This is a genomic window from Sphingobium sp. TCM1 (genome assembly GCF_001650725.1).
In the GTDB taxonomy this organism is placed as follows: Bacteria; Pseudomonadota; Alphaproteobacteria; order Sphingomonadales; family Sphingomonadaceae; genus Sphingobium.
This window is the reverse complement of record NZ_LXVX01000039.1, coordinates 125,131-180,034: the sequence shown is the minus strand read 5'-3', so window position 1 is coordinate 180,034 and position 54,904 is coordinate 125,131. Positions and strand designations below refer to the sequence as shown.

The following is a 54,904-nucleotide window of genomic DNA, read 5'->3' as shown; positions in this document are numbered from 1 at the left end:
CCGATTTGCGGGCTGGCCGGGGACCAGCAGGCCGCGACCATCGGGCAGGGTTGCCTTGCCCCCGGTGCGGTCAAGGCGACGCTGGGGACGGGGGCGTTCATCCTGGCGCCTACGGGCGCGACGCCGCCCATCTCGTCCCATCGCCTGCTGGGCACGGTGCTGTACCAGAACGAGGGCGTTCGCCATTATGCGCTGGAAGGCGCGATCTTCGTGGCCGGCAGCCTGGTCCAGTGGCTGCGCGACCGGATGGGGCTGATCGAGACGGCGGCCGACACGGAAGCGATCGCCCGATCCGTCCCCGACAATGGCGGCGTCGTCCTGCTGCCCGCCCTGTCGGGTCTGGGCGCGCCGCATTGGCAGGCGGGCATGACCGGGAGCATCCACGGCCTGACCCATGGCACCGGCCGGGCGCATATCGTCCGCGCCGCGCTCGAATCGATCGCGCACCAGGTGCATGACCTAGCGGCTGCCTTCGCTGCCGATGGCGCGCCCTGGCACATGCTGAGGATCGACGGCGGCATGAGCGCCAATGACTGGATCGCGCAGGATATGGCGGACATATTGCGCCTGCCGGTCGATCGGCCCGCCGATGTCGAAACCACCGCACGCGGCGCGGCGATGCTGGCGGCGGTGGGGGCGGGCATATTCCCGACTCTGGCGGCGGCGGTCGCGGCGTGGGAATCGCAGCGGACCCACTTCGCCCCCGTCATGCTGGCGGCAGAACATGCGGGGAGGCTGGCCGGCTGGCAATCGGTCCTGGCGAAAAGCCTGCCGACGGTCTGAGCTTCGCGCGCCTGCGTGGCCCGGCCATTTCGCGCATCGTGAGCAAATATTAAGGTTAGCATTGTATCGCGGTCGCACCATGTCGCGGCCCGTCCCTCGCCAATCCTCGTCCCTGCTTTCGCTGCTGATTACCGGCAGCGTCTATTTCGTGGTGGCGTCGATCGCGCTGATGGCCTCGCGCTTCGAAGGCGGCCTGGCGTTCATTTGGGGCGCCAATGCCTTCCTGATGGCCCAACTTCTGACATCGCGCACGGCCCACTGGCCCCGGACGATCATCGCCTGCGCCATCGCCAGCGCTCTGTCCACGTCGCTGTTCGGAATGGGGCCGCTGGCCGCTCTGCCCATGGCGGCGATCAACGTCAGCGAATCGCTGATCGTCGCGCTCATCTGCCGCCACTATCTCAGCGAGCGGGCCGTCACCGGGTCGGTGCGTCCGCTGGTCGTCTTCATCCTTGCCCTGTGCGGTGTCGCCGATGTCGTGACGGGCGTGGCGGCCGCAGCGGTCGCATCGCTGCTGACGCCCGTCGGCTTCACCGCGTCCTGGCTGCAATGGTATACCGGCCATGCGCTGGGCGGCCTGACCTGCACGCCGATCCTGCTGATGCTGTTGCAGGGAGAGTTCGGACGGTGGATGCGCCACACGCCGACCGCGATGAAGCTGGAGGCATTGGCCTTGCTGGCCCTCTTCACGCTGGTGACCGTGCATATCTTCTACTGGGCGCGCTATCCGATGCTGTTCGCGCCCCTGCTCCCGCTGGTCCTGATCGCATTCCGCGTCGGTCATATGGGTGCGGCGGCATCCATCGTCATCCTTGCGGTGATCGGGGGCATGGCGACCCTGTCGGGCCTGGGGCCGCTGATGATCATTCCCGCGACGCTGGGCGAGCGGGTCCAGGCGTTTCAATTCTATCTGGCGCTCAGTTTCCTGCTGTCCATGCCGGTTGCGGCCGAACTCAATGGCCGGCGGCGGCTGTTCCAGATGTTGCAGGAAAGCGAATCGCGTTTCCGCGCGATCGCCGAACATAGCGGGGACCTGGTGCTGGACATCCGTGTCGACGGGGTGATCACATATGCCTCGCCCTCGGCGCTGGAGCAGATCGGGTGTGCGCCCGATCTGCTGGTCGGCCAGTCCGCCGCCGATCTGGTCGATCCGCGCGATCGCGCCGTCGTATCCGCCGCGCATCGTCGTGCGCTGGCGCAGCCCGGCGCAGTCCACAAGGTCGAGTTTCGTCCCCTTCTTGCGGTCAGCGATCTCGATTGGTGCGAAATGGTCAGCCGGGCCGTGATCGACGACCGCGGCCAGCCCAGCGGGGTCGTCAGCATGATTCGCGACATATCGCGGCACAAGGCGCGGCAGCGAGCGCTGCAACAGGTCGCCGCACGCGATTCGCTGACTGGCGCCGACAGCCGGCGCGCCTTCCTGGAAAAGCTCGACGCCGAAATGCTGCGCGTGCGGCAAGGCGCGCGGTCGAGCCTGCTGCTGATCGACATCGACCATTTCAAGTCCGTCAATGATCGCCACGGCCATAATGCGGGGGACCGCGTGCTCACTGGCTTCGTCGAGCGGCTGGTAGCCGGCTTGCGCGGCGTGGACAGCATCGGCCGGCTGGGGGGCGAGGAATTCGCCATATTGCTGGTCGACTGCGACATCGACCGGGCGACCATCCTCTGTGAAAAGCTGCGCGCGCGGCTGGTCCGTCCGATCGAACTGAATGACCGGGGTGAGGCGATCGGCATCACCTTCAGCGCGGGCCTGGTCGAACTGGATGGCGATTCGACCCGATCAGCCATGCTGGAAGCCGCCGACAAGGCGCTCTATCGTGCCAAGCATAGCGGCCGCAACTGCCTGCGCCTGGCGGCCTGATCCCGCCGCCCGACAGCTATCGCCGCAATGCCGAAATATTCCCGATGTTATGTTGTAACTTACAGCGGGCTGCCCTATGTAGCGACCATCATGCCGCAGAGCCTTCGCCATGCCTTTCTGACCGGACGACTCGATCGCATCGCGATCGCGCTGTCGGGGCTGTGCGTGGCGCATTGCTTCGTGACGGCCGTGGTGCTCGGCCTGCTCGCCTCGGCGGGGGGCATTTTCGAAAGCCCGATCTTCCATGAAGTGGGGCTGGGCCTTGCCATCCTGCTGGGCGCCGTGGCGCTGGGCCATGGCGCGATCGTCCATGGCTTCATGATGCCCGCCGCGATCGGATCGCTCGGACTGGGTGTCATGGCCGGCGCTCTGACCATGGATCATGGCCCGCAGGAAAGCCTCTACACGCTGATCGGCGTCGGTATATTGGCGCTCGGCCACGACCTCAATCACCGCGCCGGTCGATAGCTGGACATGAAAAAAGGGAGCCGGTTCAGGCTCCCTTTTTCGTTCGGCCGACCCTGGCTGGTCAGTTGCCTCGATGGTCGCTGCGATGTTCGCCCCGCACCCAGCGCACGGTTCCGGTGCTGGCGCGCATCACCACGCTTTCGGTGGTGAGCCTGCCGCCGGGCAGGCGCTTGACTCCATGGAGCAGCGACCCGTCCGTCACCCCGGTCGCCGCGAAGATGCAGTCGCCCTTCGCCAGTTCCTTGATGTCGTAGATGCGGTCGAGATCGGTGATGCCCCATTTGCGCGCGCGCGCCTTCTCATCCTCGTTGCGGAAGAGCAGGCGGCCCTTGAACTGGCCGCCGACGCAGCGCAGCGCCGCGCAGGCCAGGACGCCCTCGGGCGCGCCGCCCGATCCCATATACATGTCGATCGTGGTCTCCGGGTCGGTTGTGGCGATCACACCGGCGACGTCGCCATCGGGGATCAGCATGATGCCGCAGCCGATGGCGCGCAGTTCGGCGATCAGCTTTTCATGGCGGGGCCGGTCGAGTACGCAGACGATGATTTCGTGCGGATCGACGCCCTTGGCCGCGGCGACCGCCTCCACATTCTCCTTCACCGACCTGTTGAGGTCGATGATGTTGTCGGGATAGCCGGGGCCGACCGCCAGCTTTTCCATATAGACGTCGGGGGCGTTGAGCAGGCCGCCTTCTTCGGAAATGGCGAGGACGGCGAGCGCATTGGGGCCGGCCTTTGCGGTGATGGTCGTGCCTTCGAGCGGATCGAGCGCGATGTCGATCTTAGGTCCGGTGCCGATCGCGTTGCCGACCTTCTCGCCGATATACAGCATCGGCGCCTCGTCGCGCTCGCCTTCGCCGATCACGACCGTGCCGTCCATGTAGAGATCGTTGAAGGCGAGGCGCATGGCTTCGACCGCGGCGGCATCGGCGGCCTTTTCATCACCGCGCCCGATCAGCTTCGACGCGGCGATCGCGGCGGCTTCGGTGACGCGGACCATTTCCAACACCAGGACACGGTCGAGAATCGAGCTTCCCTGCACCATCTTGTTCCTCTTCCCTTTGCTTTGATTGAGGGCGCTAGGCGCTGGGCCGGCCCTTGTCGAGCGTCGGCCATCATGCGGCCATCATTGGATGATTTCCTTCTCAACCGATGAAAATATCGTGCCTTCCTCTCGCGTTCCTGCTGACGCCGCCGGCCGGTGCGATGGCGGCCGAAGGGCAGGATCCGATGGTGGTCTATCGCGCGAAGACGCAGGTGGCGAAGCCGTGCGACAGGAGCGGCGGCGGCATCGTCGTGTGCGGTAGCCGGGCCGAGCGCAATGCAAAGGAGCGGCTGCCGCTGCCGCGCGATCCGGCGGATGGAGGCGTGGCGAAAGGCGACGCGCCGCGCGCGTCGGCCGCGCCGGTCAAGCAGGGGAGTTGCGGCGTGGTCGGTGGGCAGGGGGCAGGATGCACGGGTGGCCTGCCACTGTTCCAGGCGGCGGGCATCCTGTTGAAGGCGGCGACCGCGATCATCGATCCCGATGCCGATCTCGCTCCGCCGCCGGCGCTGCCCGATCGCTTGGACGGCGCCGGGCTGCACTGACCGACGGGTCAGTCCAGAATGTGCATCACCATCGGCGTGTCGAGCAGGCTGTCCGATCCGGCGAGCCGTTCCAGCGTGTTCCGCACGGCGCGCTCCTCGCTCGCATGGGTGACGATCGCGACCAGCACGCCATCTTCCTGATGGGCGCCGCGCTGGATCATGCTTTCGATCGACACGCCCGCATCGCGGGTGGCGGCGGCGATCTCGGCCAGCACGCCGGGCTGGTCCTTGACCTTGAAGCGCAGATACGCGCGGCCCACGCGCTTGCCGGCGTCGGCGGTCTTCTGTGGGGTGAGCGCGGCGACCGGCATGGCGAAGGCGTCGCCATATTCGTCCCGCGCGACATCGATCAGGTCGGCGACCACGGCCGAGGCGGTCGGGCCATCGCCCGCGCCACGCCCCTGGAAGAAGAGGCGGCCGACAAAATTGCCTTCCGCCACCACGGCATTCAGGGAGCCGTCGACATGGGCGAGCGGATGGTCGAGTGGCACCAGCATCGGGTGGACGCGCTGGAACAGGCCATCGGGTCCATTTTGCGCCATGCCGACCAGGCGGATGCGGAAGCCCAGCGCGGCCGCTTCGGCGATGTCGGCGGCGATGACATGGCGGATGCCGGTGGTGGCGACCGCATCGAAGTCCAGCTCGGTGCCAAAGGCGAGGCTGGCGAGGATGGTCAGCTTGTGCGCGGCGTCCACGCCGTCGATGTCGAAGCTCGGATCGGCTTCGGCATAGCCGAGTTCCTGCGCTTCCTTCAGCACCGCGTCGAAGCTGCGGCCCTCCTTTTCCATGGTGGTCAGGATATAATTGCAGGTGCCGTTGAGGATGCCGTAAACCCGGCTGATCTCGTTGGCGGCGGCGCCTTCGCGCATTCCCTTGATGACCGGGATGCCGCCGGCGACCGCGGCTTCATATTTGAGGGCGATGCCGCCCTTTTCCGCGAGGCGGGCGAGGTCGAGGCCGTGATGCGCCAGCATCGCCTTGTTCGCGGTGACGAAGGGCTTGCCGATGGTCAGGCACTGGCGGGCGAGGGTGAGGGCCGGGCCGTCCGCGCCGCCGATCAGTTCCACCACCACATCGACATCGTCGCGCGTCGCGAGCGTCGTCATGTCGTCGACCCATTCATAGGGCGACAGATCGACGCCGCGGTCCTTGTTGCGGTCGCGCGCGGAAATGGCGACGATCTGAATCGGGCAGCCCGCCCGGCGCGCGATCAGGTCGCCATTCTTCTCCAGCAGCCGAATGACGCCGCCGCCCACCGTGCCGAGGCCGACGAGCGCGACGCGCAGCGGGGCATGGCGGTGCAGATTGGTCATGGCGGCTATCTTCCCTTCCGACGTTCCGAAAGCGGCGCTGATAGCCGCCTCTGCGCCCCTGTCCAAGGAAAAGCGCGATTCAGGCCGCGGTGCGCGTTCGGCCGCAGGAACCGAGCGCATCGAGCACCAGCCTGTAGTCGGTCTGCGCCGCTTCCGCATCGGTGATCGAGAGCGTACGCACCGCGCTCGGCGGCAGGGCGGGGGGCAGGCTGCACGCCAGCCGGTACCAGAGCAGGCTGCCCGGTTCGGGCGGGCGGGCTGCCTCGTCCACGATCTCGCCCAGGGCGACTGCCCAGCGCGGCCCCTGGCCAGGGCGACGCAGGATGGACAGTGAGACGGGCGTGCCGTTTTCGGTGCGCAGGAATATCTGCGTCTCCCCTTCGCCCGCGATCGTGCCCGCGACATGAAAGGCGTCACCCAGCCCGAGAATCCTGGGCGGGGCGTCCGGTGCCACCAGCGCGGACAGAATCTGTTTCACCCGCTCGACCTCGCCGGGGGTCGCCGGGATCTGTGCATCGGGCGCGATCAGTTGGATTTCGCCGGGTCGCCCGCCCGGGCGGGCGAAGAGAATGACCTGGGCCTTCTTCAGCTTGGGCAACTTGCCCCGGGCGTCCAGCGGCGCGTCGTACAGATAGGCCACGGTAGGGCTGATTCCCCCTTCGCCGCGAATCAGGCCGGTGACATCGGCCTCCAGATAGAGCCGCCGATGCCCCTGCGGCACCGTTCCGGCCTGTTCCGGCTTGAGGATGATGATGTTGCGAATACGCACATTGGCCACTAGCGGCGCTTTGTCCGCCAGGTCCACAATATCCGCATAGGACAGGCCCGGACGCGTAGCGGATGTTTGCGGTACCATCGGTCCAATTTGAGCAAAGGCGGGGAAAACCGTAGGATATGCGGCGGAAATGAGGCAGGCGATGCCCAGCGTGCGCGAGAGGATGGCGGATTTCTTCAACAGCTTCGTCCTATGGTTTTGGCCCGTGGCAAGGATATCACAGGCAAGTCTTTCTGATAGGAATTGGTACACGCAAATGAGGATATCGATAAAGCGTTTGCGTGCCACGGTGCGCCGCGATAGGAGTTCGCTCGGTAGCAATTGGACGGACAGGGGCCAAAGGTGGCCGGGATAGCTCCCGGGCAGCTTGGGTCGTTTTTGGCTGATTTGTATAAACCACTGGTAAGATGAGTTAAGGAGTGTCGTTGCCGAATGGCCTATGCTGACCACTCGCAAGGATCGAGTCGCACGATATCGATCGTCATCGTCGCCCTGATTCACGCTGTTCTCGGCTATGCCTTCGTCACCGGTCTTGGCATGAAATATGTCAAAAAGGCGGCGGAACAGCTGAACGTGATCGACGTGAAGGAGGAACCGCCGCCACCGGACGAGGAGCCGCCGCCGCCGCCGCCAGACCAGCCGGTCGAACCGCCGCCGGTCGTCGCACCTCCGCCGATCGTTCAGACCCCGGCTCCGGCGCCGCCGATCCAGACGGTTCGGACGCCCCCGCCGGTGTTCAATCCGGTCCCGGTCGCCGCACCGCCGCCGCCGCCGGCCGCACCGCCACCGCCGCCTCAGGCTGCCACGCGGGCTTCGCCGCGCAGCTCGCCAGGCAGCTGGCTCAGCGATGCGGACTATCCGAGCCGCGCCCAGCGTGAAGAACGTTCGGGTACCGCAGGTTTCCGTCTGGAAATCGGCGCCGATGGCCGGGTGACCAACTGCACCATCACTTCGTCGACCGGCCATGCCGACCTTGACGAAGCGACCTGCCGCCTGCTGCCGCGCCGTGCGCGGTTCAAGCCGGCCAAGGGTTCCGATGGCGCGGAAATGCCCGACACCTACAACGGGCGCATCACCTGGCGTCTGCCGGAATAATCGAAATCGGGAGGGTGCGCGCCCGGCGCCGCCCGTCCCAAGCTTGATCTCATTGAGAGGGAAGTCTTGAACATGTTGATGTATCTCGCAGCTGCGGCTCCGAAGCCGGAAAACCCCTATGGTCTGATGGAAGCCCTCGAGCAGGGCGGCACCATCGCCTGGACCGTCTTCATCATCCTGTGCGGCATGTCGGTCGGCACTTTCTACATTCTGTTCACCAAGCTGATCGAACAGCAGAAGGTGATCAACCAGGGCAAGAAGGTCCGCGCGACCTTCTGGCGTTCGGCCTCGCTCAAGGAAGCCTCGGCCAAGCTGGAAAAGAACTCGGCCTACAAGCAGATCGTCGACGACGGCATCAAGGCTCAGGAAGAGCATGGCAAGCTGAAGGATCCGGTCGAAGCGCATGACTGGCTGCACGGCTCGCTGGCTCGCTCGGAAGCCGCGATCAACTCGTCGCTGGGCGGTGGCCTGGCCTTCCTCGCGACCGTCGGTTCGACCTCGCCGTTCATCGGTCTGTTCGGTACCGTTATCGGCATCTACCGCGCCCTCATCAAGATCGGCGCCGCTGGTCAGGCCTCGATCGACGCCGTTGCCGGCCCGGTCGGTGAAGCTCTGATCATGACCGCCCTGGGTCTGGCCGTGGCCGTTCCCGCGGTGCTCGCCTACAACTTCCTGCAGCGCCGCAACAAGTCGATCGCCGAACAGCTGAACGGCTTCACCGTCGACCTGCTGGCCTATCTGGTTTCGGACGGCGCCGTGAAGCCGGCCGTCACTGCCGCTCCGGCTGCTCCGGCCGCCAAGCCGGCCGCCGCACCGACCAAGGCCTGATCGGTCTCAAGACGCCGGCGCAGGGAATCGGGTGGCGGCTGCGACCGCCCGGTTCCCCCGCCGACCATGGCCCTCGCGATGCCCGCATTGACGGGGCGCCATCGACACCAAGGTTAGGATAGTATCAATGGCAATGAGTGTTGGCTCCGACGGCGGTGACGACAAGCCGATGTCCGACATCAACACGACGCCGCTCGTCGACGTCATGCTGGTGTTGCTCATCATCTTTCTCATCGCGGTCCCGGTCGTCGTCCAGACGGTCGATCTGCAGCTTCCCAAGGTGGCGTTCGAGCCGACCACGACGAAGCCGGAAAATGTGTCCCTCTCGGTCACCACGGCTGCGGATGGCAGCTGCGCGGTTTTCTGGGGCATGGCTCCGGTCAATTCGAACGAGCTGCTCGACCGTGCGGTCGCGAAGCTCGAAGCGGACATCAAGAAGGCTGGCGGCGTTGAAAACATGACGCCCGAGGATCTGCCCGAAGTGCATATCCGCGGCGACATCAATACCCCCTATCGGTGCATCGGCGGCACCATCTACACGATGCAGCGCGCCGGTTTCCCGAAGGTGGGCTTCATCTCCGAACCGGAACCCGGTTCGGGCACCACCCGCCTCTGATCGGCCGAAGAAGGAGAATTCGCCATGGCAATGAGTGCCGGCTCCGAAGATGGCGAGCCGATGGTGGAAATGAACACGACGCCGCTCATCGACGTCATGCTCGTTCTGCTCATCATGTTCATCATCACCATCCCGATCCAGACCCATGCGGTGAAGATCGACCTGCCGCAGAACGCGCCGCCTACGGACAGCGTGATCGACCCGGTCAAGAACAAGGTCGCGATCGACGCCGGTGGCGTCATCACCTGGAACGGATCGCCGATCGACCTGCTGACCCTGCGTCAGTATCTGCAGCAGTCGCTGCGCCTGCCGGTTGAGCCGGAACTCCAGTTCCAGCCGGCCGCAGCAACCCGTTACGTCGTCGTCGACGAGGTGCTGGCGGAGATCAAGCGTGCGGGCGTGACCAAGCTGGGTTTCGTCGGCAACGAACAATATGGCAGCTTCTAAGCGCTGAGATCCAGCCGGTCCGCGCTGTCAGGACTTCCCCCTCACGCGGGGCGGCAGGAATCAGGGCTCATATCTGCCTGCATCTTCAGGGGTCGCTTCGGCGGCCCCTTATTTTTTCCGCGCAGCAGGGCGTCCCTTAACATTTTCCTTACCCTGATCCGCGATCATGCGGGCAAGGACGGACCATGGGCGCAGAACCGCATCTTGAACAGGATCGCAAACGGCGTGGAGCTGATCGCCGGCATGTGCAGATCGGCGTCAAGGTCCGCCGTCCCGGTGAGACCTGGTTCACCAGCCGCATCGCCGACCTTTCGCTGAGCGGATTCCGTCTTCAGAGCTTCATGAAATTGTCGGTCGGCAGCGATCTGTGGGTCATGCTGCCGGGGTTCGAAGGCCGTCGCGCGCGCATATTGTGGACTCGCGGGCATGAGGCGGGATGCACGTTCGAACGCCCCCTTCACCCCGCCATCCTCGACCATATCGTCCGGCTGGGACAGGCCGAAGCGGCCGGCTGACACGCCGATCCCCGGTCAGACGATCGGCCAGTCAGGCGACCGGGCCGTCCTGAAATTGCAGGCTCGCGAGGCGTGCATAGAGGCCGCCTTCACCGACCAAGGCTGCATGGTCGCCCTGCTCCACGATCCGGCCATGATCGAGAACGATGATGCGATCGGCCGCGCGCACAGTCGCGAGCCGATGGGCGATGACGATCGTCGTGCGCCCCTGCATCAGGCGCGCGAGCGCATCCTGCACCAGCCGCTCGGATTCGGCATCCAGCGCAGAGGTCGCTTCGTCGAGCAGAAGGATAGGGGCATCGCGGAGCAGAGCGCGGGCGATCGAGATACGCTGGCGCTGCCCCCCCGACAGGCGCGCGCCGCCCTCGCCCAGAAATGTGTCCAGCCCCTGCGGCAGGGCGCGCAGGAAGCTTTCGGCATTGGCGGCGCGGGCAGCGTCCCATATTTCGGCGTCGCTGGCATCCCAGCGGCCATAGCGCAGATTGTCGCGCGCGGACGCGGCGAAGATGACGCTGTCCTGCGGCACCATCGCCATCATGGCGCGGACCATGGCCGGATCGGCGTCAGGCAGCGGCACGCCGTTCAAGCGGATCGCTCCGCCGTCGGGATCGTAGAAACGCAGTGCAAGCTGGATCAGCGTGGACTTGCCGGCCCCTGACGGGCCGACCACCGCGACGGTTTCCCCCGGTGCGATGTCGAGCGTGACGCCATTCAGCGCGGCCTGGTCCGGGCGGGTGGGATAATGGAAATGCACATCCTCGAAACTGATTCGTCCACCTTGGGCAATGACGGGCACGGACGTCGGCGCGGGCGGGGGCAGGATGTCCGGTTCGGCCCGCATCAGTTCGTCCAGCCGGCTCGCCGCGCCGGCGCCGCGCAGCAGGTCGCCCCAGCTTTCGGACAGTGAGCCGAAGGCGCCCGCCACCAGCCCTCCGGTCAGCACGAAGGCGGCGATGCTGCCGCCCGACAGGCGGCCCGCCGCGACGTCGATCGCACCCAGCCACATGACGCCGGTAATCGACCCGAACACCAGCGCGAAGGCGATCGCTGTCATGGCGGCGCGCAACAGGATGCGACGCCGCGCGGTGACAAAGCCATGCTCGACCGTCGCGTCGAAGCGGGCGGCCTCCCGCGCCTCCTGTCCAAACGCCTGGACGATCCGCATCGCGCCCAGCACTTCGGTGGTCAGGCTGCCGATATCGGCGAGCCGGTCCTGGCTGGCACGCGACAACAGGCGCACCCGCCGGCCCAGGCTGACGAGGACGAGCAGGATGACCGGGATGCCGAGCAGCAGCAGCCCCGCCAGCTTGGGCGCCAAGGCAAACAGATAGGCAAGGCCGCCAATGCCCGTCACCATGTTCCGCAGCGCGACCGACACCGTCGAGCCAACGACCTGCTCGACGATGGCGGTGTCTGCGGTCATGCGCGACGCGATTTCGGAGGGCCGGTTTTCCTCGAAGAATCGGGGCGCCTGACGCAACAGATTCGCCTGGGTGGCGCTGCGGATGTCGGCGACGACGCGCTCGCCCAGCCAGGAGACGAAGTAGAAGCGCAGCGCGCTCGCCAGCGCGAGCACGACCACGATCAGCAGCAGATATTCGAACCAGCGGCTGATGTCGCCGCCGCCCATGAAGCCCTTGTCGATGACCAGCCTGAACCCGTTGGGGATGGCGAGGGTCGCGGCGGACGAGACGATCAGCGCTGCCAGGGCGCCCGCGATCCGCCCGGGATAGCGCCGGACGAAGCGCCAGAGCATCGCCAGGCTGCCGAGAGCGGGGCGTTTGGGCGCGGGCGGCGAAATGGGTGCGGCATCCTCCATGGGCGGCGCTTAGAGCATTTTGAAGTCAGCTGGAACAGCTGACGACCAGCAAAATGCGACAGGCAAATGACCGGCATTTTGAAGTCAGCTGGAACAGCTGACGGCTCGGAAATTGCGACAGGCGATCGACTTGGAACTGCCGGCAGCGCGCAAAACAGGACAAGCGAACCGTTGGCAGTCCGCTCCGCCCGCCTTGAAGGCCGATCAGCTCGCAGGCGCTATGGTTGCCGCCAGTTCCATGATGCGGCGAGGGGTGGCCTGTCCGGTGAGGGCATAGGCCATGTCGCCCGCCTCCCAATAGGCGATGACGTCCCCGGCGCGCTCCGCCAGCATCGGCTTGGCGTCCGCAGGGGTTTCCGCACGGTCGGCGAAGAAGGAGAGATGCTCGCCGCGCGGGCTTTCCAGCGACATGGCGATCGCCGGGCTGTCGGCGGTGGGGAAGAGCTGGACATCGGCGACGCGCCAGCCGACCGGAAGGGCGGGCAGGATAATGCCGGTCGATCGCTCGATCTCCTGAGGGTTCAGTGTCGCGCTCTCCACTTGGGACGCCATCGCCTGGCGCAGCAGGGCGGCCCGGCGGGAAGCTGCCGCCTCGTCGAGGAAGCTGCTGGCCTGCGCCGGCTGGGGAAATTCGCCCAGTGCTCCGCGTGCGATCCAGCCCGTCGCGATCAGCGCTGCGATGCCGGCGGCGCGGCCAAGGTGGCGCCAGGTGCGGGCGGCGTCGTTGTCGTTCGCGACCGGCAAGGTGACGTCGCGACGGCGGCCGACCAACGTGCCCTTGGTGCCGTCCTTCATCAGGCGGAAGTCGATATGCGGCCAGCGCTGCCGCCAGCGTCGGGCCACCAGCCGCTCGCCAGGGCGGGCGGCATCGTCCAGCAGCACCACGCCATCGGGGGAAAGGCGCGCGAACAGGCTGTCGGCGGCGCCGCGCACCAGCGGATGCACGCTCCAGGGCGGGCCGTCGATGATCAGCAGGTCGATCTGGTCTGGCAGGTTGTCGATCGCATACCAGCGGCCCGGCCAGTCCGCGCTTTCGCGGGTCAGCGGCGCGTGGCGAATGTCCACGCCCAGGCCGTTGTCGGCCAGCCACTGGCGGGTGGCATCGACGAAACCGCCATGCTGGTCGAAACTGTGCAGCCGTCCGCCGCCATGCAGTTGCAGGGCGCGCGCCGCGACCAGGGAGGAGGCGCCGGCACCCAGTTCCACGACATGAGCAGGGCGGAGCCGGGTGATTTCGCGCACGATGTGGCGCAGGAATCCGACGTCCGCCTTCCAGCTGCCCAGATGCGGCAGGGCGTCATGGGCGAGGCCCAGCTCGTCCAGCAGCGCGCGCTTGTCCGCCTTGCGCCCGCCCGACAGGCTGGCCAGCAGCCAGGGCCAGCCGATCGCGCCGAAGCCGATGCGCCAGGCCATGTCGGACAGGCGGCGCGGCAGGTCGTCCTCGCCGGGTTGCGTCTCGCTCAGGGGAAGAAAGCCGGTCAGTTCGCGGGATGTCACGGAGCAGATGTTCCTTCTGGAAAGGCGGACTTATGCCGGCCGACCTGTGTCAGCCATATGACGATCGGGGACAGCGTCAATGGGTGACGTTGGGAACGCGGACAGCCCGTATAATTTCCGCGACCGCTGTATGACGGTTCGAGCCGTCCCGATTGGTCATGCCATGGGACCGGGCGGCCCCCGGAAATCCATCGCTCAATATCCGAGCGTCAGCCCCAGCGCATAATATTTCGGGCCGACATTGGCCTTGGCGCGCAGCTTGGGGATGAGCGGCATGGCCAGGGTCGCATAAGGGCGGGTGTTGTCGCCACTGAAGCGCACACCTGCGCCGATCGTGACCGACAGCGGAATGGTGTAGGCGGCCTCGACCCGGCCATAGAGCCGGGTGGCGCCATCGCGCAGATAGACGCCGCCGCCGGGCGTGAGGCTGAAGCCCGCTACGTCGAGCGCATAGCCTGCGCCTATCTCCGTGCCCCAATGACCGTCGGCACGGCCATAGTTGAGCTCTGCGCCCAGCCCTTCCGCCTGGGCGGTGGCGGGCAGGGCGGCCAGCGCCGTGGCGATCAGGGCAGTGCGAAGGACGATCATTTCATGGCGCTAGGACGACGGCCTGCCCGCGGCAAGGCCCAAGGGGCGAGGTGAGTCGCGGATGCGGCGGAATGTTCAGCTTCCCACCCGCCTGACCGACTGGCCTTCGGGATAGGGCATGATCGCCTTGCCGTCCGGCGCGGCGGTGAAGCTGGTCTGGGTCGGATAGGCGAACTCGATGCCCTCCGCATTGAAGCGTTTCCAGATGGCGAGGCCGATGCGGTGGCGCATCTGGAAATAGTCGTGATGGTCTGGATCGGGCACGTCGAAATTGAGCTGATAGTCGAGCGAGCTGGCGCCGAACTGGATGATGCCGGCATTGACGAAGATCATGCCCTCCGCTTCGACGATATCCTTCAGCATGTCCGGGATCGCCTCCGCCTTGTCCTCGGCCGTCTGGTAGATGATGCCGATGGCATAGGTGACGCGCCGCTGGACCAGCGTCTGGAGGCTGGTGATTTCCTTCTGGAGCAGGTTGGCGTTGGAAATGACCTTCTTCTCGCCGCTCATGGCGCGCAGGCGGGTGCTTTTGAGGCCGATCTTCTCGACCCGCGCGGTCGTCTGGTCATAGGTGATGATCTCGCCCCGGCGGAACGGTTTGTCGAAGATGATCGAGAGCGCGGCGAACAGGTCGGAGAAGATGCCCTGCGCGGCAAGGCCAATGGCGATGCCGCCGATGCCCAGGCCCGCCACCAGGCCGGTGACGTTGACGCCCAGATTGTCGAGCACCACGATCGCCGCGATCGCGAACAGCGCGAAGGTGACGAGGACGCGGATCAGGCCCATCGCATTGGCCAGCGTCTCGCCCTGGCCATCCTCGGCCAGCGTCTTGCGCTCGATCAGGCCGAGGATGATCTCCCGCGCCCATATGGCGGCTTGCAGGACGGCGGTGATGGTGAAGAGGAAGGCGACCGTGCGGTAGAGCGCGGGCGGCGCGTCGGCATAGCCCACGACCAGTCGCGCGGAGACCATGATCATGAAATAATGGGTGGTGCGCGCGGCGGCGCGACCCAGCACATTGGCGTAGCCCAGCGGGTCGCCGCGATGGCCGGTGTAGCGTTTCCCCACCTCCTTGAGCGCGGTCAGCGCGAGATAGATCAGAATGCCTGCGCCGATCGCGATCAGTATCTGTCCATAGTGAAGCTGGAACCAGCCGATGGTGGAGTCCCACATCTCGCGCAGATTGGGCGCATCGACACTGATGTCGGGCAGGGCGGGGTCTTTCTTGTCGGCCATGCTGTTCCGTCTGGTGAAGGGCGGGTCAGGCGGCCGCTGCAAGCGGCGCGCATTCCGCGATGGAATCGAGGAATGCGATCAGGCCGCGTTCCTCGCGGGACAGATAGCGCGTCCTGCGCGGCAAGCGAAGTCCTGCGCGCCATTCATCCTGTCCGTCCCTGCACAGCGCGATCAGCGCGGGGTGAATGTAGCTTTTGCGGCTGATGGCCGGCGTGTTGCCCAGCGCCTCCGCAACCGGGGCGATCATCGCCTTCAACGAGACAGGACCGGCGGCGAGCGTTTCGAAAGCGATGGTCGATGCGCCCCAGGTGCGGAAATGCTTGGCGGTGAAGGGCGCGCCCATGGCGTCCGCGATATAGGCATTGACGTCGCTGGAGCAGATCGGCCGGGCTTCCCCATCCTCGTCCAGATATTGGAACAGATGCTGGCCGGGCAGATCCTGCACCTGGCGCACGAAGCGCAGCAGGCGGCTGTCGGTGACGGTCAGTCGATGCTGCTTGCCCGACTTGGCGCGGTAGCACAAAGTCAGCGACCGGCCCTGTATGTCGAGATGGCGGCGGCGCAGCGTGGTGGCGCCGAAGCTCTTGTTGGTGGTGGCATAATGTTCGTTGCCGACGCGCAGCTTGGCGAGGTCGAGCAAGCGCACGACGGCGGCGATGGTCCTGTCCTTGCGCAGACCGCGCCGCGACAGATCCACCTCCAGCCGCGCGCGCAGCCTGGGCAGGGCGCGACCGAAATCGGGACAGCCGGCATATTTCTCCGCCTCCCGCGCGGCGCGGAAGTCCGGGTGATAGCGATATTGCTTGCGACCCCGGTCATCATAGCCGGTCGCCTGGATATGGCCCCAGGGCGAAGGGCAGAACCAGCAGTCGCGATAGGCGGGGGGCAGCGCGACGGCGTTCAGCCGGTCGATCTCGTCTCGGTCGGTGATGCGGCTGCCCTGCGCATCATGATAGGCCCAGCCCCGCCTGAGCGCGCGGCGCGTGATGCCGGGAATGCTGTCGTCCGCATGGACGATGGAGGTTTGCGCCATAATGTCCTTCTCATGGCGCAAACCCGCAGATTGTCGCTTCGTTCCGAAGCAGCGCGATCAGGGCAGCCGCGCCTGGATCGGCCACAATCCCCGCTTGGCGACAGGCTGGCCGTCGGGGCGCCACGGCACCGGGCGCTGGCGCAGAACCGACAGATGTGCCAGCGCCAGCGTCGCGCAGACCGTACCCGCGAGGAAGGCGAAGGGCAGGGTAGCAGGCAACAGCAGCGGCGCGACGATGGCCGCGCCCACGCCCGCAGCGGCCAGCGCCAGCGCCCGTCCGTCGCCGTCCGGACCGCGCAGCCAGAACAGGCAGCTGCTCATGCCGATGACGAAGGCGACGATGTAGCGCATCGGCTCGCTCGCCGCCGCGCCGATGCCCAGAATCAACAGGACCAGCAGTCCGCCTATCACCGGACGGCCCAACCGGCCGAGCAGATGCGCGCAGACCGGGTAGACAAGCAGTTCGCAGAGCAGCGCCGCGCCCAGGATCGCCTGGGCGTCGTCCATCCTGCCCGCAATCAACGCCACGACCGCCGCGGCTGCCCAGGGGAGCAGGCGCCGGGGCGCCATGCGGATATGGCTGATCCAGCCCAGCGGCCCGCCGCGCAGATCCCAGCGGCGATCGGCCAGGCGCAGCTGAAAGCCGCCCAGGATGAACAGGGCTTCGACGGCCCAGGGCAGCAGGTCCGGCGCCACCATGGGCGAGGCGAGCAGCAGGCCCAGCAGCAGGCCATGGGCCAGGCCCAGCGCGCGCAATTCTCCGCTCATGCCGGTAGTCCCCTCTGCATGGCGAGCGACGCCCCCAGACTTTGCCGCGCCGCCGCCTTGCGCCTGCGCGTGAGATAGGTGTCCAGCCCGATTTGCAGGGCCAGCATCATGAAGATGAAAGGCTGATAGGCGATGCCCACGAACAGCGATCCGATCATGTAGATGATATGTCCTTGTTGCAGCGCCACGGCGAAGGGCGCGATCCAGGCTTCGTCCGGTCCGTCGCGCTTGCGGTACAGCCGGCGGATCGATTCGGTGCGGACGAAGCAGATGAGGTGCAGCAGCGCCCAGAGGGCGAAGCCGACATAGCCCTGCTCGCCGAGCAGCTCGAAATAGGCGCTATGATAGGCGCGGCCGCGATCAGTGACGATTCTCCGCTCGATCCGTGTGCCACCGCCGTCCGTGACGGTGCTCTGGGCGACATAGGTGAAGCTGTTCTGGAGATAATTGTCGAAGCCGCCGCCGCCCGGATGCTGCTTCACATAGTCGAGCGTCCACATCCACACCGCGACGCGGGTGGAGGCGCTCTCGTCGCCCTGGTGATTCTCGATCGTCTGCATCCGCTGGGTGAAGCTGGCGGGCAGGAACGGAATGGAGACGAGCGCCGCCAGCAGCATGAGCGGCCCGTAGACGAATTTCCGTTTCGATCGCATCAGCATCAGCCCTGCCAGGACCACGATGCAGACGAGCCCCGTGCGTGCCTCCGTGCCGACCGGCATTAACAGGCAGGCAAGGCAGAGCGCGTAGCAGAAGCCGCTCGTCTTCCAGTCCGACGGGAAGATGGTGCCATGGTTCGCCACCCAGAGGATCAGCGGTATCAGCGCGATGGCGACGCAGCTGATGATGCTGCCTTCATACAGGCCGCTATTATTGTCGACCATCAGGTTGAGCACGCCATAGCCGCCGCCCGACAGCGCGGTCTTCATGCCGCCGTTTATGATGATCGTGCTGGCGCACAGGATCATGAACAGGGCAAGTGCCTCGATTCGCAGACGGGTGCGCAGAACCAGCGGCAGGAAGACGCCGGCGATGATCGCCTTCCACACCCAGTTCCATTTGGTCAGCGCCTCGACCGGAAAATCCGCCGTCATCGTAGTGTAGCCGCACCAGGCGAGCAGCATCAGCATCAGCCCCTGGCGGGCGGAAAAGCGGCAATCCTTCTTGTCGTCGACCAGCAGCCATGCGCCCACCATCGCGGCGAAGGCGATGAAGGAAATGGGGATGGAATTGAGCAGGAAGTAGGAGAGGCGCTGGGGCGAGACGATGTCGATATAGGCATAGACCGCCACCAGCAGGAACGGCCTGCGGAAGCCCATGAGGAAGAAGAGGCCGAGAAAGGCGACGAAGAAGAGATCACGCATCGCGGTGCGGCTCCTGCGGCTCGACGTCGCGGTCCAGATCGGCGCGCGGCAACAGGCGCCAGGCGGCGAGCAGGATCACGCCATGGCTGATCAGCAGGGACAGGGTGTCGATCATCGCTCGTTTGGATTTCCAGTGCCTCTGCGGCGACTGGTAGCGCGACAGAGTTGACGGGCCGTTAAACCTTTTGCGGCACACAGGGCGGGCTATGACTCGCATTCTCCATGTGCTGGACCACAGCCTGCCGATGCACAGCGGCTACACTTTCCGCACCAGGGCGATCCTGCGCGCGCAGATCGCCAAGGGGTGGGAGGTGCGCGGCATCACCGGACGCCGCCACAAGGCGGGCGGCCCGCAGGAAGAACTGGTCGACGGCCTGGCCTTCCACCGCACGCCCGGGGAACCGGCGACGGGCAATCCGCTGCTGCGCGAATGGCGCGACATTGCCGCGCACGCCGATTCGATCGACGCGCTGGTGCGCGCGTGGCGGCCCGATGTCATTCATGCCCATTCGCCGGTGCTCAACGCCATCGCCGCGCATCGCGTGGCGAAGCGCCACGACATTCCCATGATCTATGAAATTCGCGCCTTCTGGGAGGATGCGTCGGTCGGCAACGGCACGGGCGTCGAGGGCAGTCCGCGTTACTGGCTGACCCGCCAGCTGGAAACCCACAGTGTGCGATCCGCCGATGCCGTCGCCGTGATCTGTGAAGGGCTGCGCGGCGATCTGATTGCGCGCGGCATCGATCCGGCCAAGATCATCGTGTCGCCGAACGGGGTCGACATGGAGCAGTTCGGGGCCCCGGTGCCGCGCGATCCTGCGTTGACCGCGAAGCTGGGGCTGGAGGGAGCCGAGGTGGTCGGCTTCATCGGCAGCTTTTACGATTATGAAGGGCTGGACGACCTCATCGCCGCCATGCCGCGACTCGTGCGGGCGCGGCCCAGGGCGAAGCTGTTGCTGGTCGGCGGTGGTCCGATGGAGCAGGCGCTGCGCGATCAGGCGCTGGCATGTCCCTTCGCCGATCATATCCGGTTCGTCGGGCGGGTGCCGCACGACCAGGTCGAAAATTATTATTCCCAGGTCGATGTGCTGGCCTATCCCCGCAAGGCGATGCGGCTTACGGAACTGGTGACGCCCCTCAAGCCGCTGGAGGCGATGGCGCAGGGCCGGCTGGTGGCGGCGTCGAGCGTCGGCGGGCACCGCGAACTGATCGAGGATGGCGTCACCGGCACCCTGTTCGCGCCCAATGACCCGTCCGCCATCGCCGCCGCCCTGGCGGACCTGCTGGCGAACCCGGCCATCTGGGAGGAGCGTCGCGCCGTGGCGCGCGCCTTCGTCGAACGCGAGCGTAACTGGTCGTCAAACATTTTGCGTTACGAGCCTGTTTACCAGCGCCTGCTTGCCTGCCCCGGTCGGGCGCGGGCGGCGGCGTGAACAGGAATGAAGGTCGATGCGTTGACTGGCCCGGGAATCGGACGCGGAGCGACAAGGGTGGTGCTGGCCGCCGCAGGCGCCGCGATCGCCCTGCTGGCGACGCCGGTCGGGTTGCTCGAAACGGTCGTGGCGTCGAGTGGCCTGAGCGAGGTTCTGGCCGCCGCCGCGCCGCCGCTGGGACTGACGGCCCGGTTGTCGATGGCCGGCTTCGCCGCGCTGCTGGCGGCAGGAATAGTGGGTATTACTCGGCGCGATCCGCAAGAAGCGGATGGCGGATTGGACGATGAGGAGCGCGGGTCGCGCATCCAGGGAGCAAGCAAAATGGGTTTCGCCTTTTCAAAGCTGACCGCTCTTGCGCGAGGCCGCGCCATGCCGGAAGCCCGGTCCGATGCGCCCTCGCTGCGTCGGGCCGACGCGCACCCGGATGCGCCGTCGCGCCCGCCCATCTTCGCGAGCCGGGATTTCGAAGGGGTCGAAATTTTCGCGCGACAGGGCGCGGGGCGGCGTCCCCTGGTCGCTCATCCTGAATCCGAACCCGAATCGGTAAGATCCGTCCCCGGCTTCACCATGCCGCGCGCGCCTGAGCCGCTGGCGGAGGATGCCATGCCCCAGCCCGCCTTCCTGCGCCCGGCCGCCTCGCTCGTGGAAACGGCGAAGGAAGCACCAGAGCCGGTCGGGGATGATGAAACTGCGTCGGTCATCCCTGCATCCGATGAGCAATGGGCCGATGCGATGTCCGGCGATGCAGAAGCGATCGACCGGGACATGATGGCAGCGCCGGTCCAAATGGCGGCGACGGCATCGCTCGCACCTCTGCCCCTGCCGACTCATGGGCTGTCCATAGCCCAGCTTACCGAGCGGCTGGAGCGCGGCCTGGCCCTGCGTCGTCGCGGCCTGCCAACCGGCGCGGCCCAGGTGCTTGCCGACATGCCCGTCGTCCCGCCCGTGCCGGTGCGCGATTCGGTCGCACCCGACGCGGACGAGGCGCTTCGCGCGGCACTCGGCGCGCTGCGCAGCATGGCGGTGGCCCGCCAGCGCTGACGCGCATCTACCAGTCGCGAATCGTCAGTGCCGACATCTCGATCCAGACGCCGTCCACATGCTCCCCCTGATCGTCGATGACGATGTCGGCGACGAAATGATGGGGCAGTGTCCACTCGGCTTCCGCCAATCCCTGGGCGAACAGGGCGCCGCGTGCGGCCGCATCGTCCCCGCCCAACGTCAGCCTGACGACATGGCGGCGCCCCTCGAACAAGGCGCTGGCCCAGGGCCGGCTGGTGGCGCGTTCGATGACGGCCGGCGCGCCTGCCCGCGCCAGCAGCTGCGCCAGGAGGCGGGGCAGGGGATCGGCCGTGCGATTTCCTATTGCTTGAGAACGGACAAGGTTGGCGCGGGCGAAAAGCGGATCGACGCTTGTCATTGGCCGATGCTCCTGCGATAAGTGTTCATGAAATGTTCTATCCTCCTCTGTACCCGTGTGCCAGGTTCGCGGCCGTTGCGCAGGTCGAAGACAAGCCGCGGATCGCGCGCGCATTCGCGGCCGAATCGGGTGGGTGGCATGTCGTGCCGGTGCAGGAATTTCTCGATCGTCATCAGCAGAAGCATTCGCTCTGGTCTCCCTGTTCGATGCGACTCGACGGATATGAGTCGATAGGTATATTCCTATCTCATGCTCAATTTCCTACTTGTCTAGGAAAAATCTTATCGATAATGGATCGGATATGGATGACTCGCAGGACGCCCGGATCGCGCTTGATCGGCTGATCGCCGAACGGGGGGAAAATTATGCCGATCTCTCGCGGCTGATCGGCCGCAACCCGGCCTATATCCAGCAGTTCATCAAGCGCGGCACACCGCGCAAGCTGGACGAGAATGATCGGCGGGTGCTGGCGCGCTATTTCGGCGTGGCCGAAGCGATGCTGGGCGCCGCAGCGGTGGAGGCGCCGCCGCCACCGCGCGTGCGCGCGCTTCCCTCCGTGGTCGCCGTGCCCCGGCTGGCGCTGGGGGCATCGGCGGGCGTGGGCACATTGGACGAGGATGAACGGGCTGCGGGCGTGATGGCGTTCGATGCGCGCTGGCTTCGCCATCTTGGCGTGCGGCCGCAGCATGTGTCGATCATCCGGGTCGATGGCGAATCGATGGCGCCCACGCTGAGCGACGGCGATGACATCATGGTCGATCATGATGACGCCGCGGAACGGCTGCGCGACGGCGTCTATGTGCTGCGTCTCGACGGCGTGTTGATGGTCAAGCGCATCGCTATCGGGCCGCTGCGGGGGCGCTTCAGCGTCGTCAGCGACAATCCGCATTATCCCGACTGGGCCGATATCGACCCGGCCCTGGTCGATATTGTCGGGCGCGTGGTCTGGACCGGGCGACGCTTGCACTGAACGCGCCGCGGCTTCATTGCCGTCAAGCGGGCGTTGACCGCTGTAACAGGATGACCGGTGCAGGAGTGTTCGCATTGACCGACAATGGCGCGGTGATTCGCAAGGCGATCGAATGGCGCGGCGCGCCGATGGCGCTGGCGACCGTCATTTCCACCTGGGGATCGGCGCCGCGTCCCAGGGGCAGCCATATGCTGGTCCATCAGGATGGCCGGCTGGAAGGCAGTATTTCAGGCGGTTGCGTCGAAACGGACGTATTGCAGCGTGCGGCCGAAGTGATCGCCGGCCGGCCGGCCCATATGCAGATTTACGGCGTGGCTGACGGCGATGCCTGGGAGGTCGGGTTGCCGTGCGGCGGCGAGATTGCGGTGCTGATCCAGCCAGTCGGGGAAGGCGGCTTCGCTGCCGATCTGTTCGACCGCATCAGGACCGAAAACGCGCGGGGGCGGGCGTTGGCGCTCGCCACCGATCTCGAAAGCGGCGTGACCCGCGAGGGAATGGAGGAGGGCCGGTTCGTCAACCGCTACGATCCGCCGCGTCGTCTGCTGATCGTGGGCGCGGTGCAGATCGCGCAGTCGCTGGTGCCGCTGGCGCAGGCGATCGGCGTGACGCCGGTGGTGATCGATCCGCGCGGCCGCTTCCTGACGGAGGAGCGGTTTCCTGGCGTCGAACTGGACGACCGCTGGCCCGACGAGGCGGTCGCCGCGCGCCTGCCCGGCGAATCGACCGCCATCGTCACGCTGAGTCATGACATCAAGATCGATGATCCGGCGCTTGTCGCGGCGCTGCGCGCGCCGACAGGCTATGTCGCGGCGCTCGGGTCCCGACGCAGCCATGCCGCGAGGCTGGAGCGGCTGGGCGCCATGGGGTTTTCAGCGGAGGATCTGGCACGGATTGACGGGCCGGCGGGGCTGGATATCGGCGCGGTCGGTGCGGCGGAGATTGCGCTGTCGATCACCGCGGGCATGGTCGCCGGGTTCAACGTGAAGCGCTGAAATGCAAGAATGTCCCCTGCCGCAAGGGATGGGCAGGGGACATATCCCTTACGCTGTCGGGCACAAAGGACGGAGGGGCGTTAGCAAAGCGACTGGCAGGATCAATAGCTCGGATGACGTATTTGTGAAATTTCCTGTCGCAAGATGGGATTTTACATTTGTAATATTGCGAAACATTGCGGCGCGCCTTGCCAGAAAATGTCATTATCCTATTGATTAACAATGCTTTCTAACAGCATCGCCCGCCATTTTTGCCGCCATAACGTGCTTCCTGCCGGTCCCGAAAAAATTGGGTGCGGTCCATGACGGGTTGTTCGGGATGTAGATCGGCCATGTGGCGCCGATAGGCGTCATAGTCGGGCAGCCCGACCATCAGCCGCGCGGTGTGCGTCCATGTCCGGAAAAATCTGTGGAGCAGGCGCGTCATTCCGCCGGCACCAGTTGCGCCGGGATTTCGCGCGCGGTGGGAGCAGCGATCCGGCGCGCGGCCAGGCAGGTCCGGATCGTGAAGAGGAGGATCGAGAGCACCACCGCCAGGAATAGCGCGACCAGCGCCGCATCGACCCTGTCGTTGAAGATGATGCGCTCCATCTCCGCCATCGACTTTGCCGGGCTGAGCAGTTCGCCGGACTGAGCCGCAGCGCTGAACTTGGCGGCATGGGCCAGGAATCCGACCTTGGGATCGGCCGAGAAGAGCTTGAGCCAGCCCGCGGACAGGGTGCAGATCAGCAGCCAGGCGGTCGGCAACATGGTGACCCAGGCGAACTTGTCCCGTTTCATGCGGAAGAGCACGGCGGTCCCCAGCATCAGCGCGATGGCGGCGAGCATCTGGTTGGAAATGCCGAACACCGGCCAGAGCGTGTTCACCCCGCCCAGCGGATCGGTGACGCCCTGGTTGAGGAAGAAGCCCCAGGCCGAAACGCACAGGCCCGTGGCGATGATGCCGGGGACGTGGCTTTTCGTGTCCTTGAACGCGGGGACGGCGAGCGCGATCAGGTCCTGGAGCATGAAGCGCCCGGCGCGGGTGCCGGCGTCCACGGCGGTCAGGATGAACAAGGCCTCGAACAATATCGCGAAATGATACCAGAAGGCCTTCATGGCCGGGCCGCCGACGACATGGGAGAATATCTCCGCCATCGCCACCGCCAGCGTCGGCGCGCCGCCCGCACGGCTGATGATACTCTGTTCGCCCACATCCTTCGCCGTCTGGGCGATGAGGTTAGGCGTGATCGGGAAGCCCATTGCGGTGACGGCGGCGGACGCGCTGGCGGCGTCCGTCCCGATCAGCGCGGCGGGGCTGTTCATCGTGAAATAGATGCCGGGGTCCAGGATCGACGCGCCCACCAGGGCCATGATCGCCACGAACGCCTCCATCAGCATCGCGCCATAGCCGATCATCGGCGCATGGGTCTCGCTGGCGATCAGCTTGGGCGTGGTGCCGCTGGAAATCAGAGCGTGGAAGCCCGACACCGCGCCACAGGCGATGGTGATGAACAGGAAGGGGAAGAGGCCGCCGGCCCAGACCGGGCCGTCGCCGCCGACGAACTGGGTCAGCGCCGGCATCTTCAGAGGCGGGGCCATGATGACGATGCCGACGGCCAGCGCCGCGATCGCGCCGATCTTGAGGAAGGTCGACAGATAGTCGCGCGGCGCCAGAAGCAGCCAGACCGGCAGGACGGAGGCGACCGCGCCATAGCCGATCAATATCCAGCAGAGTTGGACGGGCGTGAAGGTGAAAGCCGGACCCCAGACGGGCGAGGCGGCAATAGCCTGGCCATAGACGATGGCGGCGAGCAGGCCGATCAGGCCCAGGATCGACACTTCGCCGATGCGGCCGGGCCTGATCCAGCGGGTATAGGCGCCCATCAGCATGGCGAGCGGCACGGTGGCGGCGACCGTGAACATGCCCCATGGGCTTTCGGCAAGCGCCTTGACCACGATCAGCGCCAGCACGGCGAGGATGATGACCATGATCATGAAGGCGCCGAACAGGGCGATGGTGCCTGCAAGCTGCCCCATTTCCATGCGGATCAGTTCGCCCAGCGACTTGCCGTCGCGACGCATGGAGATGAAGAGGACCATGAAGTCCTGCACCGCGCCCGCCAGCACGACGCCGACGATGATCCACAGCGTGCCGGGCAGATAGCCCATCTGGGCCGCCAGCACCGGGCCGACAAGCGGCCCCGCGCCGGCGATCGCCGCGAAATGATGGCCGAACAGCACGGTGCGGTCGGTCGCAACATAGTCGAGGCCGTCGGCGCGGCGGATCGCGGGTGTGGGCCGCGACGGATCGAGCCGCATCACATGGCGCGCGATGAACAGCGCATAATAGCGATAGGCGACCAGGAAGCAGCTGACCGCCGCCACCACGATCCAGAGCGCATTGACGGCCTCGCCGCGCGACACCGCGACGACCCAGAGCGCGATTGCGCCGATGATGGCTGTCAGGAGCCAGGGAAGATGGCGGGTCATGGTTGGCGTCGGTCCTCGATCAGCGGCGATGGCGCACCCTAGAACCCAAGGTTCCGAAATCAAACCATCATTCCCGCGGCGGTGGGGCAGATCATTGCGTCGCGGCTCTTCCATCCTCCGCCCACTGTCCATGTGCGCGGTCGGGAGGCGAGGGCGGAAGGGCCGGGAAGCATCCGGAACGGAAGCGGCGGCCGCCCGTTCCCCTTCTTCCCCCTGAGGAAGCCAGCCCATGACCTGTGATCCCGCCGCCTTCGATCCCCCGCCCGAAGCAAGGCAATTCTACACCGAAAGCCTGGCGGAGCTGGTCGCGTCGGGCATACCCTTCATGCTGTCGGGCACCTATGCGCTGGGATGCCACACCGGGATCGTGCGGCCGACCAAGGATCTGGACGTCTTCTGCAAAGCGGGGGACGCGCCGCGCATCCTCGCCCATTTCAAGCATCTGGGCCATGAAGTGGAGTTCGAGGACGAACGCTGGATCGGCAAGGTCTGGAAGGACGGCAATTTCTTCGACGTCATCTACAATATCTCCTCGGCGAGCCTGCCGGTGACGGAGGAGTGGTTTCGCGACATTTCCTATGCCGAGGTTTACGGCACCCGCGTCCGCATCACGCCGCCGACCGAATTCATCCTCTCCAAGCTCTTCATCCAGGATCGCTACCGCTATGACGGAGCGGACGTCGCCCACATGATCCTGAAGCAGCATGAGGCGATCGACTGGCAGCGACTACTCGACGCGATGGAACTGCATTGGGAATTGCTGCTGATCCACCTGCTCAATTTCCGCTTCATCTATCCGACCGAGCGCCACTGCATTCCGCTCTGGCTGTTCGAGGAATTGCTGGGCCGGTTGCAGACACGGGCGGAACTGCCCGTGCCCAACATCCGCGTCTGCCGGGGACGGCTCCTGTCCCCGCGCGACTATCTGGTCGACATCACCGAATGGGGCTTCGCCGATGTCGTCGGGAAAGGACTGGAGGAAAGCCATGACCGCAACAAGTGAGGGCGGCCTGACCATAGCCGCGATCGGCGACCTGCATGTGACCGACACGTCGGAGCATAAATATCGGGACATGTTCGCCGAGATTTCGGAAAAGGCCGACGTGCTGGCCTTGTGCGGCGATCTTACCAATTTCGGCAAGACGCGGGAGGCGGAGATACTGGCCGAAGATCTGCACGCCTGCACTATCCCCACGGTCGCGGTGCTGGGGAATCATGATCATGAATGCGGCCAGCCGGAGGAAGTGGCGCGCATCCTTCATGGCGCGGGCGTCACCCTGCTGGACGAGCAGGCGGTGGAGATACGGGGTGTCGGCTTTGCCGGGGTGAAGGGCTTTGTCGGCGGCTTTGGCCGGGGCGAACTGGGTGCCTTCGGTGAAAGGGCGATCAAGGGGTTCGTCGAGGAATCGATCAACGAAGCGCGCAAACTGGAAAATGCGCTGCGCAGCCTGCGCACCGACCGGGTGGTGGCGGTGCTCCATTATGCCCCGATTGCGGACACCGTGATGGGCGAGCCGCCCGAAATCTTCCCCTTCCTCGGCTCCTCGCGCCTGGCCGACGCGATCGACCGGTTCGACAATGTACGCTTCGCTGTCCATGGCCATGCCCATCGCGGCGCTTTCGAGGGCAAGACGCGGCGCGGCGTCCCGGTCTATAATTGCGCGCAGTTTGTGGTGTCGGAACAGTTCGGCCGCCCCTATGCGCTGATCGCGGTATAGGTGCGCCCGGCCGCTCTTGATCCTGCGCGCCGTCCGCTGTTCCGGCCGAGCCGGTTATGGTTTAAGGCCGGCGCGATGACCCGCTTTGCCGCCTTGCTCGCCCTCGCTCTTCCTGCCGCCTGTTCCAGCCCCCCGCGCGCCGCCGATACCGCCGCATCCGCGCAGGAGAATAGGAACGCGCTCGTCCCGGTCGTCATCCGCACCGCTGGTGGCGCCCGTCGCTTCGCCGTGGAGGTCGCGCGCACGCCCCAGGAACAGGAAAAGGGGCTGATGTTCCGCAAAGAGCTGCCGGATGACGGCGGGATGCTCTTTCCCATGGAGCCGCCGCGCACGGCCAGCTTCTGGATGAAGGACACACTGATCCCGCTCGACATGCTCTTCGTCCGCACCGACGGCACCATCGCCTTGCTCAAGGCCGAAGCCGAACCTTATTCGCGCATACCCGTGTCCGCCGGCGTGCCGGTGGCGGCGGTGCTCGAACTGCGCGGCGGGCGCGCGGCGGAACTGGGCATCGGCGAAGGCGACCGGGTCGCCTGGGGCGGCTGCGCGGTGCCGGGGGAAAAGCTCACGACCGACCTCAATTTCTGTCCCGCCCCGGCGCGATAGCGCCATATCCACCTTGCCGAGGCGGGGCGCAGCGGCTAAGCGCATGGCCCATGGGAATCCTGGCTAACATCTTCACCTGGTGGAATGGCGCCACCTTCGGCACCTGGCTCTTCACGACCCGCAAGGGCACCAAGGTGGGCGAAGACCATCAGGGCAATGTCTATTATGAAGGCGGCACCGACCCCAATGGCCTGACCCGCCGCTGGGTGATCTACAACGGCGCCAATGACGCGAGCCGCGTGCCGGCCGAGTGGCATGGCTGGCTGCATCATTCGATCGAGGGCGCGCCCGAAAGCTTCCTGCCGCCGCCGCGTATCTGGGAACGGGAATATACCCCCAACGCGACCGGCACCGCCAACGCCTATCGCCCGTCGGGCGCGCTCGAAAAGGGCGGCCAGCGCCAGAAGGCGACCGGCGACTATGAGGCGTGGAGCCCCGACGCGGCATGACCCGGCGTCCGGCGGGGGCGTTCCCGCCGATCCTGCATGGCCTTCCCCTGCTGTCCTGCGCCCTGGTGCTGGCTGCCTGTGGCGACAATGATCTGCCCGCCGCCAACCAGTCGGGGCCGGTCAAGGTCGAAGGCAGCCCGATCCGCACGGCCGACAATGGCGTGTTGCCCGGTACGCCGATGGCGCAACGCAGCGCCGTCATCGGCCTGCTCAACAAGCGCAACGGGCTGACCCGCGATTTGACGATGAAGCCGGGCGAAGCACTGCGTGTCGGCGATGCGATCGTCCGCCTCCAGGCTTGCGAAACCAGCGCGCCCTGGGAAAATGTCCAGGAAACCGGCGCCTTCGTCCAGCTCGACGTGCGATCCAGCGCCGACAATAAATGGCGTCGCGCCTTTTCCGGCTGGCTGTTCCGCGACCGGCCCGACCGCAATGTCGTGCAGCACCCGGTCTATGACGTCTGGGTCAGGAGCTGTGCGATGGAATGGCCGGAAACCGGCCCTGACACGGTCAAGCTGGGCGGCAAGGGCGAGCCGGTGTCCGCCGCCTCTCCTGCGAGCGGGGCGAACGCCAGTTCGGCCGCCAGCCCCGAACCGGCCGACAGCGGGTCCGCGCCTACGCCCAGCGGTACGCCCGCGACCGCCGCGCCCAATAACTGAAGATAATCGCGCTGGCTGATCTCGATCGCGCCCATGGAGCGCAGATGATCGGTCATGAACTGGCAGTCGAGCAGGGTGAAGCCGGCAAAGCGCAGTCGCGCCACCAGCCAGGCCAGCGCGACCTTTGACGCGTCGGTGCGGCGCGACACCATGGATTCGCCGAAAAACGCCTGGCCGAGCGCCACGCCATAGAGCCCGCCAACCAGTTCCTCGCCCTCCCAGACCTCGACCGAATGGGCGAAGCCGCGCGCATGGAGATCGCGATATGCGCGCTCTATCTCATGGTTGATCCAGGTGGAGGGGCGATCCGCCGCGGCCTGCGCGCAAAGCGCCAATATCTCGCCGAAGGCGCGGTTCGCGGTGACGCGGAACCGTTCGCGGCGAATCACTTTGGCCAGCGAGTGGGAGAGGTGAAAGCCCTCCAGTGGCAATATGGCGCGATATTTTGGCTCGACCCAGTAGACCTCGCGCGCGTCGCGATCGTCCGACATGGGGAAGACGCCGATGGAATAGGCCTGCAACAGGATCAGCGGGTCGATCATCATGCTCCATCAGGATTAGCAGACCCGGACGGAAGGACCAGCCCCTTACGACCGCTTTCGGCGCTGTCCCGCGCGGCTTATGATGCCCCATGCGCCTTGTGCTGATTTTCCTGCTGCTGGCCAGCCTTGCGGTTCCCGTCCTTGCCCGATCCGACCGCAGCGGCCATTATTATCTGCGCGGCGTGATGGAGACGGGGTCGGAACTGCTGCTGCGACCCGATGGCCGATTTCAATGGTATTTGGTGATCGGCGCGCTCGACCTGTTCGCCGAAGGGCGCTGGAGCGAGAAGGACGGCATTGTCCTGCTGAAGGCCGAGAAAACGAAGGACGTGCCGGAGCCGGGTTTCGAGACGCTGCAGTTGACGGTGCGCGACAGCGACCTGATCCCGCCGGACGGACATGGCGCCTATGTGCTGCCAATGCGCGCGGGCGATTGACACGGGCTGGCGCGTGCCTAGCGTCGTCTTCCATGAAAAACATATGCTTGGCGCTGCTGCCGCTCCTCCTCGCCATTCCCTCCGTGCACGCTGCTAACGCTCCGGTCGCCGGTCCCTATGCCGCGCGGATCGACAAGCTGCTGAAGGCCACGCCGCTGATCGATGGCCATAATGACTGGCCGGAGGCGCTGGCGGAGAAGGCGAAGGACGCCCGCTGGACGATGGACCTGACCCGGCTCGACCCGAAGCAATATCATACCGACATCACCCGCCTGCGCGCCGGCGGCGTCGGGGGGCAATTCTGGTCGGTATGGGTGTCGGCGGATCTGCCGCAGGTGCAGCAGGTGAAGGACACGCTCGACCAGATCGGCATGGTCCACAGCCTCGTCGCCCGCTATCCGCAGCATTTCCGGTTGGCCCGCACCGCCGCCGACATGCGCGCCGCGCACAGGGCAGGGCGGATCGGATCGCTGATCGGGGTCGAGGGCGGTGGCCAGATCGACGGCAGCCTGGCGGTGCTGCGCGCCTATCGGGAATTGGGCGCTTCCTATCTGACGCTGACCCACAGCCGCACCATCGCATGGGCCGACAGCGCGACCGACAATCCGCAGCATGATGGTCTCACCCCCTTCGGCGAGGCGGTGGTGCATGAACTGAACCGGCTGGGGATGCTGGTCGACCTCAGCCATGTCAGCGAAGCGACGATGCTCGACGCGCTGCGCGTGACGAAGGCGCCCGTGATCTTCTCCCATTCCAATGCCCGCGCGCTCTGCAACACGTCGCGCAACGTGTCGGACAGGGTGCTCAAGCAGGTCGCGGTCAATGGCGGCGTGGTGATGGTCAATTTCGCGGCCCAATATGTGTCCGAAGCGCGCCGCGTCTGGGGATCGGACCGCAGCGCCGAAATCACCCGCAACAACGCCCCGCCTTTCGGCGGCCTGCATATCGGCGACCCGGACGCGGCGGCGAGGGCGCTGGCCGACTGGGAAAGGGCGAACCCGGAGCCGGTGACGACCATCGGCCAGGTTGCCGATCATGTCGAGCATATCGCCAGACAAGCCGGCATCGACCATGTCGGGATCGGCAGCGACTTCGACGGGGTGGGCGCGCTGCCCCAGGGGCTGAGCGGCGTCGAAACCTATCCCGCCCTGTTCGCCGAGTTGATGCGCCGCGGCTGGAGCGACGGCGACATCGCCAAGCTGGCCGGGGAGAATGTGCTGCGTGTCATGGCGGCAGCTGAAAAGGTCGCGGCAAGCATGAAGGGCGAGCCGCAGGGCCATGCGGTGCTGGCGGTGGCCAAAGAATAAGGGGGCAGGTTGGCAAAAAGGGCTGAGGGGGTGCAAGCGCGCGAAAATGCGCCCGGCTATCGCAAAGCTCCCTCGTCCAACTTCGCCTGACCGCTCGAGCTAGGTCTCCGGCATCCCGCCCAACGGAAAATAGGGTCGCCACGGTCGCGCTTCCTCCACCGCGCGGGCGAAGGATGGCCGCTCCAGCAGCCGCCTCAGATAAGCGCGGACATGGCGCATGGTCTCCGGAACGGGATGCGACCAGTGGGCGTAGAAAAGATGCGGCGCGGCGGCGCAGTCGGCCAGGCTGAACATGTCACCCGCAGCCCATTCCCGCCCCGCCATATGCGCGTCGAGCCAGGCATAGGCCTGGTCCAGCGCAGCCCGCGCATCGGCGACGCCCGCCGGGTCTTTCTGGCCTTCGGGACGCAAGGCATCCAACACCAGCTTCTGCTGCGGCGTCGCCACATGATTGTCGAAGACACGGTCGAGCAGCCGCACCTCCAGCGCCGCGGCAGGATCATCCGGGATCAGCCGCACCGGCCCGGGATGATGGAGATGGAGATGCTCGACGATGATGCTCGCCTCGAACACCGCGTTCCCGTCATCCTCCAGCACCGGGAATTTGCCGATCGACCAGAGTTCGGACAGTCGCGCGCCATTGTCCGGGTGGTCGGGGTCGAGCATCCGGAAGGTGAAGGGAATATCATTCTCGTAAAAGGCGATCAGTGCCTTTTGGCAGTAGGAGGAGAAGGGGTGGCCGAACAATTGCAGCATCGCCATCCTCCTCCCCTGCAGGCGATCAGTGGACGAAGCGTGCCACCACGTCGCGATAGGATCGGCTGACCTTTACCTGGGCGCCCGATTCCAGCACCAGGAAACATTCGCCATTGGTGTGCGGCTTCACCTGACGCACCTGGCTGAGATTGACGATGGTGGAGCGGTGGACCCGCTGGAAATTGCGCGGATCGAGCCGCTTTTCCAGATCCTTCATCGTCTCGCGCAGGATCAACGAATTGTCGGCGGTGTAGATGCACATATAGTCGCCGGCCGCATCGATCCGCTCGATCGAATCCACGTCGACGCGGAAAATCTGGCCGCGATCCTTGATGTTGATGAGCTTTTCGAACCGATTGGACGCCGGGGCATCGTCGTCCGCCGCGAAATCGCTCATCGCCTGCGGAGCGACTTCGGCCAGCACTTCGCGCAGCTTCTCGGCTTCCTGCACCTGACGCTTTTCGCTCAGGCGCTGCCGCACCCGGTCGAGCGCGTCGGCGAGGCGGCCTTCCTCCACCGGTTTCATAAGATAGTCCACGGCCTGCGCCTCGAACGCGCGGATCGCATGGTCGCTATAGGCAGTCACGAAGATGAACAGCGGCGGCTCCACCTCCATCATACCCTGGACGACGGAAAAGCCATCGAAACCGGGCATTTGAATGTCGAGGAACACAAGGTCGGGTTTATGCGTCTTGATGGCACGGATGGCTTCGCGGCCATTGGTGCAGGTTTCAATGATTTCGACATCCTCATGCGCTTGCAGACGCAGCTGGAGACCTTGAATGGCCAGGCTTTCGTCATCGACGAGGATTGTTCTGATGGTCATGCGGCCACTTTCGATGTTTCTTCCATGTTCAGCGGAATTTCGATGATGACCGAAAATCCGCCTGGCGTGGAACGCGTTTCGAAGCTCTGTCGTTCCCCGAAGGCCTGAATTAACCGGTCCCGGATGTTCGGCAGGCCGACGCCCGTTCCTTCGCTCATGGGAATGTGCGGTTTCATGGCGCCGTCGTTCAATCCCGGTCCGGTGTCCGATACGACGATCCGGACATTTTCACCGGCGGGCTGCGCCGCCACCGAAATCTCGGCCCCTTCTTCCTTGGGGGTCACCGCATATTTGATCGCATTTTCGACCAGCGGTTGCAACAGCAGCGACGGCAGTCGCGCATGGGCCACCATCGGATCGATGGAAAAGACCGGGCGGAGTCGATCCTCGAACCGCATCTTCTCGATCTCCAGATAGAGTTTCAGCGTCTCCACCTCCTGTTCGATCGTCACCTGGGCCGTCGGCTCGTTGATCAGGGTATAGCGCAGGAAGGAGGACAGGCGCGACAGCATCGCATTCGCCCGGTCGGTCTGCTTGAGCAGGACCAGCGTCGATATGCTGTTGAGCGTGTTGAACAGGAAATGCGGGTTGAGCTGGTAGCGCAGCATTGCCAGCTGGGCGTTGGCGGCCTGGTTTTCCAGCCGCAGCAGCTGGTCCGCCTGTTCCTCGACCGTCAGGTAGAAGTTGATCGCATAATAGAGCGCTGACCAGGCGCCCACCAGCGTCATAGACAGGTAAAAGGCGCCCAGGAAGAGTTGCAGGCCCGCCGTCTCGCTGCCCCGGTTCTGGGTGGAAAAGACCCAGGAGTCGATGAATGCGACCAGGCCCGCCGCCAGCACCACGGTCAGAATCGACACACCCCAGGTGACGATCGGCCGCTGCTTGAGCAGGAAGCGGAAGACGACCGCGATCAGCAGCGTCACCGAATAGCCGGTGACGGTCGAAATCATCACCGGCACCAGACTGGACAATGGCTGCCCATTAGCGACTGTGGAGGAGCCGCGCAGCAGGAACGCGCCCGCCCATCCCAGCGATTGCAGGTTCCAGAAGGCGCGGTTCTTGTCAGCGAAAAAGGGCTGAGGCTGGATACGGGGAGCAGACATCTCCCCCAGCCTAGAGACTTTCCGCGCCGGGGTGAAGCCGCGTCAGGCCGCCGCTGCGGGTTCTTCCGCCATCGGCGTCACCTCGTCCCGGCACAGCCAGACCAGATCGGACAGGTCGAGGGTGCGTCCGTCATGCGCCTGGATGCCGATCAGGCGGATCGGCTGGCCGTCCCGCTTGTCCGCCAGCACCTGGCAGGCCGGGGTGCCGCAGCCCCATTTCTCGCCCCATTGGCGCAGCGCGATCATGGCCGGCGCCAGATCCTGCCCCTTTTCGGTCAGCCGATATTCGACCTTGCGCCGGTCGCACTGCATCGGCTGGCGCAGCATGATGCCGTTTTCCACCAGTCGCGCTAGCCGGTTGGCAAGGATGTTGCGGGCAATGCCGAGGGTCGACTGGAACTCCTCGAAATGGCGGATGCCTGACAGGGCGCCGCGCAAGATCAGGAACGACCAGCGTTCACCCATCATCTCCAGCGCGCTTGGAAGCGCGCATTGTTCCAGATCCTGGGCCAGATTATGTTTCATGGTGGTCACGCATAGCGTAAAGCTGGGAATGTTGCAAAATCGCCGCCTAATTGCTGCAACATGGGATTTTTTTGTTGCACCACAAGGGGGTTCCAACACAATCGGGCAACGATGCTACGCCAATATGAACTCGTCGAACGTGTAAAGCGCTATGATCCGCAAGCGGACGAGGCGATGATCAACCGCGCCTACGTCTTCTCGGTCCAGAAACATGGCTCGCAAAAGCGCGCGAGCGGCGACCCCTATTTCAGTCATCCCATTGAAGTCGCAGGTATTTTGACGGACTTCAACCTGGATGACCAGACTATCGTGACGGCGTTGCTGCACGACACGATCGAGGACACGCTCGTCACCTATGAGGAGATCGAGCAGGCGTTCGGCAAGGATGTCGCGCGCATGGTCGACGGCGTGACCAAGCTCAGCAAGATCGAGGCGATGAGCGAGAATGAGCGGGCGGCGGAAAATCTCCGCAAGTTCCTGCTCGCCATGTCGGACGACATCCGGGTGCTGCTGGTCAAGCTGGCCGACCGGCTGCACAATATGCGGACGCTGCATTTCATCAAGAATCCCGACAAGCGCCGCCGCATCGCGCGGGAGACGATGGACATCTACGCCCCGCTCGCGGAGCGGATCGGCATGTATGACTTCATGCGCGAGATGCAGCTGCTCGCCTTCCGCGAGATCGAGCCGGAAGCCTATGACAGCGTCACCAAGCGGCTGGAGCAGCTGAAGGAAGGCGGCCATGACAAGGTCGACCGGATCGGCGCGGAACTGCAATTGTTGCTGGCGGGCAAGGGCATGTCGGTCAGCGTGTCGGGCCGCGAAAAACATCCCTTCTCCATCTGGAAGAAGATGCAGGAGCGCCATATCAGCTTCGAGCAGCTGACCGACGTCATGGCCTTCCGCGTCATCACCGCCACGACCGAGGACTGCTACCGCGCGCTGGGCATCATCCACCAGACCTACAAGATGGTCCCCGGCCGCTTCAAGGATTACATCTCCACGCCCAAGCGCAACGGCTATCAGTCGCTGCACACCACCGTCATCCACCAGGACAATGCCCGTATCGAGGTGCAGATCCGCAGCCGCGAAATGCACCATGACGCCGAACTGGGGCTGGCGGCGCACTGGGCCTACAAGCAGAAGGGCGATGCCGGCGACCATCATGCCGCCTGGCTGCGCGACCTGGTCGAAATCCTGGAGCAGAGCCAGGATGCGGACGAACTGCTCGAACATACCCGCATGGCGATGTATCAGGACCGGATCTTCGCCTTCACCCCCAAGGGCGAACTGCACCAGCTGCCCAAGGGGTCGACGCCCGTCGACTTCGCCTATGCGGTCCACACCTCGCTCGGCAACCAGACGGTCGGCGTCAAGGTCAACGGCCGGGTCGTGCCGTTGCGCTCCAGCCTCGAAAATGGCGACCAGGTCGAGATATTGAAGTCGGAAGGGCAGGAGCCGCAGCCCGGCTGGCTCACCTTCGCCATCACCGGCAAGGCCCGCGCCGCGATCCGCCGCTACATCCGGCAGAAGCAGCGCGGCGAGGAAATCAAGCTGGGCGAAAAGCTCTATCAGGAGATTGTCGGCCGCTTTTCGCCCGACCTTGCCAAGGAACTGGGCGACAAGGCGCTGAATGCCGCGCTCAAACGGCTGAAGCTGGAGGATCGCGCCTCGCTGATGGTGGCGATCGCCACGCATCGCGTGCTCGATTCGGAGGTGATGGAGGCGCTGATCCCCGGCTCCACCACGGCCGAAGGGATGGAGGAAGCCCATCCACGCCAGCATGAACCTGTCTCGATCCGCGGCCTGACGCCCGGCATCGCCTATAATCTGGGCGATTGCTGCCACCCGGTGCCGGGCGACCGGATCGTGGGCGTACGGCGCACGGGCGAGCCGATCGAGGTCCACACCATCGACTGCCGTTCGCTGGAGGTGGAGCAGGGCGACGACTGGGTCGATCTCAGCTGGGACAGCAAGTCCAAAGGCGGCACCGCGCGCCTCTCCGTCATCGTCAAGAACCAGCCGGGCGCCCTCGCCGCCGTCACCAATGTGTTCGGCGCCACCAAGGCGAACATTCTGAACCTCCAGCTGGTGAACCGCGAAGGGCCTTTCCATACCGACATCATCGATCTGGAAGTGGCCGACGCGCAGCATCTGAACCGCATCCTGTCGGCCTTGCGGGCGCTCGATACGGTGGTTCAGGCCGACCGGGTGTAACCCGCGCGCCCCGAACGGCAAGGAAAGCCAGGGACGGCCTTTCCCCTTTGGCGGAATCGCTATAGGGCGGATTGCATGACCAATATGTTTCTTGTGATGGGCGGCGGCGCGGTTGGCGCGGCGCTGCGCTATCAACTGGGGCGCTTCGCCGGGCAGATGGCTCCCGGCGCGGCCTGGCCCTGGGGTACCTTCGCCGCCAATCTGATCGGCGGATTCGCCATGGGGCTGCTGGCCGGATGGCTGGCGCGGGGCAGTGCCGTGTCGGGTGAGCCGATGCGCCTGCTGCTGGGCGTCGGCGTGCTCGGCGGCTTCACCACCTTTTCCGCCTTCAGCCTGGAAACGATGCTGATGATCGGGCGTGGCCAGGTCGCGCTGGCGCTGGGCTATGCGCTCGCGTCGGTGATCGGGTCCGTAGCCGCGCTGGCGCTGGGCCTCACCGTTGTCAGGAGTGTCGCGGCATGAAGGGGCGGCCTCCAGGCAAGGGCGGCGCCCGTTCGTCCGGCAATGACTCGCGCGGCGCCGGGCCGCGGGGAGGCAAGCCTGCGGGCGGACGCCCTTCGGATCGCAAGCCCGGCGCCGCGCCGGGTCGCGGCAAGCCGTCCGGCCCGCGCCAGGGCGATGGCGACAAGCCGGCCTTCAAGCCAAGAGCGCCGGCTGCGGCCAAGTCGGCGGCGGCGAAATCCGCCCCCGCAAAGGCTGCGCCCGTTCAGCCCAAGGCGGCAAAGCCCAACCCCGCCAAGGGCGTCTCGCTCGACGTGCGCCAGTTCCGGGTGAAGGCGGACGACGACGGTATCCGCCTCGATCGCTGGTTCCAGCGGCATTTGCCCGATGTCGGCTTCAATCTGGTGTCGCGCTGGTCGCGCACCGGGCAGTTGCGGGTCGATGGCGCGCGCGCCGCGCCGGGCGATCGCATCGCCGAAGGGCAGATGATTCGCGTCCCTCCCGCCGAGCAGAAGCCAGAGGCCGCCGAAAAGCCCAAGCGCGTCCGCGTGATCGATCTGACCCCGGACGAGATCGCCTATGCCCAGGAGATGGTGATCCACCGCGACGCGCAGGCGATCGTCATCAACAAGCCGCCGGGCCTCGCCACGCAGGGCGGCACCAAGACCGACGAGCATGTCGACAAGCTGCTCGACGGCCTGTTGTTCGACGCCGAATCGCGGCCCAAGCTGGTTCACCGGCTGGACAAGGACACGTCGGGCGCGCTGTTGCTGGCGCGCAGCAGTCGTGCTGCCGCCCATTTCGCCAAGGCCTTTTCGAGCCGCACCGCGCGGAAAGTCTATTGGGCGCTGGTGATGGGCGTGCCCTCGATCGAGGACGGCATGGTCGAACTGCCGATCGCCAAGCAGCCGGGCACCGGCGGCGAGAAGATGCATGTGGACGAAGAGGAGGGGCTGCCCGCCCGTTCGCGCTATCGCGTGATCGAACGCGCCGGCAATCGCGCCGCCTGGGTCGAGTTGCAACCCTATACCGGCCGCACTCACCAACTGCGCGTGCATATGGCGGCGATCGGCCATCCGATCGTGGGGGACGGCAAATATGGCGGCAAGGACGCCTTCCTGTCCGGCACGATCAGCCGAAAGATGCACCTTCATGCGCGCCGCATCCGGGTCGATCATCCCGATGGCGGCCGGGTCGACGTGACGGCCGAATTGCCGACGCACTTCGCCAACAGCCTGCATGATCTCGGCTTCGACCTCAGCCTGGGCGATTTGCCGCTGGACGACGAGATCGACCGGACGCCGACCCGCGAGGATGAGAAGAAGGCCGCCCGCCAGCACGCCAAGCAGATTCGCAAGGGCCGCAAGGGCGAGCGCCGGTCGCGGGGGAGCGCGCGCCAGGGATGACGCCGGGGGCGCCCTATCGCTGGTCGGACGAGGTGGCGATGCGCGCCTTCGTGGCGCAGACCGGGTTCGGCCTGCTGTGCGCGGCCGGGCCGGATCGGCTCCATGCCGTCCACCTGCCGATCGTCTGGCTGGACGAGCGGCGGATCGGGCTGCATCTCCACCGCGCCAATCCGATCGTGCGGCATCTGGATGAGGGCGAGGCGCTGATCGTCGTCACCGGGCCGCACGCCTATGTCAGTCCCGACTGGTATGGCCTGCCCGACAAGGTGCCGACCTGGAACTATCTGGCGGTCGAATTGCGGGGGCCGATGGTGCGGCTGGACCATGATGCGACCGTGGCGCAGGTCGACGCGCTGAGCGCCGAACAGGAAGGCCGGGTCGCGCCCAAGCCGGCCTGGACCCGCGACAAGATGACCGAGGGCTTGTTCGAGCGGACGCTGACCGGGCTGGTCGGCTTCGAAATGCGCGTGGCGGCGATGCACGGGACCGCCAAGCTGGGGCAGGACAAGCCGGACGCCGCGCGGGCCGGTGTGGCCGATGCGCTGGCGGCGGCGGGCGACCATGCCATCGCCGCCCTGATGCGGCAGCCGCCGGCATGAACGATGGGCATGAGCGATAGGCCATGACCAACAAACTGGTCGTATTCGATTGCGACGGCACGCTGGTCGACAGCCAGCACAGTATCTGCACGGCGATGGTCCGCGCCTTCGAGGAAGTGAAGCTCACCCCGCCCGAGCGGCTGGCGATCCTGTCGGCCGTCGGCCTGTCGTTGCCGATCGCGATGGCGCGGCTCCTGCCGGAGGCGGACAGCGATTTCCACGATCATCTGGCCGATTGCTACAAGCGCGCCTTTCATGCCCTGCGCCGCGAAAATGCGGTGTCGGAACCGCTCTATCCCGGCATGGCCGACCTGGTAAGGGAACTGGACGGGGCCGGATGGCTGCTGGGCGTGGCGACCGGAAAGTCAGACCGCGGCCTCCATCTCTGCCTCACCCATCATGGCATTCTCGACCGGTTCGTCACGCTCCAGACCGCTGACCGGCACCCGTCCAAGCCGCACCCTTCCATGCTCCACACTGCCATGGCCGAAGCGGGCGCGGCGCCGGAGACTACGGTGATGATCGGCGACACCAGTTTCGACATCGACATGGGGCTGGCCGCCGGCGCGCGGACGATCGGCGTGGGCTGGGGCTATCATCCCCCCGATGATCTTCTGGTCGCCGGTGCCCATGCGCTGGCGATGGACAGTTTGGAACTGCGCGGCCATATCGGCCCACCATGAACGACATGCCTCCGCCGCCTCGGCCAGACCCCGACAAGATCGCCCGCCAGCGCCATTTCGCGATTGGCCTCTTCCGCCTGTCGGGCGCCCTCATCGTCATGTTCGGCTTTCTTGCCCTCATGCAGCGCTTTTCCTGGGTGCAGGGGGACAAGGCCAAGGCGTTCGGCGCGATCATGGTCGTCACCGGCCTGGTCCAGTTCATCATCGTCCCGCGCCTGCTGCTGGCGCTGTTCCGCACAAGGCCGCCGCAATGAAGCGTTTTTACACCGATGTCACGGTTGTCGAGGGCGAGGGGATGTCGATCCAGCTCGACGGGCGGCCGGTCCGCACCCCCGCGCGCGCGCTCCTGGCGCTGCCGACCGCCGCGCTGGCCGAAGCGGTCGCGGCCGAATGGCGCGCGCAGGGCGAGGTTGTCGATCCCGCGTCCATGCCGATCACCGGTCTAGCCAATGCCGCGATCGATCATGTCGCGACCGACAGGGATAATTTTGCCGCTGGCGTGGCCCGCTACGCGCAGAGCGATCTGCTCTGCTACCGGGCCGATGGACCCGCCACGCTGGTCGCACGGCAGGCGGCGGCCTGGGATCCGCTGCTCGACTGGGCGCGGACGCGCTATGACGTGACCTTCGCCGTGACGCACGGGATCATCCCGGTGCCGCAGCCCGACGACATGCTGGCGCGGCTGGGCACGGCGGTCGCGGCGCTCGATCCCTTCACTCTTTGCGGCCTGTCGACCCTGGTGACGTTGAGCGGCTCTCTGGTCTGCGGACTGGCGGCGGTGGAAGGGGGGCACGACATCGACGCGCTCTGGCAGGCGGCCGAGATAGACGAGGCATGGCAGGCCGAACAATGGGGCGCGGATGCCGAGGCAGCGGAACGGGCGGCCCATCGCCGCGCTGCATTTTCCACGGCCGGAGCCTTTTGCGCGATGAGCCGCATTTGAAAGATCGGGAACCGGGCTATTCCTTCGTTGATTGAAAAGCCCGACCGCGCGAAATCCGCGCCGGACCGACCTTTTCGATGCGATCATGCAAAGGAGGCCCTGACATTGGCCGAGTTCACCAAGTTTTTTCTGATGACCCTGTCGGCGCCGCTGGCGCTTGCGACGCCTGCTCTGGCGCAGCAAACCCCGGCTCCCCAGAGCGCCCCTGCGGAAGCTGCGCCGGCGGAAGCGGCCAAGGCCGAAACGGCCCCCGCCGCCAGGGCACTGACCCCGGACGAGATCGCCGCCTTCAATCAGGCAGTGACCGACTTCACCGCCGGACAGAGCGCGCAACAGACCGGCGACAATGCCGGCGCTGTCGCCAAATATGATGCCGCCATCCCCGCCATCCGCACGGCGGTGGAGGCCGACCCGACCAAGATCGACAATGTGAACTTCCTTGCCAATGCGCTCTATGCCGACGCGGCCGCCTATGGCGCGCTGGGGCAGATGGACAAGGTGATCGCGCTTTATGCTGAATCCCTGCCGCACTGGCGCAAGCTGGTGGAGGGGAAGCCGACCGATGCGGCCAGTCGCAACATCCTGGCGGGCATCCTGATTCAGCTGGGCAACCGGAAACTCGGTGCAGGCGACACCAACGGCGCAGACCCCTTCTACCAGGAAGCGCTGGCGCTCGCGCGCAAGTCGGTCGCGGAACAGCCCGCCGATGCCGTGAACAAGAATATCCTGCTCTCGGCTCTCATTGGCGCCAGCCAGACCTCGATGGAAGAGGGGCTGCGCGACGAGGTGATCAGTATGGGCAAGGCGATGACCGCAGACGGCTCGATCGACGCAACCAACAAGCCGTCGATCGCGGCGATGATCGGGGCGGCAGGATAAGGCGCTGCCCCTGTCGCAGCGGGCCGGGGCGTCGCTCCGGCCCTTTTCCTGCCGCGCCGATCAGTAAATCCCGCCCTGGCCTTCCAGGAAGTCGGCGTCGGTGCGCTGGCGGCCGCGTGAGATGGCCGATGCAGCGCGGGCGGCGGCGACCTTGGCCTGTTCCTCGGCCTCTTCCTTGCGGATCGAGCGGCGCGGTTCGGATTCGGGCTTGAACGCTTCCCAGATGACGGCTGGCTTGGGGTCGGTTCCGGGCCACACGCCGTAGACACGCTTGCCCGATCGCCGGTCGATCGCGACCATGCGGACGCCGGCGGGCGCGATGAACGGCGTCTTGGGCATGGTTTCCAGCATCGGCGCCATCGCCGCCTTCCAGATCGGCGCGGCGACGCGGCCGCCCTGCGCCCAGCCGCCCAGGCTGCGCGGCTGGTCGTAGCCGATGTAGACGCCCGCCACCAAGTCGGGCGATCCGCCCACGAACCAGACATTGGTCGGGCCGTTGGTCGTCCCCGTCTTGCCGAACAGCGGGCGATTGAGGTCGGCCAGCACCGTCGCGGTGCCGCGCTGGATCACACCCTCGGTGATGTGGACCACCTGATAGGCGGTCATCGGGTTCATCACCTGCTTGCCCTCCATGCCGAAGCGGGGCATCGGCTTGCCGTCCCAGTTCGCCATGTTGCAGCCTTCGCATGGACGCCAGCGCTCCGGCCAGATCACCTTGCCGCGCCGGTCCTGCACATAGTCCATCACCTTGGACGGAAATTGCCGCCCCTGGTTGGCCAGAGCCGCATAGGCGTTCACCATCCGCTCCACCGTCGTCTCGCCAGCGCCCAGCGCGAAGGAGAGATAGGGCTGATAGTCGCCGATCCCCATCGCCTTGATCGTGCGAACGACGCGGTCCATGCCGGTCTGGCTGGCGGCGCGCACCGTCATCAGGTTGCGCGACTGCTCGACACCCCAGCGCATCGTCTGCGGCCCCGCGCTGCCGCCCGAGAAGTTGCGGAAGCATTTCTGGCCGAGGCCCGCGCCCTGATAGACGCACAAGGGGCCATCGACGATGATGGAGGCCGGCGTCATGCCATTGTCCAGCGCGGCGGCATAGACGAAGGGCTTGATGGTCGATCCGGGCTGGCGCAGCGCCTGGGTCGCGCGGTTGTAGGAGGACAGGCGCGAATCGAAGCCGCCCTGCATCGCGCGGATGCGGCCCGAATGGACTTCCTCGACTACCATGCCGCCCGACACTTCGGGAATGTTGCGCAGCGCCCAGCTCGCGCCATTGCGGGCGACGACGATGAGGTCGCCGGGCTTGAGCGCGTCGAAGGCGGGGCCGCCGGTGCGGCGATAGGGCATCTGCGCCATTCCGGCGGGCAGCGTGCCGGTCGTGCCGTCGGAAAAGCCGATCCGCGCGTCGCTGGCGGAGCGGCCGATGACGGCGGCGACACGCCAGCTGGCATAATCGACGCTGATATAGCTGGCGGCCAATTCCCGCTGCCAGCCATTGTCGGGATTGATATGGCCGACCGGCCCGGACCAGCCGCGTCCCGCATCGAAGCGCAGCAAGCCGTTGCGCAGCGCATCCTGCGTCCGTTCCTGCGCCACCGGATCATAGGGGCTGCGCACCCACAGGCCGCCGGCATAGACGCTGTTGGGGCTGTCTTCCGCCTTCTCGCCGAACAGCTGGATCAGGCGGCGGCGCACTTCCTCCATATAATAGCCGCCCGCGCGCGCGTCGAAGCTGGAGCCGTGCGCCGCGACGGTGCCCAGCGGCTGGGCCTGCGCCGCATCGCGCTGCGCATCGGTGATCCAGCCATTCTTCTCCATCTCGCCCAGCGCCCAGTTGCGCCGTTCCAGCGCGCGCGCATGGCCGGTTTCGCTTTCGGGGCGATAATTGGCCGGCCCCTTGGGCAGGATGGCCAGATAGGCCATTTCGTGCAGTTGCAGGTCGGCGACATCCTTGTCGAAATAGGCGCGCGCGGCGGCCTGTACGCCATAGGCGTTGCGGCCGAGGAAAATCTGATTGAGGTAGAGTTCGAGTATCTGCTGCTTGGACAGCACATCTTCGATGCGCCAGGCCAGGATCATCTCCTTGACCTTGCGGGTGGGCGAATATTCGTCGCCGATCAGCAGGTTCTTGGCCACCTGCTGGGTGATGGTGGAGCCGCCCCGCGCGCGCTGGCCCGATCCCAGCTTGCTCGCATAGTCGACCACGGCCCCTGCAAAGCCGGGGAAATCGACGCCATGATGGTCGAAGAATGTCTTGTCCTCCGCGGCCAGATAGGCGCGGATCAGCAGCGGCGGATAGTCGCTATATTGCAGCTGGACGCGGCGCTCGCGGGCATAGCTGTGGACCGGTTGGCCGTTGATGTCGCGCACCATGGTGGGCAGCGGCGGCTCATATTCCAGCAGCGTCGCGGCATCGGGCAGGCCGCGCGCGAAGATCAGCCAGAAAAGGGCGCAGGCGAGCAGGAAGCCGCCCAGCAGGATCGCGGCCCAGCGGAACAGGCGGCGGCCCCAGAGCGGACGGAGCCGGTCCAGAAAGCCGCCGGCGTCGCGGCGCAGGCGATAGGCGAAGGACGTCGGGGCGGTTTCGGAACGGGCCTCTTCCATGGGGAAGAGGCTCTAGGGTCAAAATGCGCGCAAGGCCAGCGGCGTTTCGATCAACCGCCCGCCGTGCCGCCGCGCATAGCCATCTTGCGGGCGAAATGCACCTCGATCGCGCGGGCGACGCCCTGGGCGACCCGGCCCTGGCCCTCGCGCGACGACAGGAAGGCGGCATCGTCGGCATTGCTGATATAGCCCGTCTCGAACAGCACCGACGGCGTGTCGGGCGCTTTCAGCACCATGAGCGATGCGAAACGGTGATAGGCGCTGCGGAACGGCACCAGCGGCGATGCCTCGCGCTGGAGCAGCCGCGCGAAGCTGGCCGAGATGTTGAGCGATTCGCGCTGCGTCAGGTCGATCAGGATCGAGGATACGTCGCCCGACTGGCTGCCCAGATTGACGCCGTTGATGATGTCCGCCTTGTTCTCCCGCGCGGCGAGCCGCGCGGCCTCGCGGTCCGATGCGGTTTCGGACAGGGTGTAGACGGTCGCGCCCCGCGCTTGCGGGTTTTCGGCGGCATCGGCATGGATCGAGATGAAGAGGTCGGCGCCCAGCCGGCGCGCGATGCCATAGCGTTCCTGCAGCACCAGGAACTTGTCGTCGTCGCGGGTCAGCGCCACGCGCACCCGGCCGGCCTTGACCAGCTGATCGCGGATCGCCTGCGCGATGGCCAGCGTCACATCCTTCTCGCGCTTGCCATTGTCCCGGTTGATCGCGCCCGGATCATGGCCGCCATGGCCCGCATCGATCACCACCAGCGGCCGCGCGCCGTCATTGGCGCCTTCCACTGCGGGCAGCGCGACCCCGCGCGCCGCGGTCGGGATCGGTACGCTGATCGAATGGAGCCGTTTCTGCGGCCGGGCCGCCATGTCGGCGGGCGCATCGAACCGCGTGCGGCCCTTTCCGACCTCGTTGCGGAAACGGCCGTCCGACACGTTCTGGAGCGAGAAACTAAGCGACTTGCCGTCGGGCGCGATCCGGGCGTCGCCCAGAGTCGCGGGGGCGGCGAGGTCCAGCACCACGCGCGCCGTCGCGTCGTTCAGCTGCCCCTGGCGCACGGCGGCGATGGCGCCGTTACCCGGCGCGAAGCGGGCGCGTCCCATCTGCGCGCCATCGATGTCGAGCGCGATCCGGCGCGGCGCGTCGAGCAGGAAGGCTGATGCGCCCTCGACCCGGTCGTCGAAACGGACGATGACGCGGTCGTCGCGCACGTCGACGCCGGAAATCCCCCCCGCGCTGCCGGGTGCGGCAAACAATATGCCACTTGCCAGGGCAAGGCTCAGAAACATACGATGCTTGTGCAACGCACGATGATCGGCCGTCCAGCCATATTTCATGACGTTAATCCGTCCAGCGTCCCCACGCTGAACAACGGATTAAGCATCGGCACCTTTTGCCTAGGTAAAATGAGAGAGTTAACGCCGTCTTCAGGATGATTGGGGCAAAAGACCGCCGGGGCAGGTGGCATGTCACAATATTTCGGCCACCCGTTGCTCCCTGGGTCTTTGGCTGCTACCCATTCACATTCCTGCAAGAACCGCCCATATGCTAGCGGTCCTGTGGGACGATAATGACGCGCCGGCATTTTCTGGCCGGCGGTACAGAACAGGTTGACGCTGCATGAGGCATGAATTCCCTTCCACGCTTGCCCCGGTCACGGGCGCAGCGGCGTGGATGGTTCGGCCCGGCGCCTTGTCCGGCCCTGCCGATGCAGCAGACGCGCATATTTTCCTTCAAACCCGGACGATGCCGACATCCGCGCCCTTACCGGAGCGCGCCCGGCCGTCCCTTCACTATCGCGTGGCGGCGCGGCCCTGTGCCGCGGCCCGTCCACGCCGGAGACTAATAAATGACAATGCGTATGCTGATCGATGCGCGCCACCGGGAAGAGACCCGGGTCGCGGTCGTCAAAGGTAACCGGATCGAGGAGTTCGATTTCGAATCGGCCGAGCACAAGCAGCTCAAGGGCAATATCTATCTGGCCAAAGTGACCCGCGTGGAGCCCTCGCTCCAGGCGGCTTTCGTCGATTATGGTGGCAACCGCCATGGCTTCCTGGCCTTCAGCGAAATTCACCCCGATTATTATCAGATTCCGCGCGAGGACCGCGAAGCGCTGCTGCGCGAGGAGCGTGCCCACGCCGAGGAAGAGGCCGCGCTGCGCGCCGACTATGATGATGACGAGGATGAAGGTCATCATGGCGAGGACGGGGTCGAGGTCGTCGAGGCGACCCATCATCATGACGATGAGGAAAGCGCCGAGGGCGAAGCGCCCGAAGCCGCCAAGGGCGGTCGCCGCAAGCGCGAGAAGAATGGCGACGATGCCGCCGACGAACTGCGCCGCAAGCGCATGGCGCTGCGCCGCCGCTATAAGATCCAGGACGTCATCAAGCGCCGCCAGGTGCTGCTGGTCCAGGTCGTCAAGGAAGAGCGCGGCAACAAGGGCGCTGCCCTGACCACCTATTTGTCGCTCGCTGGCCGCTATTGCGTGCTGATGCCGAACACGTCGCACGGCGGTGGGATTTCGCGCAAGATCAGCAACGCGGCCGACCGCAAGCGGCTGAAGACGATCATCGCCGAAATGGCGCTGCCCTCCACCATGGGCTGCATCGTCCGCACCGCCGGCCTCCAGCGCACCAAGCCGGAGATCAAGCGCGACTTCGACTATCTCGCCCGCCTGTGGGACGAGATCCGCGAGAAGACGCTGAAGTCGGACGCGCCGGCGCTGATCCACAATGACAGCGACCTCATCAAGCGGGCGATCCGCGATATCTACAACAAGGATATCGAGGAAGTGATCGTCGAGGGCGAGGAAGGATATCGCGCCGCCAAGGACTTCATGAAGCTGCTGATGCCCAGCCATGCGCGCCGGGTGAAGCAATATGCCGATGCCGTCTCGCTGTTCCAGCGGGCCAGTGTCGAGGATCAGTTGGCGGCCATGTATAATCCGGTCGTGCAGCTCAAGTCCGGCGGCTATCTGGTCATCAACCCGACCGAGGCGCTGGTGTCGATCGACATCAACTCGGGCCGCTCGACCCGCGAGCATGGCATCGAGCAGACCGCCGTCGCCACCAACCTCGAAGCCGCCCGCGAAATCGCGCGCCAGCTGCGCCTGCGCGACATGGCGGGCCTGGTCGTCATCGACTTCATCGACATGGAGATGAACTCCAACATCCGCAAGGTCGAGAAGGCGATGAAGGAGGCGCTGAAGGACGATCGCGCCCGCATTCAGGTCGGCCGCATCTCCGGCTTCGGCCTGATGGAAATGAGCCGCCAGCGTTTGCGCACCGGCGTGCTGGAGGCATCGACCCGTCAGTGCCCGCATTGCGAGGGCACCGGCCTCGTTCGCACGGCATCGTCGGCGGGCCTGGGCGCGCTGCGCATGTTGGAAGAGGAAGCTGCACGCGGTCGCGGCAGCGTCATCACGCTACGCGCCAGCCAGGAAGCGGCCTTCTACGTCCTCAACAACAAGCGTCGCGAGCTGGACGAGATCGAACAGCGCTATGGCGTGACCATCGTGATCCTGCCCGATGGCGAGATCGAGGGCGCGCGCATGTCTGTGGAGGCCAGCGGCCCCCGTCCCGAACGCGTCGTGACCTACGCCCCGCTTGCCGAGGAGGAGGATGACATCGACCTCCCCGAGGAGGAGGAAGAAGAAGAGATCGAGGAAGCCGAAGCGGCGCCCGAACGCGAGGCGCGCGGCGAGGACCGCGAAGATCGCGAGGGGGGGCGCCGTCGCCGTCGTCGCCGTCGCCGCCGCGGGGGCCAGCGCGATGAGAATCGCGCCGAAGGCTCGACCGAGGACGAGGATGAGGGCGAAGCCGGCGACGAAGCAGAAGGCGAAGCCGCCGAAGCCGATGAGGCTGTCGCGGACGAGGCGGTTGCCGCCGAAGCCGGTGAGGGCGATGCCGAAGCCGAGGAGGGCGGGGCACGCCGCCGCGGTCGTCGCGGTCGCCGTGGCGGTCGTCGCCGTCGCGAAGGCGGCGAGGCCGTCCTGACCGACGGGGCCGAATCGGCCGATGCGCCCGAAGCGGAAGTCGTGGCCGAACCGGTGGCGGAAGAAGCACCCGCCGTCGAAGCCGTGGCCGAGGAAGCCGCCGAGCCTGCACCCAAGACCCGTCGCCGTCCCCGCGCCCGCAAGAAGGCGGACGCCGAGCCGGAAGTTGTGGCTGAGGCTGCTGCACCGGAGGAAGCGGTCGAGGCGCCTGTCGTGGTCGAAACTGTCGCGGTCGAGACAGCCGTGGAAGCGCCCGCCAAGCCCAAGCGGACCCGTCGCAAGAAGCCTGCCGAGGCCGAAGGCGAAGCGGCTCATGCCGTGGTGGAAGCCGAGGCAGCGCCTGCCGTCGAGGAAGCCGCACCGGTCAAGCCCAAGCGGACGCGCAAGAAGAAGCCCGTCCCGAGCGACGTCGAAGCCGCAGCAGAGCCTGCCGCGCAGGTGGAGGCGCAAGCCGCCGCCACGCCGATGGTTGACGCGCCTGTCGCCGAACCCGCTGACGCGGTGCCGGCCGAGGATGGCGCCATGGGCGACGATGGCGAAGGCGGTCCCCGTCGCGGCTGGTGGCAGCGCACCTTCGGTCAGTAACGCCCGGAACGCTTGAGATGGAGAAGCGCCGCTGCCCTTCCGGTTCCGACCGGCGCGCAGCGGCGCTTTTCCGTTGTAGGGCTTCACGGCAGGTTCAGGCCGGCCATGGCATCGGCTCCGCCCGATGACCCGCCGGATGACCAGACTGCTCCAGTTCATCGCCCTGGCGCTGGCGTCGCTCGCGCTCATGGTGCGGCCGGCGCTCGCGCAGCAGATCTTGCGCGATGCAGAGACGGAGGCCTTCATGGCCGACATGTCGGGCCAGCTCATCAAGGCCGCCGGCATGGAGCCGAAAAATGTCCAGGTCATGGTCATCAACGACCCGGAGATCAACGCCTTCGTCGCGGGCGGCCAATATGTCTGGGTGCATAGCGGGCTGATCGCCCAGGCCGACAATGTGAACCAGTTGCAGGGCGTCGTCGCCCACGAACTCGGCCATATCGAGGGCGGCCACATCATCCGGTCGGGTGAAGGGATCAAGGAAGCGACCGGCGTCACCCTGCTCAGCCTGGTGCTGGGCGCGGCGGCGATCGCGGCGGGCGGCGCGGAAGCGGGCATGGGCATCATGGGCCTTGGCCAGCAGGCGGCGATGAGCAAGTTCCTTGCCTTTTCCCGCGCGCAGGAAAGTTCGGCGGACCTCGCCGGCGCGCGCTATCTCCACAGCGCGGGCCTCAGCGGGCGCGGCAGCCTGGAATTTTTCAAGAAGCTCCAGAATCAGGAATATCGCCTCGCGATCCCGCAGGACAACAGCTACGGCCGCACCCACCCGCTGTCGGGCGAGCGGATCAGCGTGCTGCGCGAAGTCTATGAGGTCGATCCGGCCTGGGACCGGCCGCCCGATCCGGCGCTGGAGGCCCGGTTCGAACGGATCAAGGCGAAGCTGATCGGCTTCGTGTCCGAACCCGGCCAGACGCTCGCCAAATATCCGGAAAGCGACCAGTCGATTCCCGCCCATTATGCCCGCGCCTATGCCTGGCACAAGAGCGCCTATCCGCAAAAGGCGCTGGAGGAGGCGAACGCCCTGCTCGCCGCCATGCCGCACGATCCCTATTTTCTGGAACTGAAGGGCCAGATCCTGCTCGAAAGCGGCAAGCCGGCCGAGGCTGTCGCGCCGCTGCGCGAGGCGGTGAAGATCACCAACCAGCCGCTCATATCCGTGCTGTTGTCCCACGCGCTGATCGCGACCGAAGATGAGGCGAACTTCGCCGAGGCCGAACAGGTGCTGCGCCTCGCCGTGCAGCGCGACCGGGAAAATCCCTTCGCCTGGTATCAGCTGGGCGTCGTCTATGAGCGGCGCGGCGACATTCCGCGCGCGGCGCTGGCGACGGCCGAACGCTACGAGATGATGGCGCAATATCCGATGGCGCTGCGCAGCGCCGACGCGGCGATGCAGGGGTTGAAGCCCGGCACCGTTGACTATCTGCGGGCGCAGGATATCGCGATGGTCTCGCGCGCGGCGATTGAGCAGCAGCGGAAGAAAAGATAGCCATGACAGACCAGACCCGGCCGACCTTTCGCGCCGCCTTATCCAACAGGACCATGCAGATGACTCTAGGCGCCTTCGCCTTCATCGCGGCTGCCGCCGGCGCCGCGCTCGCCGTGCAGGCCGCGCCCGCTTCCGTCAACGCGACCGACAAGGCGGCGATCGAGAAGATCGTTCACGACTATATATTGGAGCATCCCGAAATCATCCCGCAGGCGGTGGAAAAGCTCCAGGCCAAACGCATGTCGGGGACGATCGAATCGAGCCGCAGCGCGCTCGAAACCCCCTATGCCGGCGCGTGGGAAGGGGCGGCCAACGCGGATGTCACGGTGGTCGAGTTTTTCGACTATGCCTGTGGCTATTGCCGCGCCTCGCTGCCTGACCTCGCCAAGCTGGTCGGCTCGGACGCTAAGGTGAAGGTCGTCTATCGCGAACTGCCGATCCTCTCGGAGGAAAGCAGCGACGCCGCCAAGGTGTCGTTGCTGGCGGCCGAGCGTGGCCAGTATATGGCCTATCACAAGGCGCTTTACGGCGCGGGCAAGGTGACGCGCGACACCATCGTCGCTGCGGCGGCCAGGGCAGGCATCACGAAATCGGAAGCCGAATCGGCTATCGCGTCGAGCAAATATGACGCCGAAATCCAGTCCAACATCGCGCTCGCGCAGAAATTGCAGGCAACAGGCACCCCGACCTTCGTGATCGGCGGCCAGGTGCTGAGCGGTGCTGTGGGTTACGACGCGCTCAGGGAAGGCGTGGCGGCGGCACGCGGGAAGTAGGCCGGGTCGTATGACGGCGGTCCGAACGGATCAGAGGTTCGGGACTGGCCGCTTCCGGCATTGACTTCCCCGCCCCATTTCCCTATCGGACGCCCCCTGACTTGCGGCCGCTGCACAAGCGGCCCTTTTTTGTCACGCCCGATTCTCTAGTTGTTTTGAGGAATGAACGATGAAGCGCACCTATCAGCCGAGCAATCTGGTTCGGAAGCGCCGTCACGGTTTCCGCGCGCGCATGGCGACCCCTGGCGGCCGCAATGTGATCCGTGCGCGCCGTTCGCGCGGCCGCAAGAGCCTGAGCGCCTGATCCCAACGCCCGGAAATGTCGTCGCGCCGGCCATGATGGTCCGGCGCGCGGATTTTCTGGCGGCCAATCGCGGGCGTCGCGCGCCCATGCCGGGCTTCGTCCTGCTGGTGCGCGAGCGCGGCGATGGCGATCCGGCGATGCGCTATGGCATCACGGTCACCAAAAAAGTTGGCGGCGCTGTCATCCGCAACCGGATGAAGCGCCGTTTTCGCGTGCTGGCGCGCGAATTGCTGCCGGTCCATGGCGTGGCCGGCGCCGACCATGTGCTGATCGGCCGCGACGGTGGGATTGAGCGCGACTTTTCCCTGCTCCATGCGGAACTGACCAAGGCGCTGGGCAAGATCATGACCCGGCCGATCGATCCGCCGCGCCATTCGCGCCCGCGGAAAGGCAAGCCGCAAGCGCCGCGCAAGCCGGGGCAGGGGCCGAATCGGGAGCCGGGGCGGTGATCGCCCGCCTGCTCATCCTCCTCGCCCGCTTCTGGCAGCTTGGTCCCTCGCGCATTTTGCCCCCCACTTGCCGCTACGCCCCCTCCTGCTCGGAATATGCGATTCAGGCCGTGCGCAAATATGGCGCGATCAAGGGTAGCTGGCTGGGGTTCAAGCGGCTAATGCGTTGCCACCCATGGGGCGGCTCGGGCTTCGATCCCGTTCCCTAGACACTGATGCAATGACCGCGGAGCGCAAATAGCGTGGACGACAAGAAGAATATCATCCTGGCGGTGCTGCTGACCGCGGCCATCCTGTTCGGCTGGCCCTATGTCTCGAACTATTTCTTCCCGGCCGCCAATCCGCCGGCGACGAAGATCGAGGGCGGCAAGACCACGCCCGTCGCCGCGCCCGGCACCGATACGGCGGACGGCCCCGCCGTGATTCGCGACCGCGCCCTGGTGCTGAAGGACAGCCCGCGCGTCGCGATCCGCACGCCCAAGCTCATCGGCTCGATCAACCTGAAGGGCGCGCGTATCGACGACATCGTGCTGCCGACCTACAAGGAAACGATCGACAAGGGCTCGCCCGACGTCCGCCTCTACAGCCCCTCGGGCACGCAGGACGCCTATTTCGCCGGCTTCGGCTGGCAGGGCGAAGGGCTGAAGGTGCCGACCAAGGACACGGTCTGGACCGCGCAGGGCAGCGAACTGACGCCGACCAGCCCCGTCACCCTGACGTGGAACAACGGCGCGGGCCAACTTTTCGAGATTCGCCTGTCGGTTGACGACAATTACATGATCTCGGCCGCGCAGAAGGTGTCGAACACGGGCGCCGGCGCCGTGGGCGTGAAGCCCTATGCCTATATCAGCCGCACCGGCATCCCCAAGGACCCCGATACCTGGACCATCCATATCGGCCCGATGGGCGTGTTCAACGGCGCCGCCAATTACGATGTGAACTACAAGGATCTGGATAAGGGGCCTTCGACCCAGAGCTTCCAGTCCAAGGGCGGCTGGATCGGTTTCACCGACAAATATTGGCTCTCCGCTCTGGTCCCCGGCAAGGACGCCGATTTCGCCGGCCAGTTCCGCAAGGGCGCCGGCACGCAATATCAGGCCGACGTCGCGCTCGGCTCGACCATGCTCGCGCCCGGCAAGGCTGCGACGCAGACGCTGCGCCTGTTCGTCGGGGCCAAGGAAGTGAAGACGCTCCAGGCCTATGAGCGCGACGGCGTCACCCTGTTCGATCGCGCGATCGACTGGGGCTGGTTCTACTGGTTCGAACAGCCGATCTTCGCGCTGCTGCACTGGCTGTTCGGAACGCTCGGCAATTTCGGTGTGGCCATCATCTGCCTGACCTTTGTGGTCCGCGCTCTGATGTTCCCCGTCGCCCAGCGCCAGTTCGCCAGCATGGCGGCGATGCGCGCGGTGCAGCCCAAGATGAAGGCGCTCCAGGAAAAATATAAGGACGACAAGCAGCAGCTCCAGATGAAGATGATGGAACTGTACAAGCAGGAGAAGGTGAATCCGCTCGCCGGCTGCCTGCCCATCTTCATCCAGATCCCGATCTTCTTCGCGCTCTACAAGGTGCTGATGCTGACGATCGAGATGCGCCACCAGCCCTTCGTGCTGTGGATCAAGGATCTGTCCGCGCCAGATCCGCTGCATATCCTCAACCTGTTCGGCCTGCTGCCCTTCACCCCGCCGTCCTTCCTGGCGATCGGCGTGCTGGCGCTGCTGCTGGGCATTTCGATGTGGTTGCAGTTCAAGCTGAACCCGGCCCAGATGGACCCGATGCAACAGCAGGTGTTCGCGATCATGCCGTGGATGATGATGTTCATCATGGCGCCCTTCGCCGCGGGTCTGCTGGTCTACTGGATCACCAACAACTGCCTGTCGATGGCGCAGCAATGGTGGCTCTACAAGCGCCACCCCGTGCTGAACGCCGCGACGGCAAAGTGAAAATCATCCTCCCGCGTAAGGGGAGGTCGTAGCCCGCAAGGCTGACGGAGGGGTGTCTCGCTCTCGATGGCGGGACACCCCTCCACCATTTGCTGCGCCAATGGTCCGCCTCCCCGGCAGGGGGAGGAAGGAGATAAGATATGACAGAAGACGAAAACACTGCCCTGATCGAGGAAGCGCGCAAGCTGTTCGCCGGTCCGATCGCCTTCCTCAAGTCCGCGCCGGACCTCAAGTTCCTTCCCGACATGGCCGTGAACGAGGTCGCCTTCGCGGGCCGCTCCAATGTCGGCAAGTCGTCGCTCCTCAATGCGCTGACCAACCGCAACGGTCTTGCCCGCACGTCCAACACGCCGGGCCGCACGCAGGAGCTCAATTTCTTCGACGTGGGCGATCCGCTGCGCTTCCGCCTCGTCGACATGCCCGGCTATGGCTATGCCAAGGCGCCCAAGGACATGGTGCGCAAATGGCGCTATCTGGTGAACGACTATCTGCGCGGGCGCGCGGCCCTGAAGCGTGCGCTGGTGCTGATCGACAGTCGCCACGGCATCAAGGATGTCGATACCGACATGCTCGACATGCTGGACGGGGCCGCGGTCAGCTACCGCATCGTCCTCACCAAGACCGACAAGATCAAGGCGAGCGACTTGGCCGCCGTCACCCAGGCCACGGCCGAAGCGATCCGCAAGCGCCCGGCTGCCCATCCCGACATCATCGCCACGTCGAGCGAGAAGGGCATGGGCATCCCCGAACTGCGCGCCGCCGTGCTGGAAAGCGTGACGCAGGGATAAACGAAAGG

At 65.9% G+C, this 54,904-nt stretch carries 57 protein-coding genes and 1 pseudogene (1 of these 58 cut by a window edge); 36 read left to right on the top strand and 22 right to left on the bottom strand.

Translation table 11 applies throughout. The annotated features are described in order from the left end of the window. The 3 genes from A7Q26_RS21455 to A7Q26_RS21445 all read left to right on the top strand — a co-directional run. Window positions 1–783, top strand: the 3' portion of a protein-coding gene (locus tag A7Q26_RS21455) for a glycerol kinase (RefSeq protein WP_066864256.1). Its footprint begins 696 nt before the window's first position; only the last 783 of its 1,479 coding nucleotides appear in the window; its start codon lies off the left edge, out of view; it ends in the stop codon at window positions 781–783. A 79-nt stretch (window positions 784–862) separates the two neighbouring features. Continuing rightward, complete coding sequence (locus A7Q26_RS21450) at window positions 863–2,647, top strand: sensor domain-containing diguanylate cyclase (protein ID WP_066864253.1); 1,785 nt, start codon at window positions 863–865, stop codon at window positions 2,645–2,647. A gap of 90 nt (window positions 2,648–2,737) precedes the next feature. Continuing rightward, on the top strand, window positions 2,738–3,115 hold the full coding sequence (locus tag A7Q26_RS21445) for a MerC domain-containing protein (RefSeq protein ID WP_066864250.1): 378 nt from the start codon (window positions 2,738–2,740) through the stop codon (window positions 3,113–3,115). Between the two features lie 61 nt (window positions 3,116–3,176). On the opposite strand, the gene glpX is transcribed toward A7Q26_RS21445, so the two are convergent. Next, complete coding sequence (gene glpX, locus A7Q26_RS21440; protein WP_066864247.1) at window positions 3,177–4,160, bottom strand: class II fructose-bisphosphatase; 984 nt, start codon at window positions 4,158–4,160, stop codon at window positions 3,177–3,179. A 107-nt stretch (window positions 4,161–4,267) separates the two neighbouring features. On the opposite strand from glpX, the gene A7Q26_RS21435 reads away from it, so the two are divergent. After that, window positions 4,268–4,702, top strand: a complete 435-nt coding sequence (locus A7Q26_RS21435; RefSeq protein WP_066864244.1) for a hypothetical protein — start codon at window positions 4,268–4,270, stop codon at window positions 4,700–4,702. Between the two features lie 8 nt (window positions 4,703–4,710). Here A7Q26_RS21435 and A7Q26_RS21430 read toward each other — a convergent pair whose 3' ends face one another. Both A7Q26_RS21430 and A7Q26_RS21425 read right to left on the bottom strand, forming a co-directional pair. Next, a complete protein-coding gene (locus tag A7Q26_RS21430) occupies window positions 4,711–6,015 on the bottom strand; it encodes a homoserine dehydrogenase (protein ID WP_066865245.1) in 1,305 nt (434 codons plus the stop codon). Between the two features lie 79 nt (window positions 6,016–6,094). Continuing rightward, complete coding sequence (locus tag A7Q26_RS21425) at window positions 6,095–6,973, bottom strand: hypothetical protein (protein WP_198163030.1); 879 nt, start codon at window positions 6,971–6,973, stop codon at window positions 6,095–6,097. A 249-nt stretch (window positions 6,974–7,222) separates the two neighbouring features. Between A7Q26_RS21425 and A7Q26_RS21420 the strand changes: the two genes are divergently transcribed. The 5 genes from A7Q26_RS21420 (at window position 7,223) to A7Q26_RS21400 (ending at window position 10,291) form a co-directional block, all read left to right on the top strand. Then, window positions 7,223–7,885 carry an energy transducer TonB gene (locus tag A7Q26_RS21420; RefSeq protein WP_066864241.1) on the top strand — a complete coding sequence of 221 codons (663 nt, stop codon included), beginning with the start codon at window positions 7,223–7,225 and terminating at the stop codon, window positions 7,883–7,885. A gap of 72 nt (window positions 7,886–7,957) precedes the next feature. Then, window positions 7,958–8,713 (top strand): MotA/TolQ/ExbB proton channel family protein, encoded by a 756-nt coding sequence (locus tag A7Q26_RS21415; RefSeq protein WP_198163016.1) that lies wholly within the window; start codon window positions 7,958–7,960, stop codon window positions 8,711–8,713. Between the two features lie 127 nt (window positions 8,714–8,840). Beyond that, the gene (locus A7Q26_RS21410; protein WP_066864236.1) at window positions 8,841–9,329 is read left to right on the top strand and encodes an ExbD/TolR family protein; all 489 of its coding nucleotides are present in this window, start codon (window positions 8,841–8,843) and stop codon (window positions 9,327–9,329) included. Between the two features lie 24 nt (window positions 9,330–9,353). Beyond that, window positions 9,354–9,776, top strand: coding sequence for an ExbD/TolR family protein (locus A7Q26_RS21405; protein WP_066864233.1), 423 nt, complete (start codon window positions 9,354–9,356; stop codon window positions 9,774–9,776). 185 nt (window positions 9,777–9,961) lie between these two features. Beyond that, window positions 9,962–10,291, top strand: coding sequence for a PilZ domain-containing protein (locus tag A7Q26_RS21400; protein WP_066864230.1), 330 nt, complete (start codon window positions 9,962–9,964; stop codon window positions 10,289–10,291). A gap of 31 nt (window positions 10,292–10,322) precedes the next feature. Here the strand turns inward: A7Q26_RS21400 and A7Q26_RS21395 are convergent, their stop codons facing one another. From A7Q26_RS21395 to A7Q26_RS26200, 8 genes are all read right to left on the bottom strand, one after another. Then, a complete protein-coding gene (locus tag A7Q26_RS21395) occupies window positions 10,323–12,110 on the bottom strand; it encodes an ABC transporter transmembrane domain-containing protein (protein ID WP_066864228.1) in 1,788 nt (595 codons plus the stop codon). Window positions 12,111–12,314: 204 nt separating this feature from the next. Then, the gene (locus A7Q26_RS21390) at window positions 12,315–13,607 is read right to left on the bottom strand and encodes a class I SAM-dependent methyltransferase (protein WP_066864224.1); all 1,293 of its coding nucleotides are present in this window, start codon (window positions 13,605–13,607) and stop codon (window positions 12,315–12,317) included. 195 nt (window positions 13,608–13,802) lie between these two features. Then, complete coding sequence (locus A7Q26_RS21385) at window positions 13,803–14,195, bottom strand: hypothetical protein (RefSeq protein ID WP_066864221.1); 393 nt, start codon at window positions 14,193–14,195, stop codon at window positions 13,803–13,805. A 75-nt stretch (window positions 14,196–14,270) separates the two neighbouring features. Then, complete coding sequence (locus A7Q26_RS21380; RefSeq protein WP_066864218.1) at window positions 14,271–15,431, bottom strand: mechanosensitive ion channel family protein; 1,161 nt, start codon at window positions 15,429–15,431, stop codon at window positions 14,271–14,273. Window positions 15,432–15,456: 25 nt separating this feature from the next. Next, complete coding sequence (locus A7Q26_RS21375) at window positions 15,457–16,464, bottom strand: DNA topoisomerase IB (RefSeq protein ID WP_066865239.1); 1,008 nt, start codon at window positions 16,462–16,464, stop codon at window positions 15,457–15,459. 57 nt (window positions 16,465–16,521) lie between these two features. Further along, window positions 16,522–17,232, bottom strand: a complete 711-nt coding sequence (locus tag A7Q26_RS21370; RefSeq protein WP_066864215.1) for a hypothetical protein — start codon at window positions 17,230–17,232, stop codon at window positions 16,522–16,524. Continuing rightward, on the bottom strand, window positions 17,229–18,593 hold the full coding sequence (locus tag A7Q26_RS21365; RefSeq protein ID WP_066864211.1) for a putative O-glycosylation ligase, exosortase A system-associated: 1,365 nt from the start codon (window positions 18,591–18,593) through the stop codon (window positions 17,229–17,231). Before A7Q26_RS21365 ends, A7Q26_RS21370 begins: the two co-directional genes overlap by 4 nt. Beyond that, on the bottom strand, window positions 18,586–18,708 hold the full coding sequence (locus A7Q26_RS26200; protein WP_269747279.1) for a hypothetical protein: 123 nt from the start codon (window positions 18,706–18,708) through the stop codon (window positions 18,586–18,588). The genes A7Q26_RS21365 and A7Q26_RS26200 overlap by 8 nt, the downstream gene beginning before the upstream one ends. A gap of 91 nt (window positions 18,709–18,799) precedes the next feature. Between A7Q26_RS26200 and A7Q26_RS21360 the strand changes: the two genes are divergently transcribed. Then, entirely contained in the window at window positions 18,800–20,026 is a 1,227-nt protein-coding gene (locus A7Q26_RS21360) for a TIGR04063 family PEP-CTERM/XrtA system glycosyltransferase (RefSeq protein ID WP_066864208.1), read from the top strand. Between the two features lie 57 nt (window positions 20,027–20,083). Continuing rightward, complete coding sequence (locus A7Q26_RS21355) at window positions 20,084–21,067, top strand: hypothetical protein (RefSeq protein WP_066865236.1); 984 nt, start codon at window positions 20,084–20,086, stop codon at window positions 21,065–21,067. Window positions 21,068–21,074: 7 nt separating this feature from the next. Here A7Q26_RS21355 and A7Q26_RS21350 read toward each other — a convergent pair whose 3' ends face one another. Continuing rightward, window positions 21,075–21,446, bottom strand: coding sequence for a hypothetical protein (locus A7Q26_RS21350; protein ID WP_066864206.1), 372 nt, complete (start codon window positions 21,444–21,446; stop codon window positions 21,075–21,077). Further along, complete coding sequence (locus tag A7Q26_RS21345) at window positions 21,443–21,631, bottom strand: hypothetical protein (RefSeq protein ID WP_066864203.1); 189 nt, start codon at window positions 21,629–21,631, stop codon at window positions 21,443–21,445. Before A7Q26_RS21345 ends, A7Q26_RS21350 begins: the two co-directional genes overlap by 4 nt. 116 nt (window positions 21,632–21,747) lie before the next feature. Here A7Q26_RS21345 and A7Q26_RS21340 point away from each other — a divergent pair, with 116 nt between their 5' ends. Both A7Q26_RS21340 and A7Q26_RS21335 read left to right on the top strand, forming a co-directional pair. Continuing rightward, the gene (locus tag A7Q26_RS21340) at window positions 21,748–22,416 is read left to right on the top strand and encodes a S24 family peptidase (RefSeq protein ID WP_066864200.1); all 669 of its coding nucleotides are present in this window, start codon (window positions 21,748–21,750) and stop codon (window positions 22,414–22,416) included. 74 nt (window positions 22,417–22,490) lie between these two features. Next, the gene (locus tag A7Q26_RS21335; RefSeq protein ID WP_066865233.1) at window positions 22,491–23,408 is read left to right on the top strand and encodes an XdhC family protein; all 918 of its coding nucleotides are present in this window, start codon (window positions 22,491–22,493) and stop codon (window positions 23,406–23,408) included. Between the two features lie 229 nt (window positions 23,409–23,637). Here the strand turns inward: A7Q26_RS21335 and A7Q26_RS21330 are convergent, their stop codons facing one another. Both A7Q26_RS21330 and A7Q26_RS21325 read right to left on the bottom strand, forming a co-directional pair. Beyond that, window positions 23,638–23,835, bottom strand: coding sequence for a YbdD/YjiX family protein (locus A7Q26_RS21330; protein WP_066864198.1), 198 nt, complete (start codon window positions 23,833–23,835; stop codon window positions 23,638–23,640). Beyond that, window positions 23,832–25,880 (bottom strand): carbon starvation CstA family protein, encoded by a 2,049-nt coding sequence (locus A7Q26_RS21325; RefSeq protein ID WP_066864194.1) that lies wholly within the window; start codon window positions 25,878–25,880, stop codon window positions 23,832–23,834. Before A7Q26_RS21325 ends, A7Q26_RS21330 begins: the two co-directional genes overlap by 4 nt. Before the next feature lie 229 nt (window positions 25,881–26,109). Here A7Q26_RS21325 and A7Q26_RS21320 point away from each other — a divergent pair, with 229 nt between their 5' ends. The 5 genes and pseudogenes from A7Q26_RS21320 to A7Q26_RS26265 all read left to right on the top strand — a co-directional run. After that, window positions 26,110–26,883, top strand: coding sequence for a hypothetical protein (locus tag A7Q26_RS21320; RefSeq protein ID WP_066864191.1), 774 nt, complete (start codon window positions 26,110–26,112; stop codon window positions 26,881–26,883). Then, complete coding sequence (locus A7Q26_RS21315; protein ID WP_066864188.1) at window positions 26,867–27,598, top strand: metallophosphoesterase family protein; 732 nt, start codon at window positions 26,867–26,869, stop codon at window positions 27,596–27,598. The genes A7Q26_RS21320 and A7Q26_RS21315 overlap by 17 nt, the downstream gene beginning before the upstream one ends. 75 nt (window positions 27,599–27,673) lie before the next feature. After that, complete coding sequence (locus A7Q26_RS21310; RefSeq protein ID WP_066865231.1) at window positions 27,674–28,204, top strand: DUF192 domain-containing protein; 531 nt, start codon at window positions 27,674–27,676, stop codon at window positions 28,202–28,204. A gap of 50 nt (window positions 28,205–28,254) precedes the next feature. Next, entirely contained in the window at window positions 28,255–28,653 is a 399-nt protein-coding gene (locus tag A7Q26_RS21305) for an NADH:ubiquinone oxidoreductase subunit NDUFA12 (RefSeq protein ID WP_066864184.1), read from the top strand. Then, window positions 28,650–29,069 (top strand): annotated as a pseudogene (locus A7Q26_RS26265) (DUF2155 domain-containing protein); the annotation flags it as partial. The gene A7Q26_RS21305 and the pseudogene A7Q26_RS26265, both read left to right, overlap by 4 nt. 35 nt (window positions 29,070–29,104) lie before the next feature. Here the strand turns inward: A7Q26_RS26265 and aat are convergent. Next, entirely contained in the window at window positions 29,105–29,857 is a 753-nt protein-coding gene (aat, locus tag A7Q26_RS21295) for a leucyl/phenylalanyl-tRNA--protein transferase (protein WP_066864178.1), read from the bottom strand. An 86-nt stretch (window positions 29,858–29,943) separates the two neighbouring features. On the opposite strand from aat, the gene A7Q26_RS21290 reads away from it, so the two are divergent. Both A7Q26_RS21290 and A7Q26_RS21285 read left to right on the top strand, forming a co-directional pair. Further along, on the top strand, window positions 29,944–30,291 hold the full coding sequence (locus A7Q26_RS21290) for a hypothetical protein (protein ID WP_066864175.1): 348 nt from the start codon (window positions 29,944–29,946) through the stop codon (window positions 30,289–30,291). A 32-nt stretch (window positions 30,292–30,323) separates the two neighbouring features. Continuing rightward, the gene (locus tag A7Q26_RS21285) at window positions 30,324–31,598 is read left to right on the top strand and encodes a dipeptidase (RefSeq protein WP_066864172.1); all 1,275 of its coding nucleotides are present in this window, start codon (window positions 30,324–30,326) and stop codon (window positions 31,596–31,598) included. A gap of 99 nt (window positions 31,599–31,697) precedes the next feature. Here the strand turns inward: A7Q26_RS21285 and A7Q26_RS21280 are convergent, their stop codons facing one another. The 4 genes from A7Q26_RS21280 to A7Q26_RS21265 are packed head-to-tail and all read right to left on the bottom strand — an operon-like array spanning window position 31,698 to window position 34,808. Next, window positions 31,698–32,354: a glutathione S-transferase family protein gene (locus A7Q26_RS21280; RefSeq protein ID WP_066864169.1), complete on the bottom strand. Its 657-nt coding sequence runs from the start codon at window positions 32,352–32,354 to the stop codon at window positions 31,698–31,700. 25 nt (window positions 32,355–32,379) lie between these two features. Then, window positions 32,380–33,180 (bottom strand): LytR/AlgR family response regulator transcription factor, encoded by an 801-nt coding sequence (locus A7Q26_RS21275; protein WP_066864166.1) that lies wholly within the window; start codon window positions 33,178–33,180, stop codon window positions 32,380–32,382. After that, entirely contained in the window at window positions 33,177–34,283 is a 1,107-nt protein-coding gene (locus tag A7Q26_RS21270; RefSeq protein WP_066864164.1) for a sensor histidine kinase, read from the bottom strand. The genes A7Q26_RS21275 and A7Q26_RS21270 overlap by 4 nt, the downstream gene beginning before the upstream one ends. Before the next feature lie 42 nt (window positions 34,284–34,325). Then, window positions 34,326–34,808 carry a winged helix-turn-helix transcriptional regulator gene (locus tag A7Q26_RS21265; RefSeq protein ID WP_066864161.1) on the bottom strand — a complete coding sequence of 161 codons (483 nt, stop codon included), beginning with the start codon at window positions 34,806–34,808 and terminating at the stop codon, window positions 34,326–34,328. A gap of 111 nt (window positions 34,809–34,919) precedes the next feature. On the opposite strand from A7Q26_RS21265, the gene A7Q26_RS21260 reads away from it, so the two are divergent. The 8 genes from A7Q26_RS21260 to A7Q26_RS21225 all read left to right on the top strand — a co-directional run bounded on the left by A7Q26_RS21260 (window position 34,920) and on the right by A7Q26_RS21225 (window position 41,976). After that, the gene (locus A7Q26_RS21260) at window positions 34,920–37,025 is read left to right on the top strand and encodes a RelA/SpoT family protein (RefSeq protein WP_066864158.1); all 2,106 of its coding nucleotides are present in this window, start codon (window positions 34,920–34,922) and stop codon (window positions 37,023–37,025) included. A 75-nt stretch (window positions 37,026–37,100) separates the two neighbouring features. Then, the gene (gene crcB / locus A7Q26_RS21255; RefSeq protein WP_066864155.1) at window positions 37,101–37,487 is read left to right on the top strand and encodes a fluoride efflux transporter CrcB; all 387 of its coding nucleotides are present in this window, start codon (window positions 37,101–37,103) and stop codon (window positions 37,485–37,487) included. Further along, on the top strand, window positions 37,484–38,872 hold the full coding sequence (locus A7Q26_RS21250) for an RluA family pseudouridine synthase (RefSeq protein ID WP_066864152.1): 1,389 nt from the start codon (window positions 37,484–37,486) through the stop codon (window positions 38,870–38,872). Before crcB ends, A7Q26_RS21250 begins: the two co-directional genes overlap by 4 nt. Beyond that, window positions 38,869–39,471 carry an FMN-binding negative transcriptional regulator gene (locus A7Q26_RS21245; RefSeq protein WP_066864149.1) on the top strand — a complete coding sequence of 201 codons (603 nt, stop codon included), beginning with the start codon at window positions 38,869–38,871 and terminating at the stop codon, window positions 39,469–39,471. Before A7Q26_RS21250 ends, A7Q26_RS21245 begins: the two co-directional genes overlap by 4 nt. Window positions 39,472–39,494: 23 nt before the next feature. Continuing rightward, the gene (locus A7Q26_RS21240) at window positions 39,495–40,154 is read left to right on the top strand and encodes an HAD-IA family hydrolase (protein WP_066864146.1); all 660 of its coding nucleotides are present in this window, start codon (window positions 39,495–39,497) and stop codon (window positions 40,152–40,154) included. Next, the gene (locus tag A7Q26_RS21235) at window positions 40,151–40,408 is read left to right on the top strand and encodes a hypothetical protein (RefSeq protein WP_066864143.1); all 258 of its coding nucleotides are present in this window, start codon (window positions 40,151–40,153) and stop codon (window positions 40,406–40,408) included. The genes A7Q26_RS21240 and A7Q26_RS21235 overlap by 4 nt, the downstream gene beginning before the upstream one ends. Next, on the top strand, window positions 40,405–41,097 hold the full coding sequence (locus A7Q26_RS21230; protein WP_066864140.1) for an ATP12 family chaperone protein: 693 nt from the start codon (window positions 40,405–40,407) through the stop codon (window positions 41,095–41,097). Before A7Q26_RS21235 ends, A7Q26_RS21230 begins: the two co-directional genes overlap by 4 nt. Window positions 41,098–41,202: 105 nt before the next feature. After that, a complete protein-coding gene (locus tag A7Q26_RS21225; RefSeq protein ID WP_443018177.1) occupies window positions 41,203–41,976 on the top strand; it encodes a hypothetical protein in 774 nt (257 codons plus the stop codon). A 60-nt stretch (window positions 41,977–42,036) separates the two neighbouring features. Here A7Q26_RS21225 and A7Q26_RS21220 read toward each other — a convergent pair whose 3' ends face one another. Further along, window positions 42,037–44,580 carry a penicillin-binding protein 1A gene (locus A7Q26_RS21220; RefSeq protein ID WP_066864137.1) on the bottom strand — a complete coding sequence of 848 codons (2,544 nt, stop codon included), beginning with the start codon at window positions 44,578–44,580 and terminating at the stop codon, window positions 42,037–42,039. 50 nt (window positions 44,581–44,630) lie between these two features. After that, window positions 44,631–45,911: an N-acetylmuramoyl-L-alanine amidase gene (locus A7Q26_RS21215; protein WP_066864134.1), complete on the bottom strand. Its 1,281-nt coding sequence runs from the start codon at window positions 45,909–45,911 to the stop codon at window positions 44,631–44,633. Between the two features lie 512 nt (window positions 45,912–46,423). On the opposite strand from A7Q26_RS21215, the gene A7Q26_RS21210 reads away from it, so the two are divergent. The 8 genes from A7Q26_RS21210 to yihA all read left to right on the top strand — a co-directional run bounded on the left by A7Q26_RS21210 (window position 46,424) and on the right by yihA (window position 54,896). After that, window positions 46,424–49,153 carry an Rne/Rng family ribonuclease gene (locus tag A7Q26_RS21210; protein WP_232313889.1) on the top strand — a complete coding sequence of 910 codons (2,730 nt, stop codon included), beginning with the start codon at window positions 46,424–46,426 and terminating at the stop codon, window positions 49,151–49,153. Window positions 49,154–49,289: 136 nt separating this feature from the next. Beyond that, on the top strand, window positions 49,290–50,639 hold the full coding sequence (locus tag A7Q26_RS21205; protein WP_066865226.1) for a M48 family metalloprotease: 1,350 nt from the start codon (window positions 49,290–49,292) through the stop codon (window positions 50,637–50,639). Window positions 50,640–50,641: 2 nt separating this feature from the next. Beyond that, on the top strand, window positions 50,642–51,412 hold the full coding sequence (locus tag A7Q26_RS21200; RefSeq protein WP_066864127.1) for a DsbA family protein: 771 nt from the start codon (window positions 50,642–50,644) through the stop codon (window positions 51,410–51,412). A 169-nt stretch (window positions 51,413–51,581) separates the two neighbouring features. Beyond that, window positions 51,582–51,716 carry a 50S ribosomal protein L34 gene (gene rpmH, locus A7Q26_RS21195; RefSeq protein ID WP_013848777.1) on the top strand — a complete coding sequence of 45 codons (135 nt, stop codon included), beginning with the start codon at window positions 51,582–51,584 and terminating at the stop codon, window positions 51,714–51,716. A gap of 32 nt (window positions 51,717–51,748) precedes the next feature. Then, window positions 51,749–52,165 carry a ribonuclease P protein component gene (gene rnpA, locus A7Q26_RS21190; protein WP_443018176.1) on the top strand — a complete coding sequence of 139 codons (417 nt, stop codon included), beginning with the start codon at window positions 51,749–51,751 and terminating at the stop codon, window positions 52,163–52,165. Continuing rightward, complete coding sequence (gene yidD, locus A7Q26_RS21185; protein WP_066864124.1) at window positions 52,162–52,374, top strand: membrane protein insertion efficiency factor YidD; 213 nt, start codon at window positions 52,162–52,164, stop codon at window positions 52,372–52,374. Before rnpA ends, yidD begins: the two co-directional genes overlap by 4 nt. A gap of 33 nt (window positions 52,375–52,407) precedes the next feature. Beyond that, window positions 52,408–54,108 carry a membrane protein insertase YidC gene (gene yidC / locus A7Q26_RS21180; protein ID WP_066864121.1) on the top strand — a complete coding sequence of 567 codons (1,701 nt, stop codon included), beginning with the start codon at window positions 52,408–52,410 and terminating at the stop codon, window positions 54,106–54,108. Between the two features lie 140 nt (window positions 54,109–54,248). Then, the gene (gene yihA / locus A7Q26_RS21175) at window positions 54,249–54,896 is read left to right on the top strand and encodes a ribosome biogenesis GTP-binding protein YihA/YsxC (protein WP_066864119.1); all 648 of its coding nucleotides are present in this window, start codon (window positions 54,249–54,251) and stop codon (window positions 54,894–54,896) included. Window positions 54,897–54,904 lie beyond the last annotated feature (8 nt).

Bases quoted from the DNA above. Each gene is read 5' to 3' on its own strand.
- A7Q26_RS21450 (WP_066864253.1), top strand. From the start codon at position 863: ATGTCGCGGCCCGTCCCTCGCCAATCCTCGTCCCTGCTTTCGCTGCTG.
- A7Q26_RS21445 (WP_066864250.1), top strand. From the start codon at position 2,738: ATGCCGCAGAGCCTTCGCCATGCCTTTCTGACCGGACGACTCGATCGC.
- glpX (WP_066864247.1), bottom strand. From the start codon at position 4,160: ATGGTGCAGGGAAGCTCGATTCTCGACCGTGTCCTGGTGTTGGAAATG.
- A7Q26_RS21435 (WP_066864244.1), top strand. From the start codon at position 4,268: ATGAAAATATCGTGCCTTCCTCTCGCGTTCCTGCTGACGCCGCCGGCC.
- A7Q26_RS21430 (WP_066865245.1), bottom strand. From the start codon at position 6,015: ATGACCAATCTGCACCGCCATGCCCCGCTGCGCGTCGCGCTCGTCGGC.
- A7Q26_RS21420 (WP_066864241.1), top strand. From the start codon at position 7,223: ATGGCCTATGCTGACCACTCGCAAGGATCGAGTCGCACGATATCGATC.
- A7Q26_RS21415 (WP_198163016.1), top strand. From the start codon at position 7,958: ATGTTGATGTATCTCGCAGCTGCGGCTCCGAAGCCGGAAAACCCCTAT.
- A7Q26_RS21410 (WP_066864236.1), top strand. From the start codon at position 8,841: ATGGCAATGAGTGTTGGCTCCGACGGCGGTGACGACAAGCCGATGTCC.
- A7Q26_RS21405 (WP_066864233.1), top strand. From the start codon at position 9,354: ATGGCAATGAGTGCCGGCTCCGAAGATGGCGAGCCGATGGTGGAAATG.
- A7Q26_RS21400 (WP_066864230.1), top strand. From the start codon at position 9,962: ATGGGCGCAGAACCGCATCTTGAACAGGATCGCAAACGGCGTGGAGCT.
- A7Q26_RS21395 (WP_066864228.1), bottom strand. From the start codon at position 12,110: ATGGAGGATGCCGCACCCATTTCGCCGCCCGCGCCCAAACGCCCCGCT.
- A7Q26_RS21385 (WP_066864221.1), bottom strand. From the start codon at position 14,195: ATGATCGTCCTTCGCACTGCCCTGATCGCCACGGCGCTGGCCGCCCTG.
- A7Q26_RS21380 (WP_066864218.1), bottom strand. From the start codon at position 15,431: ATGGCCGACAAGAAAGACCCCGCCCTGCCCGACATCAGTGTCGATGCG.
- A7Q26_RS21375 (WP_066865239.1), bottom strand. From the start codon at position 16,464: ATGGCGCAAACCTCCATCGTCCATGCGGACGACAGCATTCCCGGCATC.
- A7Q26_RS21370 (WP_066864215.1), bottom strand. From the start codon at position 17,232: ATGAGCGGAGAATTGCGCGCGCTGGGCCTGGCCCATGGCCTGCTGCTG.
- A7Q26_RS21365 (WP_066864211.1), bottom strand. From the start codon at position 18,593: ATGCGTGATCTCTTCTTCGTCGCCTTTCTCGGCCTCTTCTTCCTCATG.
- A7Q26_RS26200 (WP_269747279.1), bottom strand. From the start codon at position 18,708: ATGATCGACACCCTGTCCCTGCTGATCAGCCATGGCGTGATCCTGCTC.
- A7Q26_RS21360 (WP_066864208.1), top strand. From the start codon at position 18,800: ATGACTCGCATTCTCCATGTGCTGGACCACAGCCTGCCGATGCACAGC.
- A7Q26_RS21350 (WP_066864206.1), bottom strand. From the start codon at position 21,446: ATGACAAGCGTCGATCCGCTTTTCGCCCGCGCCAACCTTGTCCGTTCT.
- A7Q26_RS21345 (WP_066864203.1), bottom strand. From the start codon at position 21,631: ATGCTTCTGCTGATGACGATCGAGAAATTCCTGCACCGGCACGACATG.
- A7Q26_RS21340 (WP_066864200.1), top strand. From the start codon at position 21,748: ATGGATGACTCGCAGGACGCCCGGATCGCGCTTGATCGGCTGATCGCC.
- A7Q26_RS21330 (WP_066864198.1), bottom strand. From the start codon at position 23,835: ATGACGCGCCTGCTCCACAGATTTTTCCGGACATGGACGCACACCGCG.
- A7Q26_RS21325 (WP_066864194.1), bottom strand. From the start codon at position 25,880: ATGACCCGCCATCTTCCCTGGCTCCTGACAGCCATCATCGGCGCAATC.
- A7Q26_RS21320 (WP_066864191.1), top strand. From the start codon at position 26,110: ATGACCTGTGATCCCGCCGCCTTCGATCCCCCGCCCGAAGCAAGGCAA.
- A7Q26_RS21315 (WP_066864188.1), top strand. From the start codon at position 26,867: ATGACCGCAACAAGTGAGGGCGGCCTGACCATAGCCGCGATCGGCGAC.
- A7Q26_RS21310 (WP_066865231.1), top strand. From the start codon at position 27,674: ATGACCCGCTTTGCCGCCTTGCTCGCCCTCGCTCTTCCTGCCGCCTGT.
- A7Q26_RS21305 (WP_066864184.1), top strand. From the start codon at position 28,255: ATGGGAATCCTGGCTAACATCTTCACCTGGTGGAATGGCGCCACCTTC.
- aat (WP_066864178.1), bottom strand. From the start codon at position 29,857: ATGATGATCGACCCGCTGATCCTGTTGCAGGCCTATTCCATCGGCGTC.
- A7Q26_RS21290 (WP_066864175.1), top strand. From the start codon at position 29,944: ATGCGCCTTGTGCTGATTTTCCTGCTGCTGGCCAGCCTTGCGGTTCCC.
- A7Q26_RS21285 (WP_066864172.1), top strand. From the start codon at position 30,324: ATGAAAAACATATGCTTGGCGCTGCTGCCGCTCCTCCTCGCCATTCCC.
- A7Q26_RS21280 (WP_066864169.1), bottom strand. From the start codon at position 32,354: ATGCTGCAATTGTTCGGCCACCCCTTCTCCTCCTACTGCCAAAAGGCA.
- A7Q26_RS21275 (WP_066864166.1), bottom strand. From the start codon at position 33,180: ATGACCATCAGAACAATCCTCGTCGATGACGAAAGCCTGGCCATTCAA.
- A7Q26_RS21270 (WP_066864164.1), bottom strand. From the start codon at position 34,283: ATGTCTGCTCCCCGTATCCAGCCTCAGCCCTTTTTCGCTGACAAGAAC.
- A7Q26_RS21265 (WP_066864161.1), bottom strand. From the start codon at position 34,808: ATGAAACATAATCTGGCCCAGGATCTGGAACAATGCGCGCTTCCAAGC.
- A7Q26_RS21260 (WP_066864158.1), top strand. From the start codon at position 34,920: ATGCTACGCCAATATGAACTCGTCGAACGTGTAAAGCGCTATGATCCG.
- crcB (WP_066864155.1), top strand. From the start codon at position 37,101: ATGACCAATATGTTTCTTGTGATGGGCGGCGGCGCGGTTGGCGCGGCG.
- A7Q26_RS21250 (WP_066864152.1), top strand. From the start codon at position 37,484: ATGAAGGGGCGGCCTCCAGGCAAGGGCGGCGCCCGTTCGTCCGGCAAT.
- A7Q26_RS21245 (WP_066864149.1), top strand. From the start codon at position 38,869: ATGACGCCGGGGGCGCCCTATCGCTGGTCGGACGAGGTGGCGATGCGC.
- A7Q26_RS21240 (WP_066864146.1), top strand. From the start codon at position 39,495: ATGACCAACAAACTGGTCGTATTCGATTGCGACGGCACGCTGGTCGAC.
- A7Q26_RS21235 (WP_066864143.1), top strand. From the start codon at position 40,151: ATGAACGACATGCCTCCGCCGCCTCGGCCAGACCCCGACAAGATCGCC.
- A7Q26_RS21230 (WP_066864140.1), top strand. From the start codon at position 40,405: ATGAAGCGTTTTTACACCGATGTCACGGTTGTCGAGGGCGAGGGGATG.
- A7Q26_RS21220 (WP_066864137.1), bottom strand. From the start codon at position 44,580: ATGGAAGAGGCCCGTTCCGAAACCGCCCCGACGTCCTTCGCCTATCGC.
- A7Q26_RS21215 (WP_066864134.1), bottom strand. From the start codon at position 45,911: ATGAAATATGGCTGGACGGCCGATCATCGTGCGTTGCACAAGCATCGT.
- A7Q26_RS21210 (WP_232313889.1), top strand. From the start codon at position 46,424: ATGACAATGCGTATGCTGATCGATGCGCGCCACCGGGAAGAGACCCGG.
- A7Q26_RS21205 (WP_066865226.1), top strand. From the start codon at position 49,290: ATGACCAGACTGCTCCAGTTCATCGCCCTGGCGCTGGCGTCGCTCGCG.
- A7Q26_RS21200 (WP_066864127.1), top strand. From the start codon at position 50,642: ATGACAGACCAGACCCGGCCGACCTTTCGCGCCGCCTTATCCAACAGG.
- rpmH (WP_013848777.1), top strand. From the start codon at position 51,582: ATGAAGCGCACCTATCAGCCGAGCAATCTGGTTCGGAAGCGCCGTCAC.
- rnpA (WP_443018176.1), top strand. From the start codon at position 51,749: ATGATGGTCCGGCGCGCGGATTTTCTGGCGGCCAATCGCGGGCGTCGC.
- yihA (WP_066864119.1), top strand. From the start codon at position 54,249: ATGACAGAAGACGAAAACACTGCCCTGATCGAGGAAGCGCGCAAGCTG.